The following is a 57,671-nucleotide window of genomic DNA, read 5'->3' as shown; positions in this document are numbered from 1 at the left end:
TGCTGTTGGCGTTGCTGTTCTACGGTTACGCGACCGGCGTATTTTCCAGTCGCAAACTGGAGAAAGCCACTCATGACTCGATGGCCTTTAAATACATCTGCGCCAACGAAAACCCAGATCACGACACCATCAACAGCTTTCGCAAGCGCTTTGGCAAAGAGATCGAAAGCCTATTTGTCGAGATATTGGTACTTGCACAAACCTTGGGGCTGCTTAAGCTGGGTACGGTGAGCCTGGACGGCACCAAGATTAAAGCCAATGCCAGCAAGCATAAAGCCTTGAGCTGGGATTACGCCAATCAACTGGAAGCCCAGTTCAAACAGGAAGTTGAAACCTTGATGAAACTGGCTGAAGCCGCCGACAATTCCCCGCTTCCAGAAGACATGGATGTACCCAAGGAACTCAAACGCCGCCAAGACCGTTTAGCAGTGATTGCCAAAGCCAAACAGGAAATCCAGGCCCGTGCCAAGGCGCGTTACGCGCAAGAAAAGGCCGAGTATGACGAAAAGCAGGCTAAGCGTGAACAACACCTGAGTGAAACCGGCAAGAAAATGGGCGGCAAAGCCCCCCAAGCGCCTACCGATGCGCCTCAAGGTAAAGATCAAGTCAGCCTGACCGATGAAGAGTCCCGCATCATGCCGACCCCTAATGGTTTTGAACAAGCCTATAACGCCCAAGCCAGTGTTGATATTGCCACCCACCTGATCGTTGCTCATCACATCACCCAACACACCAACGACAAACAAGAAATCGAACCGGCCTTAGCCAAACTGGAACAGCTCCCGGAATGCTTGGGGAGTGTTGACAACCTGTTGGCCGACACCGGCTACTTCAGCCAAGCCAATGTAAAGGCGTGTGCTGATGCAAAGATAAAACCGTACATCGCCCAAAAGCGGCAAAGCCATAACCAAGCCCTTGACGCCCGGTTTCAGCATCAGCCGGAAATAGGCGAAAGCACCTTACCGCCGGTTGAGGCCATGACCCATCGCTTAACAACCAAAGCGGGCAAAGCACTCTACGGCAAGCGAAAATCTACTGTCGAAACCGTGTTTGGCATCATTAAACACGTCCAGGGATTCAGGCAATTCCAGCTTCGAGGCCTGGAATCCGTCCAAAGTGAATGGAATTTAGTCTGTATAGGCTGGAATTTAAAAAGAATGCATGTATTAAGAGGGTGAGAGAGGAAAAAGAGCATTGAGCTGCCCATAAAACAGAACTATGGGCATTAAAAATCCCAATAAACCACTTTTTTAAATTTTAATCGTGATTAAGTGGGGAGGCTCGCTCTATTAATCCGACAGCCTCCTAGGTCTGGATTCTGTTTTAAATCGAATGTCTTGGTCTATCGCACACTTTTCGGCTTCCTTGTTCATATCAATAACCCAATGCTCTGAGCCGTCAAAAGCTTTATGTAGTCGAATGTCACTCAGGTGAAGCTGGCACAATTCCGCTAGGGTCGCGCCGGTGTATAGTCCCAATAAAGGCAGCCAATACTTGAGGCTTGCGTTAATTCCCCGCTTTGAATTGAAGCCTTTAACGTAATTTTCCGTCGCTGGATTGTCTTGTTCAAAAAGGGTTTTAAGCTCTTCGGGTGTAAAGGCGCGTCTCTTTGATTTTGGGTCAATACGCCTAATTGCTTTATCAAGTGCTTCCACAGCGTCTTGCAACTCCTTCACACGCTCTTCTGATCGTATCCACTCCAAAAGCGACCTAACTATTTTCAGGTCTCCCCATACGGTGCTAGGTTTTCTGGTCTTAAACTTGGATGTATCAATATTGTCATCAAGTATCGATTCTATTGTTATGCCCTCGAACTTCCATCCGTGTGTTTTATTTCTAAAATATACAGGTATGTTGTGAGCTAGTTTGATGTATTGCTTTGCTTCATCCCAGCCAAAAGCCGCCGCTGGTATATCTCCAACATCCGAACAAAAGATTTTTAGCGCCTTCGTCATATTTTTTATCGTTGATGGCGAGTTCCAGCCGTCTTTGGTGCTTGGTGCCGTCTGGTATTCAATATAGTCTTCGAGATACGCAGATAACTTTTTTGGATTGGTGGATTTTGTGGGGGCTGGGGTGGGTTGTTCTGCTATTGCCGCAAGTTGGGCTTGATGCAATTCCTCCGCACGTTTTTCTCGTTGCGCCAGCCCCGCTTCATTGAGTGCCGGTTTTATCATTTGATAAATCTTCGCATCCTGTTCATCATCGCCCGTGTTTATAGTTACCAGCTTATCGAACGCATCTAAGAAGGTGATATATTGTGTTTTCGAAAAGTCATCATTGGACTGTGTCGCATTGTTCCGCATCCGTTCGGCGAATTGTTCTGTCGCGTCCTTTTCAGTCTTTGTTTTGTCGGCAAATAGATTATCGACAATCCGTTTTGCCCGTTCCTTTGTGCTGTCTGGGTTGGTCATGAGTTGGTCAACGATGCTTTCAAATTCGACACGGTAAATCCTTGCCCGTTTGGTGGCAATCTTCCGGCTGTCAGTTTGAAGTGAACGCCTAATTTCCCTTTTATTGTTGAAATGTGATTGTAGGTGTTTGGGAATAATAAAACGGGCGTAGTATGTCCCGTGTCTATTTTTGCACATGTAAGCCATGCCTCCCATACTTCACCCTCTTGATGTGTCGGGTTTGTGTATCCCGAAAGTGTGACACCAAAAGAGCGAAAGCCTGTAAGCCTTTATAACCGTGCTGTTCCCAGATTAACTAAAAACAGATAGAATTCCAGTATTCAATTATTATAGTGGAGAGTTTGTTGAGTATTCTATCTATTCTCGAGTTTCCGGATGAACGGTTGCGTAAGAAGGCTGCAATCGTAAAAACGGTCGATGATAAAATCAAAAAATTGGTCGATGATATGCTTGAAACCATGTACGAATCGCATGGCGTAGGATTGGCCGCTACGCAGGTCAATGTGCATCAGCGGGTTGTCGTCATCGATGTCAGCGAGGAAAAGGACGCCCCCTTATGTTTGATCAATCCTGAGATTATAGAAAAGGACGGGGTTAAGGAGTCCGAAGAAGGCTGTCTTTCGGTACCCGGTTTTTTTGAAAAAGTGGAAAGAGCCGAACATATTATAGTCAAAGCGCTGGACAGGGAGGGCGAGCCTTTTGAATTAAGCGCCAGGGATTTGCTGGCCGTGTGCGTTCAGCACGAACTGGATCATTTGGACGGAAAACTGTTCGTCGATTATATTTCACCGTTAAAACGGCAGCGGATTAAGAAAAAATTGGAAAAAATTCATAAAATGGAAGTGAGCTGAGCATGAAGATTATTTTTGCCGGAACCCCTGAGTTTGCCGTGCCTTGTCTACAGATGTTGCTGGATTCGGAGCATGAGATTTGCGCGGTTTATACCCAGCCCGACCGTCCGGCGGGCAGGGGGCGCAAGTTGCAGCCAAGCCCTGTCAAAGAACTGGCCTTAACTGCCGGAATCCCCGTTTTTCAGCCGCTTACCATGAAAACCAGTGAGGACTTGCAACAGATCAGCGCATTTAATGCCGATTTGATGGTGGTGGTAGCGTACGGCATGATTTTAACGCAAGCCGTTCTGGATGTGCCTAAACTGGGTTGCATCAATGTGCATGCTTCATTGTTGCCGCGCTGGCGAGGTGCCGCACCCATCCAGCGTGCGTTGATGGCGGGCGATGAGAAAACCGGCGTGACCATTATGCAGATAGTCCGCAAACTGGATGCCGGCGACATGTTGCACAAGGAAGAATGCATGATTGGCCCGACCGATACGGCCGTGGATTTGCATGACAAATTGGCTGTGTTGGGCGCAATAGGCCTGGCCAAAGTGCTGAAGCAAATAGAAGCCGGAACCGTTCATCCCGAACGGCAGGATGAGGCGCTGGTGACCTATGCCGAAAAGCTGGAAAAAAGCGAAGCCGTTGTCGACTGGACGCAACCGGCAATGGATATTGCCCGGAAAGTCAGGGGTTTGAATGCGTGGCCGGTTGCGCAAACGCTTTATCAGGGCAATGTGTTGCGCATCTGGCAGGCGGAGCCGGTTGAAGATGATGTCTCCCTGCAACTGGAGTCCGGCGTGGTGCGCTGTGCCGATAAACACATGGATGTGGCGACCGGAGCAGGTTTTTTAAGGCTGCTGGAAGTGCAGTTGCCGGGTGGAAAACGCATGCCTGTTCAGGCTTTTCTGAGCGCTCACGATGTTAATGGAGTCAAATTAGGTTGAATACTCAGTGAATACACGATTAGTTGCGGCCCGGGTATTGTCTCGGGTTTTGCAGGACGGGCAGTCTTTAACCGCCGCTCTGGATAATGCCTTTCCGAGCATAGAATCGAGTAAAGACCGGGCTTTCATTCAGGCGCTATGCTACGGCGTGTGCAGGCAATATCACCGGCTGGATTTTATTTTAAGTCAATTATTGGACAAGCCGTTAAAAGATACAGACGTTAAGTCGCTGGCTTTGGTCGGCTTGTATCAGCTTAAATTCATGCGGGTAAAACCCCATGCGGCGGTATCCGAAACGGTTTTGGCGGCCCGTAAAAAGCCGTGGGCCAAGTCGCTGATCAATGCGGTGCTCAGAACCTATCTGCGAGAACAGGAAGGACTTGAACACAAGGCCGACAAATGTCAGGTCGCAGCTCTGAGTCATCCCGACTGGTTGATTAAGCAAATTGAGCAGGATTGGCCTGAACAGGCGTTAAATATTTTCTTGGAAAATAATCAGCAACCGCCGATGGTGTTGCGGGTCAATTTGTCGAAAACCAGCCGCGAGGACTATCTGCAACTGCTAGCCGGACAGGACATAGCGGCCGAACCGGTCAGTTTTTGTCGGTCGGCGATTAGACTGGATAAACCGGTGCCGGTGGACCTGCTGCCCGGTTTTTCCGATGGGCTGGTATCCGTTCAGGATACCGCCGCGCAATTGGCGGCCGGATTGCTGGATGTCCGGCCTGGGCATCGTGTATTGGATGTCTGCGCCGCGCCGGGAGGGAAAACCGCGCATATTCTTGAAAGTCAGCAGCAGCTCAAGGAGTTGGTCGCCGTCGATATCGACGAGTCCAGGATGCAGCGGGTCAGCGAAAATTTGCAGCGTTTAAACTTGCACGCCACGCTGGTGGTCGGTGATGCTGCAAATCCTGCAAGTTGGTGGGACGGCAAGCCGTTCGACCGGATTTTGCTGGATGCGCCCTGTTCAGCCTTAGGCGTTATCCGCCGTCACCCCGATATTAAATTATTGCGCAGAGCCGAGGACATTGGGCAGTTGCAGGCCTTGCAAAAAAACATCCTGCAAGCCGTCTGGCCGCTGTTGGCGCCGGGCGGACTGATGCTCTACGCGACCTGCTCCATTTTAAAGCAGGAAAATGAACAACAGGTTCAAGCTTTTTTGGCCGAACACAGCGATGCGGTCGAATTGCCCTTGTTCTCAGACTCCAGCTTGGGAACAACAGCCTGGGGAATTAACGGAGCATGCGGCCGCCAGATTCTTACCGGCGAGTCGGCAATGGACGGGTTTTATTATGCATGCATCAGTAAGCAATAAATCATCGTTTTGTTATGCATTGCTGTACTGTTGTTTGGTCTGGCTACTGCCCGCTTTAAGCTATGCCGATACGTTTGGTGTAGAGGTGAAAAATGCCGAGATTGCTACGCAGGGCAATAGCTATGTGTTGTCTGCGGACATGGATTATCGGCTCAGTGCCAGGGCAAAAGAAGCGCTACAAAACGGCGTGCCTTTGTATTGGGATATACACATTAAAACGCTGCAATATCGCGGTTATTTATGGGATAAAACACTGGTCAATACCAGTGTCCGTTACCGAATTCAATATCATGCCTTGCTGAATATGTACCGGGTCAGAAATGAGGGTAGCCGCGAACTGTATAACTTTTCCACGCTGTCTGCGGCGCTGGATTCGATGTCGATGCTACGTAATTTCCGTGTGCTGGATAAGGCGCTTTATGAATCGGGAGAGCGCTACGCAGTCGGCATCAAAGTGACGCTGGACCGGGACGCCCTGCCTTTGCCGCTACGCCCGATTGCTTATACTAATCCTCAATGGTATTTATCCAGCGACTGGACATTATGGCCTTTGACAAAATAAAACCCCCTATCAGCTTGTCCATATTGGTCCTGTTTGGCTTGATTTTGCTGCTGTTGCAGCTGATGAGTTCGGCAACGCAGGAGTCTTCAGAGTTGAGCGCAATGTACTCCTGGCTGCTGTTGGTCAATGCACTGGGATCGGTGGTGTTGTTGGGCTTGGTCGGTGCCAATATTTACTCCTTGGCGCGGCAGTTAAAGAAACGCGAGGCGGGTTCGAGGTTAACCACGCGCATGGTGTCGCTGTTTGTCGTGCTGGCTTTGGCGCCCGCCGCTATTGTGTTTTATTTTTCCATGCAGTTCCTGCATCAGGGTATCGACAGCTGGTTTAATGTGGAAATAGACCGGGCGATGGAAGATGCACTGGAGCTCAGTCAGGCGTCATTAGACCAGCGGATGCGCTGGCATTTACGGCAAACGCAGCAATTGACCGCGAAATTGGTGGAGTCGTCGGAAACGCTGGCAACGCTGGAAATGGAAAACCTGCGTGAACTTTCCGGGGCATCCGAGATGACCTTGTTTTCCCGGCAGGCCAGGATTATTGCCTCAAGCAGCATCAATCCCGGCGATATTTTGCCGAGTTTGCCGGATGAACATACCTGGTTACAGTTGCGGCAGAATGCAGAGTACGTCGCTTTGGCACCGGTGCGCGAAGATGAATTAATGATCCGGGTTATCGTTACCGTCAATGGCAAGGAGCCGCAATATTTACAGGCTTTATATCCGGTGCCGGTAAGAATTGCCGACTTGGCCGATTCGGTGGAATTTGCCTTTGTGCGTTATCAGGAGATGCATTTTTTAAGGCACTCGTTAAAGTTGAGTTTCTCTTTGGCCTTGTCGCTGGTTTTATTGATGAGTTTACTGGCGGCTATCTGGGTGGCTTTCATCAGTATCCGTAATATTGTTGCGCCGGTAAAGGCGCTGGTTAAAGGGACGCAGGCAGTGGCTTCCGGGCATTATGACCAGGAGTTGCCGGTTATGGCCCAAGATGATTTGGGCTTTCTGGTGGAGTCCTTCAACGAGATGACGCATCGTATTGCCAGGGCCAGCGATGAAACCCGAATGGCCGGTATTGAGGTGGAAAATCAACGGGCTTATCTGGAAACGATACTGGCTAATTTAACTGCGGGAGTGATCAGTTTCGACGCGGAACATAAGATACGCACGGCGAATCAGGCGGCCTACCGGATTTTCCATATTCATGTGAACCAGTTTGTCGGTCGGACGTTGCTGGAACTGGTTCAGAACTATGCGGAACTGGCCGAACCGTTAAAATCCATTCAGCGCTTATTGGAGCAAGCCGACGATATATGGCAGCAGCGGATTGCTTTTTTAGGCTCCAACGGTCGGCAGGAATTGCTGTGCCGAGGTACGCCGCTGTTTTCCCAGGAAGGTTTGAGAGTCGGGGCGGTCGTCGTTTTTGATGATGTGACCGATTTGATTCAGGCGCAGAAAAATGCGGCATGGGGAGAAGTGGCGAGAAGGTTGGCTCATGAAATCAAGAATCCGTTAACGCCCATACAGTTATCGGCAGAACGGTTGCAGCACAAGCTGGCCGACAAGTTGACTGACGGTGATGCGGAGATGTTGCGGCGCTCAACCACCACCATTGTGCAGCAGGTTGAGGCGATGAAGGAAATGGTGGATGATTTTTCGGAATATGCCAAACCTTCCAAAAAGCAGACGGTGGATATTGATTTACCCGGTTTGGTTCAGGAAGTGTTAGCGCTTTATGCGTTAAAGTCGGGCGTCAAGTTTAAAGCCGATTACGATACCGGTTTGTTGATGATTAAGGGCGATCCGGTTAGCATCCGGCAAGTGCTGCACAATCTGATAAAAAATGCGCTGGAAGCGATAGATGCCAAGGGTTTGATCGAAATAAGCCTGCATCGGGTACAAAAAAATAACACCGATTTTATTGAAATAGCGCTTTATGATGATGGACCGGGCATTAAGGATGAGCAAATTGAACAAATCTTCGAACCCTACGTTACCACCAAGGTTAAGGGAACGGGGTTGGGCTTGGCGATAGTCAAAAAGATAATTGAAGAACATGGCGGTGCGATATGGGTCGACACCAGCCGCAAAGTGGGAGCGGGATTTATCATTCAGCTTCCGGCGTGTAATTTTTGAGATGCCGTAAAAAATATGAATGCACAAACACCGCGTATATTGGTTGTAGATGATGAGCCGGACATTCGCCGACTGGTCTGTGAAATTCTTGAGGATGAGGGCTATCAGGTCGCTACGGCTGAAAATGCCGGTGCAGCCAGGGAGTTAAAAAAGGCTAAAGCTCCCGATTTGATCCTGCTTGATATTTGGATGCCGGATACTGACGGCATTACCTTGTTGAAAGAATGGGTTGCGGAAGAGGCCATGCTTTGTCCCGTGGTTATGATGTCGGGACATGGTTCTGTTGAAGCCGCTGTTGAGGCAACCCGGTTGGGGGCGTATGATTTTCTTGAAAAGCCGTTGTCGCTGGCAAAATTATTATTGATCGTAGAAAGGGCTTTGGAAGCCAGTAGCCTGCAAATAGAAAATGCGGGGCTTAAGCAGCAATTGCATGCCGATATTGAACCGGTTGGCAAGAGCGCTACCGTTGCGAGACTCAAGGATCAATTAAAGCGCTTGGCTCAGCACGACGCCAGGGTGTTATTTGTCGGCGAGGCGGGTGTTGGCAAGGAGATGTATGCCCGATACCTGCATAATAACAGTGCGCATCGGGACGGTCCCTTTGTGGATGTGGCGGTAGGCAGCATATCGCCGGAAAATTCGGCGGTGGAATTTTTCGGCAAAGAGGATGCGGGTAAAATTTATCCCGGCCTATTGGAGCGAGCGCATAAAGGAACGTTGTTTTTAGGTGAAATTTGCGGCATGGATAAGGAAACCCAGTTAAAGCTGCTCGGTGCCCTTGAGTCCAGTTCTTTCCTGCGGGTAGGGGGTAGCGAGTCGGTTCGTGTCGATGTCCGTGTAGTGGCGTCAACCCGCATTGCCTTGGATGAGGAGGTCAAGGCCGGGCGTTTTCGACAGGACTTGTATTATCTACTTAATGAAGTCTCGCTCGATATTCAGCCGCTTCGGGAGCACAGTGAGGATGTGCCGGCATTGCTGAGTTTTTATATCGATTATTTTGTCAGTCAGGATAGATTGCCTTTTCGGAAGTTTTCCATGGCAGCACAAAATTTCTTACGTAATTACAGCTGGCGTGGCAACGTGCGGGAATTGAAAAACCTGGTGCAGCGGTTGATGATTCTGGGGGCCGGTGAAGATATAGAGATTGATGAGGTGAAGGCGGCACTGGGTTCGGTGATCAGTGATGCCGTTACTTCCCACGCGGTGCCTGAATTTTTTAATTTACCGTTAAAAGAGGCCAGGGATCATTTTGAGAAAGCTTATCTGGAGTATCATTTTGAAAGAACCGGCGGCAGCGTTGCAAAATTGTCAGCCGCAGTGGGCATGGAGCGAACACATCTTTATCGCAAGTTGCATTCATTGAATATTAAGTTGTAGGCGAAGGCGAAAGGTGTGCGGTTTTTTCGCCTTTTGCCCTTTGCCTTTCGCCTGAATCACAAATAAACTTGAAACATCCCCTGATTCTTAGTAAAATCTCGTTTTTTATATTAAGCCTTTAACAGTAAGCCTAAGCAACGATGAAAACATTTAGTGCAAAGCCAGCAGAAGTTAAGCGTGATTGGTACGTGGTCGATGCAGAAGGAAAGACTCTTGGTCGTCTTGCTTCTGAAATTGCGCTACGCCTTCGCGGTAAACATAAACCAGAATACACACCGCATGTTGATACCGGTGATTACATTATTGTAGTAAATGCAGAGAAAATAGGCGTTACCGGCAATAAAGAAAAGAATAAATTGTATCAGCACCATACAGGTTACATCGGTAATCTTAAGACTGTTACCTTGGGTAAATTGAGAAAAACTTTCCCCGATCGTATTCTTACTACAGCAGTTAAAGGAATGTTACCTAACAATCCACTGGGTCGTGCAATGTTCAAGAAATTGAAAGTTTATGCAGGTCCTGAACACGATCATCAGGCTCAACAGCCACAAGTATTAGAATTATAAGCGGGTAGATCATGGTAGCAGCAGCTCAGTACTACGGAACAGGTCGTCGTAAATGTGCAATAGCACGCGTTTACGCAACGTCAGGTACCGGAAAAATCACTATTAACAAGAAAACTATCGAAGAATATTTCGGTCGTAAAACCGACCAGATGGTTTCTCGTCAACCATTAGGTTGTGTTGATATGGAAGGTAAATTCGATATTAATGTCATCGTTAAAGGCGGCGGTCCATCCGGCCAGGCCGGTGCCATTCGTCACGGTTTGACCCGTGCGTTGATGGTATACGATGAAGCCCTACGTCCAGCGCTTAGAAAAGCAGGTTTTGTTACCCGCGATTCGCGTATTGTAGAACGTAAAAAAGTGGGTTTACACAAAGCCAGAAAACGTCCACAGTACTCGAAACGTTAATCGACTACTTCCATGTAGTGACTCACGCGTTACTCATGTGAAAATAAAAGGGCTGCATTCGTAAGGATGCAGCCCTTTTTTATGGATATTTAAAGGGGATTGGGCAGTGAAAATTTCGATAGTTGTTCCTGTTTATAATGAAGCTGATAATATTAGCGCTTTAATTGCAGAGATCGTTAGGGCTATGAATCAGGCCGAAGCCTATGAAATTATCTATGTCGATGACGGGAGCAATGACGAAACCGCGGCAGTTTTACAGCAGACGCAACAAAATATCAAAATGCTACGTGTCATTCATCATCAGCAAAGCTGCGGACAAAGCGCCGCCATTTACACCGGAGTAAAGGCAGCAAGCTACCCCTGTATCGCAACGCTGGATGGCGATGGACAAAATGATCCGGCCGATATTCCCCGGTTATATGGGGTGTTGATGCAGCAAAGAAAAATCAGCAGCAATTTATGGATGATAGCCGGATGGAGAAATAAACGTCATGATTCCGCTTGGCGGCTTTTTTCATCGAAAGTGGCTAATGCCGTTCGATCCCGGCTATTAGGCGATAATACACCGGATACCGGTTGCGGCTTAAAAGTGTTTTTAAGAGATGAGTTTCTGGGCTTGCCGTATTTTGATCATATGCATCGATTTTTACCCGCGTTGATTTTAAGGGCGGGTGGGCAGGTGATTTCCGAACCGGTCAATCATAGAGGCAGGGCGCATGGCTATTCGAAGTATGGAACGTTAGATCGGCTTTGGGTAGGAATTGTCGACATATTAGGCGTGATATGGTTGCAGAAACGGGCAAAACTGCCGGAGGCAAACGAAGTTGAACGTGGATAAAGAGACTATTTGGCTCATTGTAGGTTTTTTGGGGCAGGGGTTATTTTCAGCCCGATTTATAGTGCAATGGCTGAAAAGCGAACGTGAGAAAAAAAGCGTGTTTCCTATCGCTTTCTGGTATTTCAGCATCGGCGGTGGCGTTACCCTGTTGGCTTATGCGGTTTACCGGCAAGATCCGGTTTTTATCGTGGGACAACTCACCGGTCTGTTTATTTATTTCCGGAATCTGTATTTTGTGGTTCACGAGCGTAAAAATTTAGGCCTTGAATAGTGTCATGCATCAATTGCGGTCTGCCAGCCTTTGGATTTTCCTGCTTTGGGGTGTTTTAACCACCGTCAGTCTAACTATTCGGCCATTATTTCCCGTCGATGAAACCCGATATGCCGCCGTTGCGTGGGAAATGTGGCTCAGAAATGATTTTCTAGTCCCTTACTTAAACGGGGAGATTTACAGTCACAAACCCCCGTTGTTATTTTGGTTGATGCAGCTAAGTTGGTGGCTGACGGGTGTTAACGACTGGTCGTTGCGCCTGATTTCACCGCTTTTTTCCCTGGCAACATTATTTTTATCCGGCGCAGTGGCGGGTATTTTATGGCCTGAACGCAAACGGGTTGAAACGCTTACTCCGTTGATCCTGCTGGGACTGTTTTTTTGGGCGATCTACAGCACATTGACCATGTTCGATATGATGCTGGCATTTTTTGCATTATTGGGTATCTACAGTCTGTTAAAGCTCGTTGATTCGGACTTGTCCTTAAAATACTGGGCGCTGTTGGGGGTAGCCATCGGTGGCGGCGTGCTTAGCAAAGGCCCGGTAATCTTGTTGCATATTTTGCCTGTCGCATTACTGGCTCCCTGGTGGTTGAAAACGGCTGGTTTTCGTTGGCAGCATTGGTATTTCGGGCTGATTATCGCTATTTTAGCCGGAGCCGTCATCGCGTTGTGCTGGGCAATACCGGCCGGAATTGCCGGCGGCGAGGCTTATAGAAAGGCTATTTTCCTGGGACAGACCAGCGGGCGGTTGGTCGAGTCTTTTGCGCATCAGCTGCCGTGGTGGTGGTATTTAGAGATTTTGCCGTTACTACTATTACCGTGGTTGCTTTGGAAGCCCTTGTGGGCCGGATTACGCAAACTCACCTATCAGGATTCGGGCATCCGTTTTTGTTTGGCTTGGGCGATACCGGTTTTTATCGCGTTTTCCCTGATCAGCGGCAAGCGTATCCACTATCTATTACCTTTGATGCCTGCTATGGCCTTGATATTGGCGCGTGCCGCAGATGAAATAACGGAGTCTGAGCGCTGGGAACGAGCCCACAGCGTTGCGATGGCGGTTTTCGGATTGCTGGGCGCGGTATTAATGTTGTTACCCGGCTTAAATGATGCTTATCATTGGCGGGCCGAGTTATCGTTAATCTCGCCAGTGTGGGGAAGTCTGCTGGTCATGAGTGCGGTGATTTTGGGAATAACCAAGGCAAAAAGCGCGCAGGATTCGGTTCTCTATATTTGCATAGCCTCGGTTATCGCGTTAATAACGGTTTGCGGCGGCTTTTTTGAAGCTAAATCCGACCGCTACGATACCCGGCCCGCCGCTCAGGCAATCGCCGCTTTAATGGCAGAAAACAGGGCTATTGCTTTTTACGGCAATAAGTATCACGGTCAATATCATTTTGCCGGGCGTCTTAAACAGGCTATTACCGTCGTGCCGTACATCGACGATTTATACGACTGGGCAAAGCAGCATCGGAGCGGTTATATCATCGTTACCTATAAGGATTCCGAGACCTTGCTCCTGTCGCTCGTCAGTCGCCATTATCCTTTCAGAAGTCAAAATGTAAGCTTACTTTCCTGTCGGGTACTGTTGGCGAATCCTAAGCTTAGGGCGGCTTTGACACCGTAGATTATACGGTCGTTTGAAGATGTGGACTTTCCGCTTAAGTCCGCATGGTTGGGTTGCCGCTCTCCGGCAACCCTCTGACATTGCAAAGTTTCGTCAAAGCTTGCAGCGTTTAAATGGGAATGTCATCCACGCCATCAGCCGCTGTATCGATGGCGTCATGAGCGCTATTGCCAACTCCCGGCACGATTGATACAACCGCTCCGCCTAAACGCATGGGTACGGAGGCAATTTTTGTTAATACGCACCCTTGTAAAATAAGGGTTGCGGCTAATAAATAGACAGTTTTTAATTTCATTTTTAATCCCTGTTGGCAAATAGATAGAGGGCCTATTCGATAATGCCCGCTGTACAATAAACTAATGGCTTATCAATTGCCATGAGCAATATTTTTTTAGCGGATAAACATCGCCAAGTTCTTCTAACGACTGAAAAATAAAATCGATACGGCGTTCAGGCATCGGCCTAACCCAGCTTGACCCGTTGCCCAAGAGCCGCGGATTGCAAGGCGGCAACGATGATTTGGCAATTGGCTTTTGCATCTTCCAGCGACAGCGCGGGAGCATTGCCGTTTAATACGCAATCGCTGAAATGCTCGATTTCCAGCCGGAAGTGATTAGCCGGAGGCAGCCGTTCTTCACCTTGCCCGCCGTCTTCAGTCCACCATGAAATCACCGGCACATCGCCGGGCATGCACCAGACGTTGTGGCATTTAAGTCCGCCCTTGGTGCCGATGATTTCATATTCGCAACGTCTTGCGCGCTCGAAGCTGAAATCGAAATGCGCATATTTTCCGTCGCCGAAGTCGATGATGCCGCTGGTTGCACTATCCGCGCCGCTCTCGACATACTTGGCTATGGCGGTTACCGAGGCGGCAGGCTCGTCGAAAAACATCCGCGCTGAATGGATCGCATAACAACCGATGTCCCACATCGCGCCGCCGCCGTTTTCGACGCTTTCCGCCAAACGATAGATCCGCGCAGGCCGCATCATGAACGAATAGCTGGAGCGCACCGACCTGACTTCGCCGATCAGTCCCGACTGGATCAATTCCCGCACTCTTGCATGTTGCGGGTGGAAGCGGTACATGAAACCTTCCATGACGGTGACGTTATGCCGTTGTGCGGCGGCTTGAATAGCGTCTACGTCGGCCACCGTTAACGCCATGGGTTTTTCGCACAGTACATGTTTGCCGTGTTCGATGGCGCGCAACGTCCATTCGGCATGTTGGTGATTGGCAAGCGGCAGGTACACGGCATCGATTTCCGGATCATCGAGTAACGCATCAAGGTTGTCGTAAGTGCGCACTTGCTGCTGTTGCGGCGCGTACTGTGCCAGCGTTTGCGCGGCGGCTCCGGGTCGACGACTGGCTATGGCAACCAGCTCGGCATTGGATGCTTCGACGATGGCCGGCATTAGGCGTTCGTTGATGCGCGCCGCACCTAAAATGCCCCAGCGCAGTTTTGTTTTGTTATTCATCGGATCTACCTTGGGTGTAGGGTTCGTTTATTTCAAAAGAGGATGATCTTTCGGCAATTGCCGCGCTATCCATAACGCTAATTTATGTTTCATATTCACCCCATTTTCCTGGTCAAGCGCCAAGGGCTGGATAAGTTGGTCATTGACCAGCAGACGATACAGACATTCAGTCTTGTCTTTTGCCGAATCGGTCGATGAAAATCCTGAATAGCCGCGATTTTTCGCATAATTTTCAGCAACTTCTATCGCTTTTTTTAGCAGCTGAGGCTCATTTTTCAATTTAGCCATTGATGCTTCCCTCCGGGTTACCGATGTTTAAATAATCCCACGCGTGGTCAATGAAGCCTTGTAGGGGTTGGTATTGGTCTTTGTAATTCATTTTTTGGCAATCGGCAATCCAAAACCCAAGATACAGCCACTCCAGTCCCTGTTCTTGTGCATATTGAATCTGCCACAGCACCGCATAAACGCCGAGGCTATGGCTGGAAAATTTGGGGTCGAAGAAGGTATAAACGGCGGAGAGGGCATTATCAAGGCGGTCTACAATCGCCACAGCGGCAAGTTCATCGGCAATGGAAAATTCTATAAAGAGGGTATCGCACCATGAACTGCCTAAAAACCTGATGTATTCATCGGGACTCGAGTGTGCCATGTTGCCCTCGGCATGACGTTGATTTTGGTAGCGCAGATAAAGATCGTAATGGGCTTGCTCAAAGGCGGCGGGCTTGATTATTGCCGTGGTTTCGCGGTTTTTTTGCACACAACGCTTTTGGTTGCGACTGGGTTTAAATTGCGCAACGGGCAAGCGCACCGGAACGCATTGCGAACATTGCGCGCATTGGGGACGGTAAACGTCATCCCCGCTACGCCTGAAACCATGAGCAATAAGTTGCGAATAAACGGCGGTATTAAGTTCAAATGAGGGATTAACAAACGCCGTTTGCGCTTGCTCGCCCTCTAAATAGCTGCAAGGATGCGGGGCGGTAATCAATAAAGGAACAGAGGTCATAAAAGTTGCAGTGGTCAATTTAAAGGTATTTTGTCGTTCCCATGCTCCAACCTTGCTAAACGCGGCGCAGAAGCCTGGGAATAATGTCCGTTTTTCTCTTGGCTGTTCAAGATACGCATAGTACGCCCTATTTGACAGTCGCGTCCCGGAAATCCCGGCCCATCAGGGCAATTGCGCTATAAACCAAGATTTGGCAAGCCATAAATTAGAAGGCATCCCCTGTGTTCGTTACTGAGCGGAAAGGGTATGGAAGATTTGGGCAACGATCGCGAAGACGGGTTTCGACGTTTTTTAGAGCTGCCGAACGGCATTCCCTCGGATGATACCTTAAGCGCGGTGCCGGGGGTGTTGGAATCCAGAGCGGTTTACGGCGTGGATGGCAGAAGCGTCGGCAGTCACTGACGGGGACAACATAGTGCGATTGCCCCGGTATTCGTTATAACAATGACCCGCGTAGCTGCTGTAACCGGTGCGTATCCTATCGTGAGTCATCGGTCGGCACGAACAAAGGAGACGGTTCCTGATAAACCTTTATTTTAGTAAGATTTATTTTCAATAAAATGGGGATTATTATATAAAACAAATAAATTCTATTAACCGCACTATTTTTCCGCAACAGGAGTTTCATCGAACAAGCTTAAAAAACAGTGTCGGTTAGATGTGGGGGCTATTATGTATATAAATAAACCTTTGTTAAAACCGGAAACGGCAATTGTTAATAGCGTCAATGAAGCTAAAGGAAACGCTGAGCATTGTAATTTTCAAATAGCGAGTAATTTAGAAGCCGGTAAAACCCGGCTGGTTAATATCCTGGCTCAATTTCCCGCCACTGCATTATGGGTGCTTCATAGATACGAAGCAGACGCCCACAAGCCTGAACAGACTGCCGAATCGCCATTGACAGCGGAATTTACGATTACTTTAGCCAAAATCAAGAGCCATTACTTACTGGCAAGCTTGTCGTTTTCAGGTCGAGGTTTCAATCGTGAAGCCGAAGCCGCTGAAAATCAACAGTTAACCGAGACACTGCAAGCATTTCCTTTTTCTACTGAAGACCTGTTAGTGCTGACTGAGCTCATTATTTATGCTTTCACGACCCGGGATGATGTCAGTCAGACCGCTAAAAGTCATTCCGATTTGATTATTAAACGGCAGGAAGGATCAACTCGGCGCAGCAAGTTAAATTTGCCTGATATAATTGACGCCATGCGCGCCAGCCAATTTGACGAGCAATTTCTTTTTTTGTCCGGTACTGATATGCAGCAATACGTGACGGATATGATTTTTGCCGAACAGCTTTGGTTAAGTTCAAGACAAGCGTTAGCGGAGGCAAATTCCGGATTGGTTTTATTCCTGGCCAACCAGTACAAGTGCGGTTTTTTAGACTTTGACGATTTGGTGCAGGAAGGTCAAACCGGCTTATTAAGGGCTATCGACAAATTTGATTATCACTTGGGATTTCAATTTTCAACTTACGCGGCGTATTGGATCAAACAGGCTATTTCCCGCGCCCTGTCTCGCAACGAAAGGGTTGTGCGCGTACCTTGCGAACAAGTGGCTAATATTCATAAAGTATTGCGCGCCAAAAATGAGTTGCTTTCAAAAACGGGTAGAGAGCCTTCCATTAAAGAATTAACCGAATATTCAAAAATACCCGATGATCAAATTAATGTTATTTTATCCATTTCACAAACGGCCGTGTCGCTGGAAAATTTGGATGACGATGAAGACTCATTGGCACCGATTGATTTTTTAGAGCAGCAAGTTTTTGCCAATCCGTTTAAAAAAATAGAGCAATCGGATCTTAAAGCATGGCTTGGCAAAGCGATTAAGATCCTTGATCCACGGGAGTTAAAGGTTATTTGTTGTCATTTTGGCATCAATACCGGTAATGAAATGACTTTGCAGGAAATCGGCGCAGAACTTAACTTAACCAGAGAGCGGGTTAGGCAGATTCAGGTTAAGGCGCTCAATAAAATGAAACTCAGCTACGGTAAGCAATTAATGAGTTTTTTATGATTAACGCCCATTATTTAAGCGGCCGCATCGGTTGCCTGTCGATTGCGGCACTTTTGACCCACATGGATGGCGGCCGCCATCCATGTGGTTCGTAACCAGGAGATACACATGAAGAAATATTTGTTTAATGTTCTGATTTTTTGCGTTGTGATTGGCGGGGCATATTTAATTTATGACCGCGTCAAATCAACGCCTCCGATACAGGATACCCTGGCCTATTCGGATTTTATCAGCAAGGTAAAGCATGGGCAGGTTGAGCGTGTGGAAGTGTCCGGCCAGATGCTCAGTGTTCGGACTTCAGACGGTCAAAACTATGAAACGTTTAATCCTGGGGATGGGCATTTAATTGACGATCTTCTGAGTGCAGGCGTTCAGATAAGGACAGTGCCGCCGCAGCAGGAGACATTGCTGATGAGAATATTTATCTCCTGGTTTCCGATGCTGTTGATGATACTGGTGCTGGTTATTTACATGCGCAGAACTCAAAGCGGCATGGGCGGCGGGGGTTTTGGCAAGAGCAAGGCCAAATTGCTTGAAGAAGACAAAATGACCGTCCACTTCAGTGACGTTGCCGGTTGTGAAGAGGCCAAAGAAGAAGTGGCCGAGCTGGTTGATTTTCTGCGCGATCCGCAAAAATTCCAGAAATTGGGCGGGCAAATACCGCGCGGCATCTTGATGGTCGGCCCTCCGGGAACCGGTAAAACGCTGATTGCCAGAGCCATTGCCGGTGAAGCGGGCGTTAAATTTTTCACCATTTCAGGTTCGGATTTTGTCGAAATGTTTGTCGGCGTGGGCGCGTCCAGGGTCAGGGATATGTTTGCCCAGGCTAAAGAACATGCGCCGTGCATTATTTTTATCGACGAGATTGATGCGGTCGGTCGCCAGCGCGGCGGCCCCGGCATGGGCGGCGGCAATGACGAGCGGGAGCAAACCCTCAACCAGTTGCTGGTGGAAATGGACGGATTTAACGGTAATGAAGGCGTTATCGTCATAGCCGCAACCAACCGCGCCGATGTGCTGGATAAAGCCCTGCTCAGGCCGGGCCGTTTCGATCGCCAGGTTAATGTCGGTTTGCCCGACGTGCGCGGTCGCGAGCAGATACTGAATGTGCATATCAAAAAAGTGCCTGCGGCTGCCGATGTCGAATTGAAATACATTGCAAGGGGAACGCCCGGTTTTTCAGGCGCCGATCTTGCCAATGTGGTCAATGAAGCCGCGCTGTTTGCCGCCCGTTCCAACAAACAGGAAGTCAACATGAGCGACCTTGAAAAAGCCAAGGACAAAATCCTGATGGGCGCAGAACGGCACACCATGGTCATGACCGATGAGGATAAATTGCTAACCGCGTACCATGAAGCAGGGCATTGTATCGTTGGGCAAAAATCCCCCGATCATGACGCCGTTTATAAAGTCAGCATCATGCCCAGAGGCAGAGCCTTGGGAATCACCATGTTCCTGCCCGACCGGGATCAATACAGCGCCAGCAAACGCAAGCTGGAAAGCCAGATAGCCAGTTTGTTCGGCGGCAGGATTGCGGAACTGATGATTTACGGCGGCGACCGCGTGACTACCGGCGCGTCGAATGATATTGAAAGAGCTACGGAATTGGCTCGCAACATGGTTACTCGCTGGGGTTTTTCAGAAAAGCTCGGTCCTTTGGTTTATGGCGAGGAAGGCGGTCAGCCGTTTATGGGGCATCCGGGTGTCCAAGGCAGTTCTGTATCGAGTAATGTCGCACAGCTTATCGATGAAGAAATACGCTCAGTAATAGACCGTAACTATCAACGCGCTGAAACGATTTTGCAGGAGAATATTGTTATCCTGCACAAAATGGCCGATGCGCTGATGAAATGGGAGACCATAGATCGACTGCAAATTGAGGATTTAATGGCCGGTAAAGATCCTCGTCCGCCCGTGGAAGACGAGGATTTGCAAGTGAGCAAGCCTTCGGAGCCCAGTAATGGCGTGCAAGGAAAAACGGATAAAAAAGCAATTAGTGCAACAACAAACAAACCTGCCGGACAAGTTTGAGCTACGCTTGTTGGTTTTATCTTAAATAACTGATGTTACGCAGTTAGTCGAATTTCGACTGCTTTAACATTAAGGAGTCGCTAGTGCGACACTTGATTGAATCGGGTTTTCGCACCCGAAGGCGAGTTACTTTCTTTTGCTTCGCCTCGGCAACTGCTCCTGCGTTGCTCTACCTCCTGCATCCATGCAGTCGAAAAGAAAGTAACCAAAGAAAAGGCGACCCGGTTACCGCTTACTTCCTGCGCTCCTCGCTTTTATCGAGGGTCAGCAGAAGGGGTTCCTGCCCCTCTGCTGACGCGCGGCATCCCTGCCGCGCCCCTATAACGGGCTGTTCTCGATAAAAGCTCCGGTGCTCGGCGTGGCAAACGGGAGAAATACCATCCGTGTGTAACATCAGTTCTTAAGACAAGCGAAGGTATCAATTGAGTTATTTGGACTGCATTAAATTTTGCAGGATTTCATTGAGCTGTTGCTTTATCTGTTCCGGATCGGTTTCGGCGGCTATCTGCTGTTGCATCTGAATTAAGTTTTGAGTCAAATGCATTTTCCTCTCAACTTCTAATTCCGCGAGTTTGGCTTTGGATTCTTGAGCTTTAGCATCCAGCATGTTTTGCGAACTGCCTTCAAACAAGGATTTGAAAGTTTCCACCATCCGATTCAGGAAGGTGTAAAGTAAATCGGCAGAAAAACCGCCTAAAATTGCCAGCAAGGGTCGAATAATTCCTTTTGATAACATTCCATCCTCTTGAATGGATTTTTCGGAGATCAGCAGCGATAGCAACAACCCTGCGATGATACCCAACAAAAATCGAATCCAATAAGACGATTGATGGCAAGGGTCGTAAGTGCCTTTTGAAATATAGGCATTGGCCGTATAGAGCGCTGTAAATGATGCGCCCAGACCTGCGGCACTCACATAAAAAATCAAGCGAGCCAATTGTTCAATGCCATCCGCCGTCAAAACATCTTCCGCTAATTTACTGCCACTTATAAATGGGCTGGCCATTAGCGTTATAAATATAAACAGAGAAAGGACGGCAGCCAACATAAGCTGGCGGACTAATGAAACAGGCCCCAAGAATCTAAGCACTGTTTCGGTTTTTTGTTCTACATAGAGTAATAATACCGTTTGCGGTGTTGCAGGTTCGATGAGGCGCGTCAGCAAATCGTGAGCATCAACCAATGCAGTGATATCGATTTCTCTTCGAATGTGTGGTGGTGCGCTTTCCTCATTCCCGGTAGGCGAGCGATCTTCAAAAGTCTCAATACTTTTAATAGTGTCGGCAGGGACGGGTTTACCCTTTGCCAATGCGAAATTCGCCATTGACTGGCATTCCATATAAATTTGTTTGCGTAAATCAAGATTTGCGTAAGAAGTGGTGTTTTGGTTAATCACGAGAGCCTCAAGAATTAGGGGGCGGGATGGTATTTAGTTAGGAAGCAATGGCACAATCCGAATAACGATCTAACGCGGTCTGCTGAGAGATAGAAAGAGCGGGTAGGGTCGGTAAGATGTAGGTTCTAACGACAATCATCATCTTTCTATGGGGGATCATATACAACACATAGGCATTATGCAACGATAGGCCGTCATCCTATCCCCTTAACCCCCTTACTCATGACTATCCATAAGGATTTATAGCATTGTCGGCCTGTGCCGGCCCCAAATTGCAATTGATAGACGTTCCCTTTATAGTAAGCCGTCCGAATCCGATGGCGGCTGTTCCACAGCCGCCGTTTAAATTGTGCCACTTTCCCTTATCGGCACTATGTTGCGAACTTGTTTCCGTCAATGCCGGACAAATTGTCCGTAGTCGTTTCCTCCGGATTTTCCTGATTCTTCTGATTGTTGCCGGGGCTGCCGGTTACGGCTTGCTGCGACCCAAGCAATCGAAAGATGCCAACAAAAATATCGTTACCGTAACTCTGGGAGATATTGAAGAAAATGTCACCGCCCAAGGCAAACTGGAACCGAAAGAATATGTCGATGTCGGCGCCCAGGTCACCGATCAGTTACAGAAGATTTATGTACAGATCGGCGATAACGTCACTGCGGGACAATTGCTGGCGCAGATCGATCCAAGGATCTATGCGGCGCGGGTGCAGGCCGATGAAGCCAATATCAAGAACTTGCAGGCGCAGTTGATCGGGCAACAGGCACAAGTGGTATTCGCCCGGCAGCAGTATGACCGTAATCACGAGTTGCTGAAAAGCAAGGGCGTCAGTCAGCAGGATAATCAAAATAGCGAGTTCAACCTCAAAATGGCCGAGGCGACCGCGGCTTCGATCCAGGCGCAAATCGAGCAGGTGCAATCGACGCTGAGCGGCGATAAAACCAATCTCGGCTACACCAAGATTTACGCCTCAATGAACGGCACCGTGGTCGACCAAAAAGCCCGCGAAGGCCAGACCTTGAACGCCAACCAATCGACGCCGATGATTTTGCAACTGGCCAAACTCGATACCCATGACCGTGCGCGCTCAACTCGCCGAAGCCGACGTGATGCGCTTGCGGCCCGATTTGTCGGTCTATTTTTCGACCATGGGTTCCGTCGAGCAGCGGCGCTGGCAGGGCAAAGTGCGGCAGATATTGCCGACCCCGGAAGTGATCAATAACGTCGTGCTTTACGATGTGCTGGTTGATGTCGATAATCAGGATCGACAGCTGATGACCGGCATGAGTACGCAGATGTTTTTCGTACTGGGCCGGGCCGAGCAGGTGCCTCAAATACCGGTTGCCGCCTTGGGAGCCAGAGTACGCAATGAAGACAATCCTTACGGCGCGGCCTATCGGGTTAAGGAAGTCACCGGGCAGGGCGTACAGGAAAAGATCATCCATGTCGGTTTGAGACCCCGGCGTTTTGCGGAAATTCGGGACGGAGTCGCTGTCGGCGCACAATTGCAGACCGTGGCGCGCACCGACGATAAAGACAAAAAGAAAGACAAAGGCAATCCGGCGGCGGGTGTGCCGCGTTTATGAGCGCTGCTCGGATGCCGGCGGCTACGCCGTTACTGGAACTTAAAAACATCCAGCGCTTCTATCCCAATGGCGATAGCGTCGTTAGGGCTCTGGACGATATTTCCCTGACCATCTGGCCCGGCGAGTTTGTGGCGATTATCGGCCAGTCCGGTTCCGGCAAGTCGACGCTGATGAACCTGATCGGTTGTCTCGACAAGGCTAATATCGGCAGCTACCGCGTCCTGGATCAGGATGTGGCGGGACTCGATGCCGACCAGCTGGCGGCCTTGCGCCGCGAGACTTTCGGTTTCGTGTTTCAGCGCTATAACGTGCTCAACAATGCCTCGGCGGCCGAAAATGTCGAAATACCGGCGCTGTATGCCGGTTTGTCGAAAGCCGAACGGCACAGCCGAGCCCTGCAATTGCTGGAGCAACTGGGGCTGGCCAATCGCGGCGACCACAAGCCGATGCAGTTATCCGGCGGACAGCAGCAACGGGTCGCCATCGCCCGCGCCTTGATGAACGATCCGCCGGTGATTTTGGCCGATGAGCCGACCGGAGCGCTCGACAGCCAAAGCGGCAAGGAAGTCATGGCGCTGCTCCGCGACTTGCATCGGGAAGGTCGCACCATTCTGCTGATTACCCACGACGAAAAAGTCGCGGCCCATGCCCAGCGCATCATCACCCTTCGCGACGGCAAAATCGTCGGCGATGGCGTTGAAAATCGTAGCGGCCGTCCGCTGTCGCCGTCGCAACATCGCAGCATCGGTTCAGCCGGGCTGGTTGCCGAACTTCTGGAAGCGGCCAAAACCGCGATGCGTTCGCTGCATGCCAATTTGTTCCGCACTGCGCTGACCCTGCTCGGCATTGTGATCGGCGTTGCCGCAGTGGTCACCATGCTGGCGGTGGGGCAGGGCAGTCAGGAGAAAGTGCTGGATCAAATGCGGGCCATGGGCACCAACATCCTGTCGATTCGTCCCGGTTCGCCCGGTCTGCGCGGCAGCTCCGATGTCGCTACCCTGATTCCGGCTGATGCCGACGCCATTGCCGAGCTGGGCAATGTCGAATGGACATCGCCGGAACGCAATACGCGTCTGACCGTGCGCTACGGCAACATTGATTACGCCACCGGCGTTCAGGGTGTTGCGCCCAGCATGACTGCGGTTCGCGAGTGGGCGGTTGCCGATGGCGACTTTTTCGACGAACGCGATATGCGCCGTTATGCGCCGGTGATCGTGCTGGGGCAAACCGTCAGGCAGATCTTGTTTCCCGATGGCGGCGATCCCTTGGGGCGCTATGTGATGGTCGGCAATATCCCGTTTGAAGTGGTCGGGGTGATGGAGGCCAAAGGCGCAGATGCCCAAGGCAGCGACCGCGACGATACGGTGTTTGTGCCCTTGACTACCGGATTGATCCGTTTGTTCGGACAGAATTATCTGGGCGGCATCACCGTGAAAGTGCGCGATGTCGAGCAGATCGACAGCACCCAGCAAGCGATTTCCGATTTGTTGATCAGCCGCCATCAAGTTGAGGATTTCCGGATTCGCAACATGGCATCGATTTTGGCAACCGCCACCGAAACCCAGAATACCTTTACCCTGATGCTGGGCATTGTCGCCGCCATTTCCTTGCTGGTCGGCGGCATCGGCGTGATGAACATCATGCTGGTCAGCGTAACCGAACGGACCCGTGAAATCGGCATCCGCATCGCCACCGGCGCCCGTCGCCGCGACATACTGTTGCAGTTCAACACCGAAGCGGCGGTGGTCTGTACATTGGGCGGCTTGATGGGGGTGTTGCTGGGTTTTGCTGCGGGCTGCGGGCTGCGCTATTTCGATATGGCGGTAATTTTTTCGCCGCTACCGGCCATATTGGCTTTTTCCTGTGCGTTCGGCACCGGTTTGCTGTTCGGTTATTTGCCAGCCCGCAAGGCCGCCGGGCTGGACCCGGTGGTGGCATTGGCGGCGGAGTGATGATTTGACATATACGATCTGATGGCGACTCTTCCATTAAATACAATGGAACGCAGATGACGCTGATAATTATGATTTAATAAGATTTTTATTGCGTTATCTGTGTTCATCATATTCATCCGCGTCATCTGCGTTCCATTTTTTTCTAACTGCTGAGTAATGACTCTTGATTAAAAGAAAATTATTGATAACTTCAGCGTTACTGTTTTTGACGGCCTGCAATCTGGTGCCCGATTTCCAGAGGCCGGACGTGGAAACGCCCGTTCAATGGTACGATGCAAGTCTGCCAAAGCAAAAATCCGCTGTCGATCCGCAGTGGTGGCGGGCTTTCGGCAGCGCGCAACTCAATCACCTGATAACGGAGTCACTGTTTTACAACAACGATCTGGCTGCGGCCAGGCAGCGTGTCGAGCAGGCCAGGGCTCAGGCCAAGATTGCCGGTGCCAATTTGTGGCCGTCGCTTGGACTACAGGGCGACGTTACCGATACCCGCAACAAAACAGGCGACACTCAGAAAGAAACCGGACAGTTTGCCGTCGCTTACGAAGTCGATTTGTGGGGTGCCAATCGCGCCCGTCGCGACTCCGGTTCGGCGCTGTTGCTAAGCGAAGTTTTTGCCCGCGATGCCCTGCAGTTGGTGGTGATGTCCAATGTCGGTGAGGCTTATTTTAATCTGCTGGCATTGGCCGAGCGCAAGCGCATTGCGACCGAGTTTCTGGAGAACGTCAGTTATGTATTGGCGATTGTCGAAGCGCGTCATCTGGCCGGTGCGGTATCGGCGCTGGATGTGGCGCAGCAGAAGACTGAGCTGGCAACGGCGCGCGCCAGCCTGGATTTGCTGATTCAGCAATATACATTGGCGGAGAATGCGTTAACGATACTGCTGGGGCATCCGTCTCAAACGGTGTCATTCAATGCCGAGCGTTTTTTCGACATGCTGCTGCCGGTGGCTAACGCCCTGCAACCGGCCGCTTTGCTGGAGCGCAGGCCGGATATTCGGCAGATTGAAATGCAATTGATCGCCGCCAATGCCGACATCGGCGTGGCGCGGGCCGCCTTTTATCCGAAGCTGCAATTGAACCTGGATACTCTTATCGCCTCGCCGCAACCGGCGGGTGTGGCGTTGGCGATGGCTGCCGGCCTGACGCAACCCTTGTTTCAGGGCGGCCGTCTGGAAGGCGGACTGGAGAATGCGCAGGCCCGTAACGCCGAATTGGTAGAGATTTATCGAAGAACAGTTTTGACCGCATTTAAAGAAGTTGAGGATGCAGCGGCGGTGCGCAGTAACTCGACTCGCCGTCTGCAAGCTTTGGCGGATGCGGTGGACATGGCCCGGTTGGCGTATCAGCTTTCTTTGGATCGTTATCGGCTCGGCGCGATTGACTATCAAACCCTGCTTTCGACCCAACGCAGCTTGTTGACTGCCGAGAACAGCCAGGTTCAAGCCCGGCAGGATGTGCTGGTTGCGATGGTGCAGCTCTATCAAGCCTTGGGCGGCGGTTGGTCGGGCAAGCAATCGTAACATGGCGATATCCGCTCTTATTGGGGCGGCGCGTTGTTGAATAAGTCGCCCTGAGCAATTATGCCGAGCCAAAACGCGACAGTTTTTTCGCCGTGTTCGGCTCGGCGTTGAAATTCATGCAGCTCCGGTTATTTTGGAGGAGGTGGCGGCGAACCGGGCGGCGGTGGCGGAATATTCGAGGCCGGAGGCGCAGCTTGCTGGGGTATTGCGCCCGAGAACTGTCCCGATACCGGAACCTGATGGCCTTTGGCATACATGCATTGAATATAGGCCACATCATAGCGATCCTGAGTTGCGTACATGGAGCTGCCGGCCGCACCCGTGCCGACCAGACTGCCGCCCACCAAGCCCGTGCCTGCCCCGATGGCGGCTCCGCGCCCTCCGCCGAGTGCCGCTCCGGCTGCCGCACCTAAAGCCGTACCGACTGCGGCGCTAGTGACGCCGCTATCCACCGCCGCTTGATTAGCGGTAGTGCCGCCAACCTGAAAATAAGCGTATTGCTGGCAGACAGCATCGTCGTTCCGAAACTGATCAAAAGACAGGCCGGTACCCGGCAGTACCATGACACTGGGGCCGGTAGGCAAGCTGACGCAACCGCTGACCGCCAGTATAACCGTGGTCGAAAATACTATAGAAAAACGCGACATATTCGGACTCCTTAACGAGGTGAGGGCGGAATCGGCTCGACTTGCTGCCAACCTCTTGGGCATGCTTTGATATAAGGGTAATAGCCTTCGGGGTTGTTGCAGTAATACCAGTAGCCGGACGGATATTGTTGGGCAGCGGGAGGAGATTGCTGGATGTAAACTGGGGGTGTTGCCGGTACGGTGATCACGGTCGGCGGATAATAATAAGGGTAATAAAAAGGATCGCGGTAATAAGGATAAGGGTAAAGCGGTGCGCCGAAATAAAAGCCAAAACTGGAATGGCCGTGGTGGCCTCCATCACGCGCCCAACCGACCCCACTATACAAGCTGCAAATCATCAGTAGTATTGTTGGTAGCATCGTGTGTGTTTTCATTATTTACTCCTTTCAAAACAGTAGCCGCTTAACAGAGTCTGCGGATAGAAGCGCCTTATGAATTTAAGTTTTTACCTGTCGATCGATCGGTGTCAATAAATCCAAAACATACCGATTTAGTGAAAGTTGCCGCCTCATCGGAGTGTAGTGACGAGGCGAGTTTTGTTTTACTCCATCTTGTTCGTTGTCGTCAAATTTGCTTGTCGTTTTCTACGTGGAGCGAAAGCCTTCCGTGAAACTGAAATTGCCCCGAGTCGCTAATCAGCGAGTACTATGCATCAGCGTACAGACATTGATAGAATCGTAAGCTATCTGATCCGTCATTTATAATATTTCAATGCACCACGCTTTTTTAAGGCCACGCTGGAGATTAAATGATTCGATATAGGACCGATACACTCTGGGGTGCGATGCCTTACGATCATCATTGCGCGTCCTCTCTAATGTTCGCCCGACTATGAAAGTGCGTGTTTTGCTCGCAAGCTGCTTGCTGTCATGGCCCTTTGCCGCTTCTTCGGGGTCGGACGGAATGTTGGACGATCCTTTCTCCACGACTCGGCAAGTGAGCCAAAGCCCCGGAAAAAACCATTTGGCGCTTGAAGATCCTTGTCGCCTGAACAAAGATACCGATCATGCCTGGACGATGGTGGATGTGATCGACCAAGCGCTTTGCAGCAATCCGCAAACCCGTCAAGCCTGGGCTAATGCACGTTTCCAGGCAGGGCAGGTCGGGATCGCTAAATCGGCCTATTTACCGACGGTCACGCTGAACACCTCGGTTTCGCGCAGTATGAATTCCGCCAGCAGCAGCTTGCAGATAACCACTATCAGCAGCGGCGGAGGCGCTTCTTCGCAGCCGATCAATCGTTTCACCCCGGTCGTCAGCCTGAATTATCTGCTTTATAACTTCGGCGGTCGCGAAGCGCAGCTTGAAAGCGCCCAAAAAACCCTGGAAGCTTCGAATTGGACTCATGATGCAACGCTGCAAACCGTGATGTTTGCAGCGATTCAGGCCTATTATCAGGTTTTTGCGACGCAAGCCGCCGCAGAAGCCGCGCTGGTCTCGGAGAAAGCCGGCAATGAAGCGCTCAATGCGGCTCAAAAGCGCTATGAAGTCGGCGCGGCGGCTTTGGCCGATGCGCTACAGGCGAAGACAGCATTCGCTCAGGCCAAGCTTAATCGTCAAAAGACCGAGGGCGATGCCAGAGTTGCGGTCGGAAGCTTGGCCAATGCGCTGGGGCTCGAAGCCGACTATCGTTTGAATATCGCTGCTCCGTTCTTGCCAAAGCCGGATGCCGAACAGGACACGCTGGTGCATGGTTTGATCGAAGAGGCCAAATTGATGCGTCCCGATCTGGCCGCCGCCGAGGCCACGGTTAAAGCGGCCGAAGCGAACGTTAAAGCCGCCGAGGCAGGCCATCTGCCGAGCATTTCCTTAATCGGGAATTACGGCTACAACCACACCAGCTTGCCTAGCGATACGCAGAGCTGGACGATAGGTATGCAAGTCAGTTTTCCGTTGTTCACCGGCTTCAATACGACTTACCAAATCCGAAGCGCGGAGGAGCAGCTCGAAGTCAAGCGCGCCAATTACGATCAGCTTGAGCAATCGGTGAGCCTGGATGTCTGGCGAGCCTACCAGCTGTTAAATACCGCTCACGAGAGTTTCAAAAGCAGTGAAGATCTGGTGGCGAGCGCTTTTCAATCCGAAAGGGTGGCGATGGGTCGCTACAAAGCCGGGGCCGGTAATATTATCGATCTTTTGAATGCGCAATCCAGTCACGCCAATGCCAGACTGCAATTAATCCAGGCCCAATACACCTGGCTGACGCAAAAAGCCCAATTAGCCCAGGCATTGGGGCGATTGGATTTTTCTTCTATCCCGACAAGGTAATACCTTATGGCACGTTTTCGGTATAAGTTAGTCGCTGTTTTCAGCCTGATCGCAATTCCTGCGGGCATTTATGGCTTCAATGTCTGGCGCGCAGCGGAAGAAGTCCCGCATTACCGCACGGAAAAAATAGCCAGGGGCAGTATCGTCAAGACGATCTCCGCCAACGGTACGTTAAATCCGGTGGTTTTGGTCAATGTCGGTACGCAGATTTCAGGCGTGGTCAACAAGCTCAATGTCGATTTTAATGACCGGGTACACAAAGACCAAGTGCTTGCGGAAATCGATCCCTCATTGATCAATGCCCAGCTCGAACAAAGCCAGGCGAATCTTGCCAATGCCCAGGCCTCGCTCAAACTTGCCCAAGCGAATGAGGCAAGGTCTAAGGAGCTATATGCGCAGGATTATGTGGCCAGATCGGATCTCGATCAATCCATCCAGGCACGGGAAGCCGCCAAGTCGCAAGTGGCTTCGGCCATCGGCCAGCTTAAACGCGATAAAGCCAACAAGGGCTACACCATCATCAAATCCCCGGTTTCGGGCGTCGTGGTGTCGCGCAATGTCGATATAGGGCAAACCGTCGCCGCAAGCTTCCAAACACCGACCTTGTTCACCATCGCCCAGGACCTGCAACACATGCAGATCGACACCTCGGTCGCCGAAGCCGATGTCGGCGGCATTCGGGTCAATCAAACGGTGAACTTCACCGTGGATGCTTATCCTGATCGGGTTTTTCAGGGGAAAGTTTTCCGCATCAGGCTGGATTCCAAAGTGTTGCAGAATGTGGTCACCTATGACGTGGTGATTAGTGTGAATAACCCGGAAGAAATTTTGTTGCCGGGCATGACCGCTTTCGTCAGCATCGTCATTGACGAAAGAAACGACATCCTGAAACTGCCATTGGCGGCGCTCAAGTTCCGTCCTGCCGGAGGGATTAGCAAGCCCGGCAAGAATGTCTACCGTCTGGATAATAAAGCTGTGGCGGTTCCCATACAGATCGGCATCGCCGACGGCAAGTATGCGGAAATAACCAGCGGGGATTTAAAAGAAGGCGATTTAGTGATTCTCGAAGACCAGAGCGAGCGCAAGGCTGAGGACAAGGGGCAGGGACAAAGCAGCTTCCGGGTCAGGGCATTTTGATGGAACGCCCTTTGATCAGCGTCAGCGGACTGTCTAAATATTATTTGGAAAACATGCCGGTGCTTAAGGATGTGAGTTTCAACATCGAAAGCGGCGAGTTCGTCGCGATCATGGGGCATTCCGGTTCAGGAAAATCGACGCTGATGAATATACTCGGCTGTCTGGATACCGCAACAGACGGGCATTATTATCTGGAAGGCAGGGACACCGCCGCCTTAAACTCTGACGAATTGGCTTTATTGCGAAACCGCTTGATCGGGTTCGTTTTTCAAGGATTTAACTTGTTGCCGAGAAGCTCGATTTTGGACAACATCGGATTGCCCTTGCTTTATGCCGGAAAAAGCAAGGCAGAGCGACGCGAAAAAGCGTCTATGATGCTGGAGCGAGTCGGCTTGGCTCAATTCGGCGATCGCAGGCCGAATCAATTGTCGGGCGGACAGCAGCAGCGCGTAGCCATCGCCAGGGCATTGGTCACCGACCCCAAACTGATTCTGGCGGACGAGCCGACCGGCAACCTCGATACCCAAACCGGTGGGGACATCATGAAAATCTTTCAGACCTTGAATGAAGAGCAGAATATCACGATCATTCTGGTCACCCATGAAGCCGATATTGCAGCCCACGCCAAGCGCTTGATCCGGGTGGTCGATGGACGAATTGCAACGGATCAGCCATCATGATCATCGGCTCATTATTAGGCGAAGGTTGGGAGGCGATGCGCGCCAATCGCATGCGCACCTTGCTAACTATGCTGGGCATGGTGTTCGGGGTCGGGGCGGTGATCATGATGCTGGCGATCGGCCAGGGCGCGCAATTGATGGTCAACGAATCCATCGCCTCAATGGGCAGCAACCTGTTCATCATACTGTCGGGCTCAACTTCGGCCGGAGGTTTAAGGCAAGGTTCCGGGACCGTACCGACACTGACCTTGGCCGATGCGCAAGCCATCGGCGAATTACCGGAAATCGCCGCAGTCGCGCCAACCCTCCCCAACAACGCCCAACTTATTTACGCTTCGAACAACTGGAGCACCCAGGTGTCCGGAACCACGCCCGCTTATCTCGAAGTCCGGGAATGGCCGGTCATTTCGGGTGAAGCCTTCAGCGACAGCGATATACGCTCGGCAACGCGGGTGCTGCTGATGGGGCAAACCGTGGCTCGCAATCTTTTCGGCGATGAGAACCCGGTCGGAAAAATGGTCAGGGTGAAAAACAGTCCGTTCCTGGTGCTGGGCATCTTGTCGTCGAAAGGCCAAAGCCTGGATGGAAGAGATCAGGACGATACCGTGTTTGTTCCTATTACCACCGCTCAGCGCCAACTGTTCGGCAATCAATTCCCCGGCATGGTTCGCTTCGTCATGGTCAAAGCCAAATCAGCCGAAGTCATGGACAAAGCCGAACGCAGCATGAACGAATTGCTTAAGGTTAGGCACAGGATTCATCCCGGACAAGAGGATGATTTTTCGGTCCGCAACCTCACCGCAGTAGCCCAAGCCGCTGCCGGCACCACCAAGGCCATGTCGACGATGCTCGGCGCGATCGCATCGGTGTCGCTGCTGGTCGGCGGTATCGGCATCATGAACATCATGCTGGTTTCGGTTACCGAAAGAACCCGTGAAATCGGCATCCGCATGGCGATAGGCGCAAGAAGACGCGATATTTTGCTGCAATTTCTGTTTGAAGCCGTGATGATTTCGTTGGCAGGAAGCTTCATTGGCGTAGTGGTGGGCATCGCTTGCGCTTATTTCTTCAGCCGATTCAATGACGCGCTGGTCGTCGTAACGCTCAGTTCGGTATTGCTCGCGTTTGGCGTAGCCGTAGCCGTCGGCGTATTCTTCGGTTTTTACCCCGCGCGCAAAGCCGCAGATCTTAAGCCTATCGAAGCGCTACGGTTTCAATAGTTCATGGCCAGTTCTCTCTCGCCCATCGCACCAGATCGACCATACCGTTCCCACCGGCCGCCACGTTGTTCTGCTCCAGCGTGACTCCCAGAAACTCGGCGGTCTGCCCACCGCTTTCGACGCCGATCACATACGGGCCTTTCGGCCAGTCACCGAACAAAGGGCCGCCGGAATTTCCGTCGGTGGAGTCCCCGTGGTGTTCGATCTCCAATGCGTTGCCGTCCGAATCGTCGTCTTCGACCGAGATGCCGAATTGCCTGGTCGGGAACTCGCCATTGACTTTGGTACTCGTGAGGCCGGGGGGCCACCACGTCGCCGTCACGTTAATTTCACCCGGATAGCCCACCAAGGTCCATCGCGGGTCGTCTTCCCAGTCGTCGTCGTAGGTCTTCGCGCCGAAAGTGCCCAGCCAGTCACCCAGTGCATCCTCCAACCGGATCACGGCAAGATCCCAGGCCTGTCTCTGTCCTGCGTTGTAGCCATGCACATGGGTCCCCCAACTCTCGACTCCTGCACCCACCACTGAATTTCCATTGAAGTAGCCGGGAACGAACTTGATCATTGCATCTCCCCGGCCCCACGGGATCAAATGTCCGGACGTAAGCACCGTACGTGCGCCCACCAGTGTTCCTGTTCCGGTGACCTTCCAGGCAGCGCCGGATTCCGGCGTCTTCACGAACACCCTTCCCACGCAGTGCCAGGGATACCCCTCCGGCAGAAAGATTGCGCGGTCGTCGTTGTTAAACACGATGTGAGGCCGTACCAATGCACCCGATTTCCTACGCAGCATGGTTCGCTCATCCGCGAATCGAGCCATTTTCGGGTGGTAGATGTGCGGCTGCCACTCCGGACGGAACGCGTCGACACGCACTGTTTTCCGCGGCGCGACCTTCAGCGAGTCCGGCTCCACACGCTTCATCTCTCGCACCGGAATCCCGCTGACGACGGGATAGTCCGTATCCAGCTGCCACGCGCCTTCCTCTCCTTCCACCCGGCTGAAGTGCTTGCGCGGGTCGAACTCCGCATGGCTTGAGGAAATCACCATCCTACGGCTGTAGAGCTGCTCCCGTATCTCGTCGGGCATTGCTCGCGACGCCGGGGTGTTTTCCAGTCGCAGCATCTCCTCGGCCGTTATCGGCCCGGGCTTGCTTTGTCCTTTGGTCTGTTTGTTTGCCATAGATTCTTCCTCATATCTTCAGTTTAGAATCAAAGAATCAATGGGGGCCGACTCAATTGATTACTACAGTGAGCACATCGGTCTATATATCGCCTAACTTGTTTTGTACATCTATAGTTTTACTTGTTTCTTTCTTTCCGGCTCTCAATTTCCCATGGAAATAATTTAAAAACAATTTGTATAAATACTATTAGTATTATTACGAATTCATGGTCTTAAATTGAATTTGAAAGTTTTTTTGCAATTTTTATAAAATATAGCGGGCCCTGGTTTTAAGGCAGTGGTTTAAGCTGTGTACTCTCATAATGAATGAGAAATGATGGGCGATCGGGGGCATTATTTTCGTTTTGGGTATCCAGCAAGCAAGTGGCAAAAGTCACGTGACCGCTTATGCCTGCGGCGCCTAAAGCGCCTATTTTTTGGTGCTCCACCTCCTTGCATCCATACAAGTCGTCGTTACTTCGCTCACGCTCCGTTTCCATGACGAACAATGAATGATTTCTGGTTAATTTTGACGCTGACAGGTGATAACTTTTGAACGCCGATTGACATCATTCAGTTAAGCGGCAACGAAAGAAATTGACTTGCGCCCCTGCTATGGAACAATGAAAATCAATTGATCGGTCTGTTTTTTTGATCCAATTTCCGGTTTCAAAGGTTAGCAGCCAAGAGTCCGGAGATCCTTGCCAATGGGTTAACCGCTATGACTCAAGAACCGTTAGCCGAATTACGAAAAGCCGTTAATCAGGCTTATCTAGCCGATGAGAAACGCCTCATCAGTGAATTATCAGCGGTATTAGCCGGTTACGATCCGGCTGCAATAGGCGATTGCGCCGAAACGCTGGTTACCGCAGTCAGGAAAAATCAACATCGGCAAACCGCGATTGAAGCGTTCTTGCAGGAATATCAGCTTAATTCTCATGAAGGCGTGGTTTTAATGGGGATCGCCGAAGCCTTGCTGCGTATTCCCGACAGCCGCACGCAAGACCTGTTTTTACAGGAAAAACTGACCGGCGCAGACTGGCACAGCCATTTACAGCATAGCGATTCCCCGCTGGTCAATTTAGCCACCAAAGCGCTGTTATTTGCCGGAGACTTTGAAGCGCATCATGGGCCGCAAGTCTTCGAACAACTGCTATCCCGGATGGGAGCGCCGTTAATACGTACCGCAATAAAGCAGGCCATGCAGCATCTGGCGTTGCAGTTTGTCTTTGCTGAGTCTATGCAGGATGCCGTTCAGCGTAGCGGGCAGGACCCGGTGTTTTGCTATTCTTTCGATATGCTGGGGGAGGCGGCGTTAACGCAGGCCGATTCCGAGCAGTATTTCCAGGCGTACCGTTCGGCCATTAATGCGTTGGCCGGGCATGCGGCCTCTGCTGACATTTACGCCAATCCGAGTATCTCGATTAAATTATCGGCGCTATGTCCCCGTTACGAGCCGTTGCAGCATGTCCGTGCGGTCAAGGAGTTGAGCGATAAATTGCTGACGCTGGCGCAGGCAGCACGCACGGCGAATATTGCGATCACTGTCGATGCGGAAGAATCCGAACGCCTGGACATGTCGCTGGATATTTTTGCCGCGGTTTTTAATCATCCCGATTTAGACGCTTGGCCGGGACTGGGTTTGGCAGTGCAAGCCTATCAAAAAAGAGCGCTGCCGGTCATTCGTTGGTTAGCCGGACTGGCCGAATGCCGACAACGGAAGATTCCGTTGCGTTTGGTCAAAGGCGCTTACTGGGACAGCGAAATAAAACGGGCGCAGGAAAACGGGTTGAGCGATTACCCGGTGTTCACCCATAAGTCGGCGACCGACGTATCCTATTTGGTCTGCGCGCAGTTTATTTTATCCAAACCGGATGCCTTTTATCCCCAGTTCGCCAGCCATAACGCGCATACCGTCGCCGCTATCCATCAATTCGGACAACAACATCCGGGTTATGAATTCCAGCGTTTACACGGCATGGGTGAGGCGCTTTACCGGGAAATTATCGAAGTTAAAAACTGGCGGATTCCGTGCCGCGTTTATGCGCCGGTCGGCGATTATCGTCAGTTGCTGCCTTACTTGGTCAGGCGCTTGCTGGAAAACGGCGCAAATACCTCTTTCATCAACCAGATCAGCCATCCGGATATTAGCGTCGCCGAACTGGTTAGCGATCCGGTAGCTGCGGTAAAGACCTCGGCCCATCAATCGCTAATCGTATTGCCCTGCAATTTATTCGGTGAGTGGCGGCTTAATTCCTCCGGGCTAAATTTGGCCGATCCCGAGCAACTGGAATCGGTGCAGCAAAGTCTGGATGCGTTGGCCGATAAGCACTGGACGGCAATGCCGTTAATAAACGGCAGTCCTAGCTCCGGTAAGGAACGGCTTATCGTTAACCCTTACGATAACCGCTTGACGGTTGGCTCAGTCGTTTTCGCCGAACCGGCTGCTATTGACGAAGCGTTAAACGAAGCCTCCCAGGCATTCACCGACTGGCGGCTTTGCCCTGTTGCACAGCGCGCCGGGTATTTGAAACAGGCGGCCGATCTTCTGGAATTGCATCGTCTGGAGTTGGTTTCTTTATGTATACGGGAAGGCGGCCGCACGATTAAAGACGCGTTGGCTGAAGTCAGGGAGGCTGTCGATTTTTGCCGCTATTACGCCCAGTCCGCGGTTGACTTGTTCGGCGAACCGGTCAGGCTGCCCGGACCTACCGGCGAGGAAAACCGGCTTTATCATTACGGCCGCGGCGTCTATGTTTGCATCAGTCCGTGGAATTTCCCGATCGCCATCTTTATCGGCCAGATAGCCGCGGCGCTTGCCGCCGGTAATACGGTTATCGCCAAACCGGCCAGTCAGACCGCATTAACCGCGATGCGCTGCATCCGGTTATTGCATCAAGCCGGTATACCCGAATCGGTGTTGCAGTTTTTGCCGGTCGGCGGCAGCGTATTTGGACAGCAGTTACTTCCCGATCCCCGAGTTGCCGGTGTTGTTTTCACCGGTTCCACGTCCACGGCGCAGTTCATTAACCTGCAACTGGCCCAACATCATCAGGCTATTGTCCCGCTGATTGCCGAAACCGGCGGACAGAATGTGCTGATCGCCGACAGCTCGGCATTGCTTGAACAACTGGTGCAGGATGCCATGGTCTCGGCCTTCAACAGTGCCGGTCAGCGCTGTTCGGCGTTGCGGGTTTTATTCGTGCAGGAGGATATCGCCGATAAAACCATCGCGATGCTGATCGGGGCGATGCAGGAATTAACGGTCGGCAATCCCGGCGTTTATCAAACCGACATAGGCCCGATCATCGACCATGCCGCACTAACGCCATTAACCGCACATTTAAGCGTCATGCAGGAACAGGCGCAGCTGCTTTATCAACTGCCGCTGCCGGACGGTTTGGAGCAGGGCAGTTTTTTCCCGCCCAGCCTGATCGAACTACGGTCGTTATCGCAACTGACTCAGGAAGTATTCGGGCCGGTATTGCATGTTGTCCGTTACCGCGAATCGGAACTCGATCAGGTCATTGCCGCTGTCAATGCCACCGGCTACGGCTTGACGCTGGGTATACACAGCCGAATCGATGCCGTCGTCAACACCATCCGGCAGGGCGTAAAAGTCGGCAATATTTATGTCAACCGGAATATGATCGGCGCGGTGGTCGGCGTGCAGCCGTTCGGCGGCACGGGGCTGTCCGGCACCGGCCCGAAAGCGGGCGGCCCGGATTATCTGCGTCGCTTCGTCATCGAACAGACCGTCGCCACAAACACTGCCGCGATAGGCGGCAATGCCGGTTTGCTGGCTCAGGATTTACGTTAGGAATGAGCATGAAATAACGTGAACAACTCGCGGCATAAGTTTGTAGCGGGAGTACCAAGCTTTGCTTGCGTTTGCAGGCGAAGCCTGCACTCCGGCTATTGGAGATTTGCTCATGCACGTTCCTAAAAGGAGCGCACGGCACGTCCGACAGATGTCCTCAAGCAAGGAGAACAAAATCTTTTCGGACAACGATAAGAGAAATAAAACCCGTTTGATCCGAGTCCTATTTGCGAGCTTTTGCGGCTTTCGCAGGTAATGAATTTAAGGACGGCTCAGGGCCAGCCGCTTGAGGCGGCGCAGGCATATCCGGGGGCGGCGGAAACCATTCTTCCAGCCGAGAGTTGTACATTAATTCATCCGGCACCGGAATTCGATGCCCTTTGCCGTACATGCACTGGATATAGTTGATGTCATAATCTTGTTGAGCATCTTCTTTGGAGTCGGGCTGCTGCCGCGACGTTGTAATCTGTGTGTGGCTAAGTTGCCTGCACGCCAGATCGTCATTATGGAACTGATCGAAGTTTTTACCGATGCCCGGCAGTACCAAAACACTGGGACCGCTCGGCATTATCGAGCAAGCGTTGAGTAAGAAAACAGACATCAGGATTGTCAGGATCTGTAACATTTGGCACACCTCCGTTAAGGAACAACATTCCGCCAGACAGCCGAACACTCCCTGACATAGGGATAGTAGCCGGGAGGATCGGTGCAGTAATACCAATAGCCGGGCTGCTGCTCTATGGGTTGGGGTTCAATTCTCTGCCATCCTGCCGAACATTCTTGGACATAGGGATAGTAACCGGCAGGACTTGAGCAATAGTCCCAGCTGTTCGGCCCGAATGATTGGATATTGAGCGCAGTGCCTTGATCGATATAAGCGGGAGGGCTGGACGGCATTATGATAGACGGTGAGGAATAATAGGGTTCAAAGGTATAGTAAGGCCAGTAATAGAAATTCGGCCGGGAATAGGGCGATTCTATAAAAAAACCAGCCCTGCCATGGTCATGCCGGCGAGGTGCTCCAACATGACCTTTTCTGGACTCGCCGACATGGGCATCGCCAAAACGGCTGCCCCGGTCGCCGCTAAAACCGCGTTTATGCTCACCACCAAAACCGTCCCCGCGGCCGCCGCCGGAGCGGCCTTCGTGCCCACCGCCGTCACGGGCCATGGAGCCTTCGCTAGATAACAAGGCAATAAGGATCATGAACAAAATTGATAATCTTCCGGGCATCATTGTCATGTCCTCATTTACCGAAATGGACTAAAGAGAGCTGGAGTCGACTTAACATGGCTGTTGTCCTGACTGGATGAGTTTGGCGTATAAATCCGGCTTTAATGCCAACCGCGTCCTCGCCAACCGCGACCGCCCCGTCCATGGCCCCTCCAACCATATCCTCCTCCGCCTCCGCCGTAGAAGCGTGGCCTAAATCCGTAATGGCCGTAACCTCCATAACCTCCATAACCATATCCGCCGTAGGGAGCGTAATTGTAAGAAATGCCGATATTGTCGTACGGCGTAGCATAAATGGCGCAACCATTCAGAATGCAGATGATCCCGGCAAGGGCGATTGCTAACGTTAAGCGACGCATTGTTGGCTCTCCTCAGTCGGTTGGGTAACCTATTACTCGGAAATACAGTCGGACTTGTTGCGTAGTGCTTATTTTTCAAGTGTCGATCACGGTTCAATCCGGGCAGAAAGATTCAACAAGCTCAAGTAGAATTCTGCTTTCGGCACCCTATATGCAGAACGGATCAATGAAAAATCGATTTCATAATTCCACAATAAAATCGCCTTATCAATACGTATGACTACGGGCTGCGTGGTGAATAAAAAATTTCAATCGCCTGTTTATCTGCATCCTAATAAGGATAGGGTCGGTAATAACTTCCTGAAATATAAACTTATCGTTCCCACGCTCTGCGTGGGAATGCGGTCAAGGCGCGCTACGCCATATACGGGACGCAGCGCGTCCGGCACTGCATTCCCACGCGGCGCGTGGGAACGAGGGTAACCGCTCTGCGGTTCGGGACGCTGGAGCGTCCCTGACCGGGTTACCACGCAGAGCATGGGAACCCTAAGCGGAAGTTATTATTGATGGAGTCCTAAGCATTTCTACGGATTGTACAAATGATCGGGCTTCTCTAACCTGTCTATCAAAGCCAATCAGGCTGAAAGCACTTCCGCAGTAGAGTTCATATCTTTAATAGATAAAATGAGGCTCCGATATGCAGAACTCCGAAGCTATTCTCGCCACCCATCTGCTCCCATTGATCATCTATTTCGGAGCCATCGTCGCTATCACCGGCGTCATGCTCGGCGGCGCGTATCTGTTGGGACAAAGACACCACGCTAAAGCTGCCGACGAACCGTTTGAATCGGGTATTGTTGCTGCGGGCGATGTGCATATCCGTTTTTCCGTTCAATTTTATTTGCTTGCCATCTTTTTTGTTATTTTCGATATGGAAAGCGTATTCCTGTTTGCCTGGTCGGTGGCATTGCAAGAAGCGGGCTGGTCCGGTTTTATCGAAGCGTTGATTTTCATCAGCATATTAATCGCTGCACTGATTTACCTGTGGGCTGTAGGCGCTCTGGATTGGCGTACCCGCAGGCAGCGTAACAGCAGCCCATAGGGGGGATTATGCATTGGACTCTAACCAAAGCGGAGACAGATCCCGCTCCGCAATCCGGGCAGCAGACTTATGAAGAAGCGCTACGCCGCAATTTCCTGTTCGCTAGGCTTGAGGATATGGTCGCCTGGGGACAATCCAATTCCGTCTGGCCTTTTAACTTCGGCCTGTCTTGCTGCTACGTGGAGATGGCGACCGCATTCACCAGCCGTCATGACATTGCCCGTTTCGGTTCGGAAGTGATCCGGGGATCGCCGCGTCAGGCGGATTTGATCGTCATTTCGGGGACGGTGTTCCGAAAAATGGCCCCGGTGGTCAAACGGCTCTACGATCAATTGCTGGAACCGCGCTGGGTTATATCCATGGGTTCCTGCGCCAACTCCGGCGGTATGTATGACATTTACAGCGTCGTGCAGGGCGTGGATAAATTTTTACCGGTGGATGTTTACGTGCCGGGCTGTCCGCCCAGGCCGGAAGCGTTGCTGCAAGGATTGATGCTGTTGCAGGATGCGATAGGCAAGGAAAGACGCCCGTTAAGCTGGGTGGTCGGCGATCAAACGGTGATTAAAGCACCTCAACCCAGTTACCGCGATTTACTGACGGAAGAAAGAATGCGTACGCGGCAGTTGAGGAGTCCTGACGAGATATAGCCGTGGCAGGGATAAACATGCTGGAGTACAAGGCTGGCCTTGTACGGGTAAACCTAAAACGGCAATTTATCAACGAAATACATTGATGCGCTGATGATTTACAGCGCAGCTGGGCAGTTCCCTTTAGATATTTTCGTGCTTTTCGTGGACAAACTGATTTTTTCCGTTCAAAGCCAGCTTTGAACTCCGAAACAACATTATGGAGGGAATACATTGGACGGTAACGCTGACAACATCGCTATTCCTGCTGACGTGCCGCAGATCGTACGCGAACTGGCGGAACTAACCGGCAGCAATGACTTTACCGTTCAGCCGACCCGCGATGGCATCACCACGCTTTGGATTTCCCGGCCAAACCTGCGCGCAAATCTTCGTTATCTAAAATTGCAGGCGGATTCTCCCTATGGGCTGCTGTTCGACCTGACCGCCATCGACGAGCGCCAGCGCACTCAGCGGCAAGGCCTTCCCGACAGTGAATTTACCGTTGTCTATCATTTGCTCTCGTTCGACCGCAACGAGGATATTCGCCTCAAGGTTGCGTTGACCGAAGCCGATTTGTCCCTCCCGACGATCAGCGATATGTGGCCCTCGGCCAATTGGTACGAGCGCGAAGTATGGGATATGTTCGGCATCGTCTTTGACGGCCACCCGCATCTCAAACGCATCATCATGCCGCCGACCTGGCAGGGACATCCGCTACGCAAGGATCATTATGCTCGTGCGACCGAAATGGAACCGTTCAGCCTTTCCGACCAGCAGCAGGACATCGAACAAGACGCCTTGCGTTTCGTGCCCGAAGATTGGGGCATGCGGCGGCAAAGTGAAGACAGCGATTTCATGTTCCTGAACATGGGCCCCAATCATCCCAGCGTACACGGCGTGTTCCGCATCGCCCTGCAACTGGATGGCGAGGAGATTGTCGATGCGCTGCCGGACATCGGCTATCACCATCGCGGCGCGGAAAAAATGGGCGAACGGCAGTCCTGGCACACCTACATTCCTTACACGGACCGCGTCGATTATCTGGGCGGATCTATGAACAACCTGCCTTACGTGCTGGCCGTGGAGCAACTGGCCGGAATCCAAGTTCCGGAACGCGCCCAGGCCATTCGCGTGATGATCTGCGAACTCTACCGTCTTGCCAGTCATCTGTTGTTTTACGGCACTTACGCCCAGGACTTGGGGCAGATGTCGCCGATCTTTTATATGTTTATCGATCGCGAAAAGGTGTTCGATATACTGGAATCGATCAGCGGCGCGCGAATGCATTCCAGTTACTTTCGAATCGGCGGTGTCGCGATGGATTTGCCCAAAGGTTGGGATAAACGCATACGCGAGTTTATCGATTATTTACCCGACCGTCTGGATCAATACGACAAGCTGGTGCTGCAAAACAGCACCCTCAAGCGCCGCACCCAAGGCATCGGCGCGTATACCACGGCGGAAGCGATCGATTGGAGCGTGACCGGCGCGGGCCTTAGAGCCACCGGATTGGCATGGGATTACCGCAAAGCGCGTCCTTACTCCGGCTACGAAAACTACGAATTTGAAATACCCACCGGCCATCGCGGCGACTGTTACGACCGTTGCACCGTGCGGGTCGAGGAGATGCGCCAGAGCCTTCGCATCATCAAACAATGCCTGGAAAATATGCCGGAAGGGCCTTACAAGGCCAGTCATCCATTGACCACGCCGCCGCCCAAAGAAAAAACGCTGCATGATATAGAAACCCTGATCCAGCATTTTCTCGCTGTGAGCTGGGGGCCGGTGATTCCAGTCGGCGAGTCCTGCGTAACCGTCGAAGCGACCAAGGGTTTGAATGCCTACTATCTGACCAGCGATGGCGGCGGCATGTCGTATCGCACCCGTATCCGCACGCCGTCCTTCCCGCATTTGCAGATGATTCCGATGATGTGCCGGGGCATGATGGTCGCCGACCTGATTGCGATACTGGCGAGTATCGATTTTGTGATGGCCGACGTGGACCGCTGAGATGAACGAGCCAATTTTTGAAGGTTTAAGCCTCGCCGAAATCCGGGAGATTAACGCCGAGATGAGTCATTACGAAAATAAAACCGCCGTCTCCATCGAGGCGCTGAAAATCGTCCAAAAACACCGGCGCTGGGTTTCCGACCAATGCCTTATTGCGGTGGCCGAGCTGTTGGACATATCACCGGCGCAACTGGAAGGGGTGGCGACTTTTTACAACCTGATTTACCGCCAACCCGTCGGCAAGACCGTCATTCATTATTGCAACAGCGTGACCTGTTGGATGCTGGGCAGCGACCAAGTAGGCGAAAGCTTGTGTCGGCATTTGAACGTCGAGTTGGGCGAAATGTCCGCGGACGGCGAATACACGGTATTGCCGATTGTCTGCCTGGGCGCCTGCGATCATGCGCCGGTCGTGATGGTGGGGAATGAGCTGAAGTTCGACATCACCGAAGATGCCGTTAACGAGATTCTCGGAAGGTGAGGCGCTATGGAAACGTTGGCTAAGCCGTTGACTAAAAACATCCGCCCGGATCGCGCTTTTACCACGCTGGCCGATTACGAGAGCACCGGCGGTTATCAAGGGCTACGCAAGGCGCTCGCAGAATTGCAGCCGAAAGACGTGCAGCAATGGGTCAAGGATGCAGGGTTGCGGGGCCGGGGCGGCGCGGGATTCGGTACCGGGCTTAAATGGAGCTTGGTTCCTTTGGATGACCTATCGCAAACGCGTTATCTGGTTGCCAATGCCGATGAAATGGAGCCGGGAACCTTCAAGGACAGAATGCTGCTGGAACAGGACCCGCACCAGCTGATCGAGGGCATGATCATTGCGGCCTATGCCATTCAGGCACAGAAGGCCTATATCTTCCTGCGCGGGGAATACCATGTTGCCAAGTTTCGTCTCGAACAGGCTTTGCTGGAAGCCAAGTCTAAAGGTTACCTGGGCGAGCATATTTTGAATTCCGCGTTCAACCTGGAGATAGTCCTGCATACCGGCGCAGGGCGATATATCTGCGGCGAGGAAACGGCGCTGCTCAATGCGCTGGAAGGCAAGCGGGCCACGCCCCGTGCCAAACCGCCTTTTCCACTGGTCAGCGGGCTTTGGGGCAAGCCGACCGTGGTCAATAACGTCGAAACCTTATGCAACGTGCCGCACATTTTGCATTACGGCGTCGAGTGGTATCAGGGGCTGGCGCGAGGCGTCGACAAGGGCACCAAGCTGTTCGGAGCCGGCGGACGCGTCAAGCATCCCGGTTTGTGGGAACTGCCGATGGGCACGCCGATCCGGGAAATCATCGAGCAACATGCCGGTGGCATGCGCGACGGTTACAAGCTGCGCGGCTTTTTGCCCGGCGGAGCTTCAACCGATTTTTTGCTGCCCGAACACCTGGATGTGGTCATGGATTTCGAGGCCGTAGCCAAAGCCGGCAGCCGGATGGGCACCGGGGTCATCATCGTTCTCGACGACAAGACCTGCCCGGTACGCATGGTACTGAACCTGGAACAGTTTTTTGCCCAGGAATCTTGCGGCTGGTGTACGCCGTGCCGGGACGGTCTGCCCTGGACGGTCACCTTGCTGAAAGACATCATCGCAGGGAAAGGCCGCATCGAAGATCTTGATACCTTGGCCGGATTAACCCGCATGCTGGGGCCGGGAAATACCTTTTGCGCATTGGCCCCCGGAGCCGTGGAGCCGCTGCAAAGCGCGCTGAAATATTTCCGCGCGGATTTTGAACGCTACATCGCAATGGAGCGTGCGTAATGGCCCGTATTGAAATCGACGGTCAGCCTTATGATGTTCTGGACGGTAACAACCTGCTGTCCGCCTGCCTGTCGCTGGGTCTGGATTTGCCTTATTTTTGCTGGCATCCGGCTCTGGGCTCGGCGGGCGCCTGTCGGCAATGCGCGGTTATCCAATACAAGGATGCCGAAGACAAACGCGGGCGCTTGGTCATGGCCTGCATGACGCCGGTAGCCGATGCGATGCGCATTTCCATAGCCGCCGAACAGGCGCGGCAATTTCGCAGCGATAATATCGAACTGCTGATGACCAACCATCCCCACGATTGCCCGGTCTGCGAGGAAGGCGGCGAATGTCATTTGCAGGACATGACGGTCATGACCGGCCACACCTTTCGTCGCTACCGGGGTCTGAAACGAACCCATAACAACCAGAACCTCGGTCCCTTTATCAATCACGAAATGAACCGCTGCATCGCCTGCTACCGCTGCGTGCGTTTCTATGACGATTATGCCGGGGGCAAGGATCTTCAGGTGTTCGGCATGCATAACAACGTCTATTTCGGACGTTTTGAGGACGGCGCACTGGAAAACGAATTCAGCGGTAATCTGGTCGAGGTTTGTCCTACCGGCGTTTTCACCGACAAAACCTTCAGCGCCCACTATGCGCGAAAATGGGATTTGCAGACCGCGCCCTCGGTTTGCGCCCATTGCGGCCTGGGCTGCAACACCGCTCCCGGCGAGCGCTACGGCGAGCTCAGGCGCGTGATCAACCGCTATAACGGCGAGGTCAACGGCTATTTTCTCTGCGATCGGGGGCGTTTCGGCTACGGTTTCGTCAACAGCCCCAAGCGCATCCTTAAACCGCGGCTCGACGATCAGGAGATCAGCGCCGATGCGGCGGAAAGCCATTTCCGCCAACTGCTGAAAGCGGGTAAACCGGCGATCGGCATCGGTTCGCCGCGCGCCTCGCTGGAAGCCAATTTCGCTTTGCGCACGTTGGTTGGAGAAGAAAACTTCTTTCTCGGTTTGGAGGATACCGAACATATCTTACTTAACACCATTGTCGAACTGATGCGTCACGGCGGCATCCATTCCCCGTCGCTGAGGGAAGTCGAACAAGCCGATGCGGTGCTGATTCTCGGCGAAGACGTAACCCACAGCGCCCCAAGGCTGGCGCTTTCGTTGCGGCAGGCGGCGCGGAATGCCTCATTCGATCTGGCCGGTAGCCTGCATATTTTGCCCTGGCAGGATGCGGCGGTCAGGAATCTGGAGAATCAGGCTAAAAGTTCCGTGTTTATCGCGAGCATTTGCGCCACCCGCCTGGATGACGTGGCCGCGAACACTTATCGCGGCAGCCCGGAAGACATTGCCCGTCTGGGCTTTGCCATCGCCCATTGTCTTGACGAGTCGGCCCCCGCGCCTGCCGCTTTGGGCGATGCCGAACAAGCGCTGGCAGTAATTATTGCCGACAACCTGAAACAGGCGAAACGTCCGCTGATCGTATCGGGAACCAGTTGTGCGAGTCTCGACGTCATTCAGGCGGCTTACAACGTCGCCAAGGCGCTGCCAGCAACAGACAAGCAGCTGATGTTCACTGTTCCTGAATGCAACAGTCTCGGTTTGGCAATCATGGGCGGAGCAAGTTTGCAGCAGGCTTTCGAACGGATCGGCACCGGCCTGGCCGATAGCGTGATTATTCTTGAGAACGATCTCTACCGCCGGGTGCCGGGGCCGGAGCTGGATAGGTTTCTGGAAACCGCGGCGCATGTGGTTGTCATCGACAGCCTGGAAAATAAAACCACGGCGCAAGCCGAATTGCAGTTGCCTGCGGCGACTTTCGCCGAATCCGAAGGCACATGGGTCAATAATGAAGGACGGGGCCAGCGGTATTTTCCGGTTTATCCCGCGACAGATCCGGTGCGCGGCAGCTGGCAGTGGCTGACGAGCGTCATGGAAAATTCTCAATGGCGGCATCACGATGCCCTTACGGCGGCTTGCGCAAGCGCATTTCCCGATCTTGCCGCTATCGTCCAAGCCGCACCGGGGGCGGATTACACCGTCAAGGGCAGCAAGATTCCTCGTCAACCCCACCGCTACAGCGGGCGTACCGCCATGCATGCCGACATCAAGGTCAGCGAACCCGGTCAGCCGCATGATCCGGAAACGCCGTTCGCTTTTTCGATGGAAGGCGACACAGGGCACGTCCCACCGGCTTTATTGCCGGTCATCTGGGCGCCGGGATGGAACTCCAATCAGGCGATCAACAAATTCCAGCAACAAACCGGCGGCCATCTGCGTGACGGAGATCCCGGAGTCCGGTTGATTGAAGCAGCCGGTACTCTGGATTGGTTCGGCGATATTCCGCCAACCTTCAGGCCGGAACAAGGCCGCTGGCGGATCATGCCGCTGCCGCACATTTTCGGCACTGAGGAATTAAGCGGGCAATCGCCAGCGATAGCCGAACGGTTACCGGCTTTTTGTGTGTTGCTGAATTTTTTGGATGCGGAAACATTGGGAGTCGATAGCGGCGACCCAGTGGAAATCAGCAGTCTTTTAGGCATATCGATTCTAAAGATTCCGGTGCAGATCGAGCCTACCCTGCCACGAGGCTTGCTTGGCATAACAGCGGGATTGCCCGCATTCCAGTCCATGAAAACCTGGACTCAGGTAACGGTAAAGAAAGTGAATCAGGAGGATCGGTTATGAATGCAGGTCTGGGCGATGCGACCGACATCATCGGCATTATGGTCTCGGTGATCGTCGTTGCGGCGATGCTGGTTTGGGTGGAACGCCGTTTGTTGGCGGTCTGGCAGGATCGCCTGGGACCCAACCGGGTCGGGCCGTTCGGATTGATGCAGGTGGCGGCGGATATGATCAAGATGTTTTTCAAGGAAGATTGGATTCCGCCTTTCGCCGACAAGCCGGTATTCGTACTGGCCCCGACCATCGTATTCATCACCATGCTGACCGGTTTCGCCGTGATCCCGTTTGCACCGGGCGTCGGCATCATCGATTTCAACTTCGGGCTGCTTTACTTTCTGGCGCTGTCCTCGCTGTCGGTTTACAGCATCGTGCTGGCAGGCTATGCGTCCAACAACAAATACTCGCTGCTTGGAGGCCTGCGTGCCGCGGCGCAAACCGTCAGTTACGAGGTATTCATGGGCATTTCGATCATGGGCGTGGTGATGCTGTCCGGCACCTTCAATTTAAGGGAGATTGTCGAAGCCCAGCGGGACGGCTGGTTCATCATTCCCCAATTTCTCGGCTTTATCATCTTCCTGATTGCCGTCGTCGCCGAGAGCCGCCGGACACCGCTTGACTTGCCGGAAGCCGAACAGGAGCTGGTGGCCGGTTTTCACACCGAGTATTCCGGCATGAAATTCGGCATGTTTTTCGTCGGCGAGTATCTCGGCATTACGCTCAGCTCGGCGATGATCGTGACGCTGTTTTTCGGCGGCTGGTTGGGTCCCTGGCTGCCGCCGCTGCTATGGTTTTGCCTGAAAACCGCCGTCGGCATCATGTTTTTTATTCTGCTGCGGGGGGCGTTGCCGCGGCCCCGTTACGATCAATTGATGGGTTTCGGCTGGAAAGTGCTGCTGCCGGCGGCGCTGTTGAATTTGCTGGTGACCGGCGGTGTCGTCTTGTCATTGCACAGTCGGGCTTCTCCTCTAGCGCTAGCCAATGAGCGAGGTTTAAGCGGCTACCAACTTAAGCTGGAACACAGTTTGAGGTTAGCTAGTTCCCAAGCTCCAGCTTGGGAATTCGGTGTGGGAAGCTCTAGCTTCCCGTCTCGCGAAGCTAGAGCTTCACTTTCTGGGTTCCCAAGCTGGAGCTTGGGAACCAGAGCGTCAGAAAAGGATAAAAGATGCTAAGTCAACTGCGATCATTATGGGAAGTTTTGAAGCATACGTTCGTCAAGCCGGATACGGTCGAATACCCGGAACAGAAACCGGCGCTGTTTCCCCGCTACCGCGGACGCATCGTGCTGACCCGCGACCCTGACGGCGAAGAGCGCTGCGTTGCCTGCAATCTGTGCGCGGTAGCTTGTCCTGTGGACTGTATCGTCTTGCAGAAAGCCGAGGACGAGAACGGGCGCTGGTATCCGGAATTTTTCCGCATCAATTTTTCCCGCTGCATTATGTGTGGATTTTGCGAGGAAGCCTGCCCGACCAATGCCATTCAACTGACGCCGGATTTTGAAATGTGCGAATACGACCGTCAGAACATGGTTTACGAAAAGCAACACCTGTTAATTGACGGTACCGGAAAGTATCACGATTACAACTTTTACCGCGTAGCCGGGATGACGATCGACGGCAAGGCCAAGGGGCAGGCTGAACACGAAGCGCCGCCGGTCGATGTGAAAACCTTGTTACCGTGATTTTATCGTTCCCACGCTGGAGAGACTGTGAAAGTATTATCCAAATTAGGCTAAAAACATTTTTCACCACGAAGACACGAAGAACACGAAGTTTTCAATGTATTGAATTAAAACGATTGTTTTTCTTCGTGTCCTTCGTGTCTTCGTGGTGAATTCTTTAATTTTTTCTAAAAACGAATACTTTCACAGCCTCCGGAGCATGGGAATTATTAATTAACCTGATCAGGAGAACATGATGGCGTTGACTTTGTTTTATATCACTTCCGCCGTTGCCGTTTTCGCGACGGTAATGATGATTACTCGGCTCAATGCGGTGCATGGCTTGTTGTACCTGATTTTATCCCTGCTGGCCGTCGGCGTTTTGTTCTTTCTGTTGGGCGCGTATTTTGCCGCGGTGCTGGAAGTGATTATTTATGCCGGGGCCATTATGGTGCTGTTTGTTTTCGTGATCATGATGCTCAATCAAGGACAAAAGACCCTAGAGCAGGAACGCGCCTGGTTACAGCCGGGTATCTGGATCGGGCCGTCACTGCTGGCATTGATTCTGTTCGTCGAAATGCTGGTTATTGTGGTGTCTGGCGGTAGCGCCGAAACCGGCTATGCAGTGAGCGCCAAGCAGGTGGGGGTAGCATTATACGGCCCCTATCTGCTCGCTGTGGAACTGGCCTCGATGTTGCTGCTGGCCGGTCTGGTCGGCGCTTATCACCTGGGAAAACCGATGATCAAGATGACAAGGGCCGGGGGAAAGTCATGAGAGGAGGTTCCGACTTCCTACGAGCTCCGAGCGAATTCCTGCGCCGCACGGTGCGCTCATCGTTATACACATTTCCCAATGGCTCCAAATCTCCAGTTTGGGAATCGGCGCCAAGGGTTACCGATAGCTGGAGTGCAGGCTTCGCCTGCAAGCGCGAGCAAAGCTTGCACTCCCGTTGCGCTTCAATACATAACAACGCGCATAGGCTTGCCGGCGGAGCGGAGACGACTCGGGAATTTTTGCCGGAATCCTTCAGTCGCTTATGTATAGCGATGAGCGCGGCGCGTGGGAATGAGGAAAAATGCGGGGAGGCGTCATGAACGGAATTCCGATGGAGCATGGCCTGTTGTTGTCTGTCGTGTTGTTTGTGCTGGGGTTAACCGGGGTATTGGTGCGGCGTAACCTGATCATGATTTTGATGTCCCTGGAAGTTATGCTCAACGCTACAGGGCTGGCTTTTATTGTGGCCGGGTCACGCTGGGGACAGGCGGACGGGCAAATCATGTTCCTGCTGATATTAACGCTGGCCGCGGCGGAAGTGGGGGTCGGGCTGGGATTGGTGCTGCAAATTTTCCGCCGTTTCCATACGCTGGATGCGGATTCGTTGAACGGGATGAAAGGGTAGGGGATGAAAGTGATCGAACTGCTAGGGTGGGTATCGTTGTTTCCGTTTCTGGGGTTTACGCGGGTTCCCAAGCTCCAGCTTGGGAACCAGGATGACGAAGCTCTCGGCAACAGCTCCCTGCGTTGCTCTCGATCGCTATTCCATACGCGATTCTACCATCCATGCAGTCGCAGCTTCGCGAGACAGGAAGCTGGAGCTTCCCGCACTGAATTCCCAAGCTGGAGCTTGGGAACTAGCACTGACTCTCGTTCCCGCGCGCCGCGTGGGAACGAGCAAGGGGGCCGAAAGTGATTGAACTGCTAGGCTGGGTGCCGTTATTTCCATTTCTCGGATTTTTAATCCTGATATTGGCGGGTGAACGACTTTCCAAACCGCTGATTGCTTGGGTGGGCGTCGGCAGTGTGGCTGCTTCGGCGTTATTGGCAGCCCTGATCGGAGCCGAATTCCTGAATGGAACGATGCAGCCTTACCGCTTGGTATTAGGAGTCTGGATGGAAGTTGACGATCTGTCGATACCCTTCGGTTTCTATCTTGATGCGTTGACGGTCACGATGCTGTTTGTCGTGACCGGTGTCGGCTTTTTAATCCATGTCTATGCTGCCGGATTTATGGACGACGACCCCGGCTATGCGCGTTTTTTCGCCTATATAAACCTGTTTGTATCCGCGATGCTGGTGTTGGTGCTGGCCGACAATCTGGTGCTGCTTTACCTGGGCTGGGAAGGTGTCGGACTGGGCAGCTATCTGCTGATCGGCTTCTGGTATGAAGATCCGAACAACGGCTATGCCGCACGCAAGGCGTTTGTGATGACCAGGGTAGGGGACACGGCTTTATTGGTCGGATTGTTTCTGCTGTTCACGCAGCTGCACACCTTTGATATTCAGCTCCTGATGCTCCGGGCTACCAGCCAGTGGACTTCCGGCAGCCTGTTGCCTGTAGCTGCCGCCGCCCTGTTGCTGGGCGGTGCGCTGGGCAAATCCGCGCAATTGCCGCTGCAATCCTGGCTGCCCGACGCCATGGCAGGCCCGACGCCGGTCAGCGCGTTGATTCATGCCGCTACGATGGTTACTGCGGGCGTTTACCTGATTGCCAGAACCCATGCCTTGTTCATAATGGCTCCGTCGGTTCAATTCGCCGTCGCTGGGATAGGTGCAACCACCTTATTGATGGCGGGTTGCTCGGCACTCGTTCAAACCGACATCAAGCGTATTCTTGCCTATTCAACCATCAGCCAGATTGGTTACATGTTTCTCGCATTGGGCGTCGGGGCATGGTCATCGGCGATTTTCCACCTGCTGACCCATGCCTTCTTCAAGGCGCTGTTGTTCCTCGCCGCAGGCGCGGTGATTTTCTGTTTTCATCACGAGCACAATATTTTCAAGATGGGCGGGCTGCGTAAAGCCATGCCATTAGCTTTCTGGAGTTTTATGATCGGCAGTGCCGCGTTATCCGCACTGCCTTTTACTTCCGGCTTTTACAGCAAACACGAGATTCTGTTGGCAGTCTTTGATGCCTCTCCCGGTTTATGGGCGGCGGGCTGTCTGGGCGCAATCATCACAGGTATTTACAGTTTCCGTCTGATCTTCGTGGTCTTTTTCGGCAGGAAATGCCCGGTCACTAAAGCCAGAGTGGGTTGGCAAATGAGCGTGCCGCTGATCTTGTTGGGCGCGTTGGCGCTATTGGGCGGCACGCTGAAAATCCCGCTGGATTCGGTATTTCCTGTTTTATTCAACCATGACCACACGTTTGACCTTGTTTCGGTCGTCACCGCTTTGGCGCCTTTTGTCGGCTTGCTGATCGCGGTATTGTTTTATCTTACCCACACTTTTTCAGCCCAGCGTCTTGCAGGTTCCGGCTTGGCAAACCAGATGCGGATATTCTGTTTTAACGGTTGGGGCATCGATGCGCTGTATGGCGCATTAGTGGTGCGGCCTTTTAAATCCATCGCCAAACTCAATAAAAACGATGCGGTGGATGGCATATACGTTGCGATAGCGTTACTTAGTCGGGTAGGGTGCAGCAGGGTCAGCGCGTCCCAGACCGGGCGTATCCGTTGGTACGCCTCATCCGTAGCACTCGGCGCGGTGGTCATTATCGCGATAGGGTGGCTGTCGTGATACTGCCTATGCTTATTGGCGTTTTGCTGCTGGGTGGATTCGCGGCCTGGTTCTCAGCGCGCTGGAGTCCGATAGCTCCGCGTTGGGTGGCGATCGTTACCCTGACTGTCGAGGCGCTGTTGCTGGTATTGCCCTACGCGGTGGCGGAGCATGTAGACGATCTGTCATCAGCCTGGTTTGCCGACTTTTACGGCCCGTGGATTCCACGCTTCGGCATCAGTTTTCATCTGGCTATGGATGGGCTCAGTCTGCTGCTGATAACGCTGACGGTATTGCTCGGGTTTATGGCGGTCAGCAGTTCCTGGACCGAGATCAAGGATCGGCAAGGTTTCTTTTTCTTTAATCTGCTGGCGTGCCTGGCCGGTACCGTCGGCGTGTTTCTGGCGGTTGACCTGTTTCTGTTCTTTTTCTTCTGGGAATTGATGATTACCCCGATGTATTTTCTGATCAGCATCTGGGGTCATGAAAACCGGACTGATGCGGCAATAAAGTTTTTCATTTTTACGCAGGTGAGCAGTCTGTTGATGCTGTTGGCGATCATAACTTTAGTGCTGTTGCACTATAACTCTACTGGCATCTATAGTTTCGATTATTTCGAATTGCTCAATACGGTGCTTGAACCCCATGTCGCCTTTTGGCTGATGCTGGGATTTTTTATCGCGTTTACGGTCAAACTGCCGATGGTGCCTTTTCATACATGGTTACCGGACGCCCATACTCAAGCACCAACCGGCGGCAGCGTGATTTTGGCTGGCGTGATGCTTAAGACCGGCGCTTACGGCTTACTGCGTTTTGTCATCCCGTTGTTTCCTGATGCGGCGCATCAGTTTGCCCCGATTGCGATGACGCTGGGAGCTGTGAGCGTGCTTTATGCGGCGATGATGGCTTTTGCCCAGTCTGACCTGAAACGGCTGATTGCTTATACCAGCGTCAGTCACATGGGTTTTATCCTGCTGGGGGTGTTTTCCTGGAACTTGCTCGCCTTGCAGGGTTCGGTCATCACCATGCTGGCTCACGGCATCAGCGCCTCCGCGTTATTTATGATTGCCGGTGCGCTGCAAGAACGCCTGCATACTCGGGAAATGGGCAATATGGGAGGGCTCTGGCCCGCATTGCCCAGGTTGTCAGCGTTGACGCTGTTCTTTGCGGTGGCCTCGCTGGGTCTTCCGGGATTGGGAAACTTCATGGGTGAATTTTTGGTGTTGCAGGGGGCTTTCAGCGTCAATATGTTATTGGTCTCCGTGGCGGCTTTGGTGCTTATTCTGGCTCCGGTTTATGCGTTGATTATGATACAAAAGGCCTTTTACGGCCCGCCGTCTCAACATTCTCCATTGTCCGATGTCGGTCGACGCGAATGGGCATCGCTAGGATTGCTGGTCCTTGCCAGTGTGTGGCTCGGCCTGAGTCCTCAGGCAGTATTGGACGTATCGGTTCCTGTATTGAAGCAGGAAATGCAAAATTCTATGGTGATGGAGCGCTGATGAATAGTAACCAGCTCATCGCCCTTGCGCCTATCATCACTATCGCGGTAACCGCAGTCGCGGTAATGCTCGGCATTGCTGTCCGGCGGAATTTTATTTTGTCCTGCGGCATTGCCGCCGTGGGAATCGTCATAGCGCTGTCGACACTGGGCATCGCATCGCGGGAAAGTGCGGTTCGGGCGACTTTATTGATTCTGGTGGATGCCTATTCGCTGTTCTACATGGCGCTGTTGCTGTCGGGAGGTTTGGCGGTGCTGGGGTTTTGTTACGACTATTTCAAAGAGCGTGAAGGAGAAAATGAAGAACTCCCATTGCTGCTGCTGACTGCGCTGCTGGGCGGCTTGGTGCTGGTCGGCAGCAGCCATTTTGCGAGCTTTTTTATAGGGCTTGAAATACTCAGTATCTCCCTGTTTGTGCTGATCGGCTATCCGCTAAACCAGTCACGACCGCTGGAGGCAGCGATCAAATACCTGGTTTTGTCCGGCGTGTCTTCGGCTTTTTTGTTGATGGGCATGGCGCTGATCTATTCGCAATGCGGGGAGCTTCATTTCAGCGGCATCGGCGGCTACATGACGAGCCGGGACAATATCAGCGCGATGGTTTTAAGCGGAACACTCCTGATCATGGTCGGGCTGGGTTTCAAGCTTTCGCTGGTGCCGTTTCACTTATGGACACCGGATGTCTACGAAGGCGCACCCGCGCCGGTTACCGCATTTATCGCGACCGTTTCAAAAGGCGCCGTCTTCGCCCTTCTGCTTCGATATTTCATCACTACCTATAGTTATGATTACACGCCGTTACTGACTGTTTTCAGCGTTATTGCCGGTTTATCCATACTGGGCGGCAATCTGTTGGCGCTGCTGCAAACTAATGTCAAGCGTTTGCTGGCCTATTCGTCTATCGCGCACATGGGGTATCTGCTGGTCGCATTTATTGCGGGCGGAAGAATTTCTTCAATGTGGGTCGTCGAGTCCGTTAGCTTTTATCTGCTGGCTTATTTCATTACCACGATCGGCGCTTTCGGGGTCGTTTCGGTACTTTCAACGCCGCAAACGGAAGCGGATGACATTTCTTGTTATCGCGGGCTGTTTTGGCGGCGGCCATGGCTAGCCGCGACTTTTACCCTGATGCTGCTGTCGCTGGCGGGTATTCCGCTGACCGCCGGGTTCATCGGTAAATTCTATATCTTTACCAGCGCAGCCGATGGCCGGTTGTGGGGATTGCTGCTCGCTGTTATCGTTGGCAGCGGCCTGGGGCTTTATTACTATTTGAGGATCATCGTTGTGATGTCGATGAACGTCGACGGAGCGGCAATTAAACCGCCCCAAGATTGGGTATCCACCGCCATACTAGCCGTTTTAACGATGCTGCTGGTTTGGTTCGGCATTTATCCCGGCCTGTTGGTGAATGTCATTCAGTCGGTCTCTTATGCGATGGAATGAATAGGGTGGTTTTTCGATTGGCGTATATAAGCTATCAACGGGTGATCAGGGGGCTTTATATTTGGGTGCGACTTGGGGGGCTAAGAGTATCTTAAGTCCTTGGTTTAAATGGTGGCGATAGGTGGGCTTGAACCACCGACCCCGGAGTTATTAATCCCATGCTTATTATGTAAATATTTACTAATCAGTCGCTTGCAAGACTCGCCAAGTCTGAACCTATTGCATACTTACGACAGTCAACGCCGGTTAAATTCTGGCATAGTGACAAAATTACTACACCGATTTTGCGATAAATAGAGCCCATCGCGCCGTCGATGCGACAGGTTTTTATGGGCGCCATTGATGTGGAAAAATTCCGGTCTTTGCGGCAGATACTGCACAGCGGCGAAGCCTTGCTGCATTCGCCGTAAGTTCGAGCGCAAAATTGTCTGCCTATTTTTTTGCTTTATCGGTTTGAGTCTTGTCCGTTTTGGTCGCCGGTTTTTCAGCTTGGGTCGGGGTTGCTTTGGTGTTGTCCGAAGGCGCTTTCAGCAGTTGGGGCGGTGACTGATTTGCACCTTTTGTTGTTTCTATCTTCGCGGCTTGAGGCTGTTGTGCCGGGGGTATTAAGGTGTCATTGCCTATCAGCAAGGGTAGGGCGTTCAGAGAGCTTCCAGTGACGACAATTTTTGCGTTGTTCGAGCGCGCCAATTCGAGCGTCGCGTTAATGCCGACCAGGCGTAAATAATTAGGCACTTCTTTTGTGCCAATATTGTCGAACAGTGCCTGTACGCCTTCTCCTTCGATGCGTTTGCGCTCTTTTTCCTTGGTTTCGACTTGCAGGCGGAAATCGTATTCGAGTTGGCGTTGGAATTGTTCAACTTTAGACTCTATGGCAGAGGCAATCCGCTCAGGAAGTGTTATCGATTTCAGCATTATTCGATCAAACACGATCAGCACGGTATTCTTCGCGCTATAGGAATTCTCCTCACGTAACTCAGCAAGCATTTCTGCCAATATTTTGTCTTGAGCCTCTTCCCTGTAAGTGCTGTAAAATTCTTCTGCTGTATAGTTGGCAATGATTGATCGTGCCGTGGTTCCTAATTCAGGTTTTAGTATTAGGTTGAGATAGTCCGGCCCAACTTCTTTATGCAGCATGCCGAGCGTTTCCGGCTTAACACGGAAAAGAAACGAGATATGTGTGGCAACTAACAAGCCATCTTTAGTTATAACATCGTATTCTTGGTCGACCAGCTGTGCCCTTGCATCGTAATCGTACAGCTCGTCCCAAGGGAATTTTAGGTGCGTACCTTCTGGAACTGCCGGCCCGAGGTCTGTACCGTTATAAAAACGGTACCACCTTACCCCGAGGTGACCGGCCGGAATGGTTACCAGCATGGTTGGCGATAAGTAGACAAACAACAGTCCCATGATCATCACCGCAAGAGTGATGGTCATCATATATTTTTCGTAGAATCGTTTTAGAACTGGAAATTGCATAGATTCGTGCTACTGGAGTGAATTGCTATTGATGTCCGATACTATGCGTCCTTCTTCAAGGGCAATGCATCTATCCGCTGTGTCAAAATAACGGTCATCGTGAGTAATGGCGATAATAGTTTTGCCCAATGCTTTCAAGTGCGGCAATAGTTCCTGATAGAATTTGCGGCGGAAATGAGGGTCTTGGTCTGCGGCCCATTCATCAAGTACGATAATGGGCTTGTCTTCCAGTAGCGTTACCAGTAAAGCGAGGCGCTTGCGCTGCCCTGTACTCAAGTCTATCGTATCGAAGGTATTGGCATCCTGTAAGCGGACTTTACCTAATATTTCAAGCAGCAGGCACAATTCTTCGATGACCTCGGGATTGGGGACGTTGAGGCCGTACATTCGTTTGAATAAGTGGTAATCGGAAAAAATGACTGAAAATTTGCTGCGATAGGCCGTATAGGTTTCTGCTGAGAGAGCTTGCTGGTCGATGCGGATAACGCCTTTTTCGGGATAATAAAGTCCGACCAATAGCTTGACTAAGGTGGACTTTCCTGAGCCGTTACCGCCCGTGATAAACAGGGTATCGCCCTGGCGGATGCTGAAGTTGAATGGGCCCACCGTAAACATGTTTACCGATTTACTGTCCGTATAAGTAAAGCTGACCGTGTCGAAATGTATTTCTTCAAATTCGGCAGGTAAGGGGCGCTCGATCATTCCCGGTATTTTGGTCGCGAGGGATTGGAGCAGATGTTCTAATCGGACCAGGTTTTCGGCTGCGGCATTGGCGGTAGCGAATATGGGTATCGCTTGGGTGACCATGGCCAGGGGGCCGACGATAAATAACATGGCGGCTGCGGTACGTGCGGCGGCTCCCGCTTCGACGCTGAAAAACATCGGTGCTACGAACACGATGAGGCCAAGCAGAAGGAAAATCATGGTCTGGCTTAGCATGAACTCCTGGGCTGCGCGGCCTTGGAATGCAATTTTCACGTCGCGTGCCCGTGTGGCGGCGATGTCAATCTCCGCCAAAATGTCAATACGCCGAGGCACGCTCATTTTGACTTCCTTAAAGCCTTCGAGTACATCGCGTAGGCCGTCGTATAAATGATTTTCTTCCTTGAAAACTGTGTTTAGTTCCTCACGTAGCGTGAGCATGTGCCGCAGGATTAGCACCATGGA

The 57,671-nt window shown here is 52.0% G+C and carries 50 protein-coding genes and 1 pseudogene (2 of these 51 cut by a window edge); 37 read left to right on the top strand and 14 right to left on the bottom strand.

The genetic code is table 11. From position 1 onward, the window contains the following. Positions 1-1,178, top strand: partial view of an IS1182 family transposase gene (locus tag METTU_RS16640; RefSeq protein WP_006889238.1) — the 3' portion only. 181 nt of this gene lie to the left of the window's left edge; the window shows 1,178 of its 1,359 coding nt (coding positions 182-1,359); its start codon lies beyond the left edge, outside the window; its stop codon occupies positions 1,176-1,178. 111 nt (positions 1,179-1,289) lie between these two features. Here METTU_RS16640 and METTU_RS16635 read toward each other — a convergent pair whose 3' ends face one another. After that, positions 1,290-2,591, bottom strand: a complete 1,302-nt coding sequence (locus METTU_RS16635; protein WP_150107878.1) for a site-specific integrase — start codon at positions 2,589-2,591, stop codon at positions 1,290-1,292. A 167-nt stretch (positions 2,592-2,758) separates the two neighbouring features. Between METTU_RS16635 and def the strand changes: the two genes are divergently transcribed. From def to METTU_RS16580, 11 genes are all read left to right on the top strand, one after another. Then, positions 2,759-3,265 (top strand): peptide deformylase, encoded by a 507-nt coding sequence (gene def, locus METTU_RS16630; RefSeq protein ID WP_006892971.1) that lies wholly within the window; start codon positions 2,759-2,761, stop codon positions 3,263-3,265. A 2-nt stretch (positions 3,266-3,267) separates the two neighbouring features. Continuing rightward, on the top strand, positions 3,268-4,197 hold the full coding sequence (gene fmt / locus METTU_RS16625) for a methionyl-tRNA formyltransferase (RefSeq protein ID WP_006892970.1): 930 nt from the start codon (positions 3,268-3,270) through the stop codon (positions 4,195-4,197). A 7-nt stretch (positions 4,198-4,204) separates the two neighbouring features. Then, positions 4,205-5,512, top strand: coding sequence for a 16S rRNA (cytosine(967)-C(5))-methyltransferase RsmB (gene rsmB, locus METTU_RS16620; RefSeq protein ID WP_006892969.1), 1,308 nt, complete (start codon positions 4,205-4,207; stop codon positions 5,510-5,512). Next, on the top strand, positions 5,490-6,074 hold the full coding sequence (locus METTU_RS16615) for a DUF4390 domain-containing protein (RefSeq protein ID WP_006892968.1): 585 nt from the start codon (positions 5,490-5,492) through the stop codon (positions 6,072-6,074). The genes rsmB and METTU_RS16615 overlap by 23 nt, the downstream gene beginning before the upstream one ends. After that, positions 6,056-8,203, top strand: coding sequence for a sensor histidine kinase (locus tag METTU_RS16610; RefSeq protein ID WP_081466943.1), 2,148 nt, complete (start codon positions 6,056-6,058; stop codon positions 8,201-8,203). Before METTU_RS16615 ends, METTU_RS16610 begins: the two co-directional genes overlap by 19 nt. Positions 8,204-8,218: 15 nt before the next feature. Beyond that, entirely contained in the window at positions 8,219-9,580 is a 1,362-nt protein-coding gene (locus METTU_RS16605) for a sigma-54-dependent transcriptional regulator (RefSeq protein ID WP_006892966.1), read from the top strand. Between the two features lie 140 nt (positions 9,581-9,720). Next, a complete protein-coding gene (gene rplM, locus METTU_RS16600) occupies positions 9,721-10,149 on the top strand; it encodes a 50S ribosomal protein L13 (protein ID WP_006892965.1) in 429 nt (142 codons plus the stop codon). Between the two features lie 11 nt (positions 10,150-10,160). Next, positions 10,161-10,556 (top strand): 30S ribosomal protein S9, encoded by a 396-nt coding sequence (gene rpsI, locus METTU_RS16595; RefSeq protein WP_006892964.1) that lies wholly within the window; start codon positions 10,161-10,163, stop codon positions 10,554-10,556. A gap of 106 nt (positions 10,557-10,662) precedes the next feature. After that, entirely contained in the window at positions 10,663-11,394 is a 732-nt protein-coding gene (locus METTU_RS16590; protein WP_006892963.1) for a glycosyltransferase family 2 protein, read from the top strand. Then, positions 11,387-11,665, top strand: a complete 279-nt coding sequence (locus METTU_RS16585) for a lipid-A-disaccharide synthase N-terminal domain-containing protein (RefSeq protein ID WP_085983747.1) — start codon at positions 11,387-11,389, stop codon at positions 11,663-11,665. The genes METTU_RS16590 and METTU_RS16585 overlap by 8 nt, the downstream gene beginning before the upstream one ends. A gap of 4 nt (positions 11,666-11,669) precedes the next feature. Further along, positions 11,670-13,292, top strand: a complete 1,623-nt coding sequence (locus METTU_RS16580) for an ArnT family glycosyltransferase (RefSeq protein ID WP_006892961.1) — start codon at positions 11,670-11,672, stop codon at positions 13,290-13,292. 109 nt (positions 13,293-13,401) lie between these two features. On the opposite strand, the gene METTU_RS16575 is transcribed toward METTU_RS16580, so the two are convergent. The 4 genes from METTU_RS16575 to METTU_RS16560 form a co-directional block, all read right to left on the bottom strand. Then, positions 13,402-13,587 carry a DUF6726 family protein gene (locus METTU_RS16575; RefSeq protein WP_006892960.1) on the bottom strand — a complete coding sequence of 62 codons (186 nt, stop codon included), beginning with the start codon at positions 13,585-13,587 and terminating at the stop codon, positions 13,402-13,404. Between the two features lie 167 nt (positions 13,588-13,754). After that, complete coding sequence (locus METTU_RS16570; protein ID WP_006892959.1) at positions 13,755-14,768, bottom strand: Gfo/Idh/MocA family protein; 1,014 nt, start codon at positions 14,766-14,768, stop codon at positions 13,755-13,757. A 27-nt stretch (positions 14,769-14,795) separates the two neighbouring features. Continuing rightward, entirely contained in the window at positions 14,796-15,056 is a 261-nt protein-coding gene (locus tag METTU_RS16565; RefSeq protein WP_006892958.1) for a DUF5062 family protein, read from the bottom strand. Then, positions 15,049-15,777 (bottom strand): arginyltransferase, encoded by a 729-nt coding sequence (locus tag METTU_RS16560; RefSeq protein WP_006892957.1) that lies wholly within the window; start codon positions 15,775-15,777, stop codon positions 15,049-15,051. Before METTU_RS16560 ends, METTU_RS16565 begins: the two co-directional genes overlap by 8 nt. Before the next feature lie 246 nt (positions 15,778-16,023). Between METTU_RS16560 and METTU_RS23350 the strand changes: the two genes are divergently transcribed. The 3 genes from METTU_RS23350 to ftsH all read left to right on the top strand — a co-directional run bounded on the left by METTU_RS23350 (position 16,024) and on the right by ftsH (position 19,827). Next, a complete protein-coding gene (locus tag METTU_RS23350; RefSeq protein ID WP_150107877.1) occupies positions 16,024-16,179 on the top strand; it encodes a transposase family protein in 156 nt (51 codons plus the stop codon). Between the two features lie 270 nt (positions 16,180-16,449). After that, a complete protein-coding gene (locus tag METTU_RS21910) occupies positions 16,450-17,796 on the top strand; it encodes a sigma-70 family RNA polymerase sigma factor (RefSeq protein WP_006892956.1) in 1,347 nt (448 codons plus the stop codon). Positions 17,797-17,904: 108 nt separating this feature from the next. Next, complete coding sequence (gene ftsH / locus METTU_RS16550; protein ID WP_006892955.1) at positions 17,905-19,827, top strand: ATP-dependent zinc metalloprotease FtsH; 1,923 nt, start codon at positions 17,905-17,907, stop codon at positions 19,825-19,827. A 427-nt stretch (positions 19,828-20,254) separates the two neighbouring features. On the opposite strand, the gene METTU_RS16545 is transcribed toward ftsH, so the two are convergent. Then, positions 20,255-21,223, bottom strand: a complete 969-nt coding sequence (locus METTU_RS16545) for a hypothetical protein (RefSeq protein WP_006892954.1) — start codon at positions 21,221-21,223, stop codon at positions 20,255-20,257. Between the two features lie 317 nt (positions 21,224-21,540). Here METTU_RS16545 and METTU_RS16540 point away from each other — a divergent pair, with 317 nt between their 5' ends. The 4 genes from METTU_RS16540 to METTU_RS16530 all read left to right on the top strand — a co-directional run bounded on the left by METTU_RS16540 (position 21,541) and on the right by METTU_RS16530 (position 26,281). Next, a complete protein-coding gene (locus METTU_RS16540) occupies positions 21,541-22,443 on the top strand; it encodes an efflux RND transporter periplasmic adaptor subunit (protein ID WP_254258024.1) in 903 nt (300 codons plus the stop codon). After that, on the top strand, positions 22,331-22,807 hold the full coding sequence (locus METTU_RS24625; RefSeq protein ID WP_496109396.1) for a hypothetical protein: 477 nt from the start codon (positions 22,331-22,333) through the stop codon (positions 22,805-22,807). Before METTU_RS16540 ends, METTU_RS24625 begins: the two co-directional genes overlap by 113 nt. Further along, complete coding sequence (locus METTU_RS16535; protein WP_006892952.1) at positions 22,804-24,759, top strand: MacB family efflux pump subunit; 1,956 nt, start codon at positions 22,804-22,806, stop codon at positions 24,757-24,759. The genes METTU_RS24625 and METTU_RS16535 overlap by 4 nt, the downstream gene beginning before the upstream one ends. Positions 24,760-24,925: 166 nt before the next feature. Beyond that, the gene (locus tag METTU_RS16530) at positions 24,926-26,281 is read left to right on the top strand and encodes an efflux transporter outer membrane subunit (protein WP_006892950.1); all 1,356 of its coding nucleotides are present in this window, start codon (positions 24,926-24,928) and stop codon (positions 26,279-26,281) included. Positions 26,282-26,409: 128 nt separating this feature from the next. Here METTU_RS16530 and METTU_RS16525 read toward each other — a convergent pair whose 3' ends face one another. Both METTU_RS16525 and METTU_RS16520 read right to left on the bottom strand, forming a co-directional pair. Further along, positions 26,410-26,928: a glycine zipper family protein gene (locus METTU_RS16525; protein WP_006892949.1), complete on the bottom strand. Its 519-nt coding sequence runs from the start codon at positions 26,926-26,928 to the stop codon at positions 26,410-26,412. Between the two features lie 11 nt (positions 26,929-26,939). Beyond that, positions 26,940-27,302 carry a hypothetical protein gene (locus tag METTU_RS16520; RefSeq protein WP_006892948.1) on the bottom strand — a complete coding sequence of 121 codons (363 nt, stop codon included), beginning with the start codon at positions 27,300-27,302 and terminating at the stop codon, positions 26,940-26,942. 529 nt (positions 27,303-27,831) lie between these two features. Between METTU_RS16520 and METTU_RS16515 the strand changes: the two genes are divergently transcribed. From METTU_RS16515 to METTU_RS16500, 4 genes are read left to right on the top strand one after another with little or no spacing between them, the layout of a single operon-like run. After that, positions 27,832-29,196 (top strand): TolC family protein, encoded by a 1,365-nt coding sequence (locus METTU_RS16515; RefSeq protein ID WP_169624964.1) that lies wholly within the window; start codon positions 27,832-27,834, stop codon positions 29,194-29,196. A 6-nt stretch (positions 29,197-29,202) separates the two neighbouring features. Next, positions 29,203-30,333 carry an efflux RND transporter periplasmic adaptor subunit gene (locus METTU_RS16510; protein ID WP_006892946.1) on the top strand — a complete coding sequence of 377 codons (1,131 nt, stop codon included), beginning with the start codon at positions 29,203-29,205 and terminating at the stop codon, positions 30,331-30,333. Then, positions 30,333-31,013 (top strand): ABC transporter ATP-binding protein, encoded by a 681-nt coding sequence (locus METTU_RS16505; protein ID WP_006892945.1) that lies wholly within the window; start codon positions 30,333-30,335, stop codon positions 31,011-31,013. Before METTU_RS16510 ends, METTU_RS16505 begins: the two co-directional genes overlap by 1 nt. Continuing rightward, complete coding sequence (locus METTU_RS16500; RefSeq protein ID WP_006892944.1) at positions 31,010-32,233, top strand: ABC transporter permease; 1,224 nt, start codon at positions 31,010-31,012, stop codon at positions 32,231-32,233. The genes METTU_RS16505 and METTU_RS16500 overlap by 4 nt, the downstream gene beginning before the upstream one ends. A gap of 1 nt (position 32,234) precedes the next feature. Here the strand turns inward: METTU_RS16500 and METTU_RS16495 are convergent, their stop codons facing one another. Beyond that, positions 32,235-33,410 carry a trypsin-like serine peptidase gene (locus METTU_RS16495; RefSeq protein ID WP_006892943.1) on the bottom strand — a complete coding sequence of 392 codons (1,176 nt, stop codon included), beginning with the start codon at positions 33,408-33,410 and terminating at the stop codon, positions 32,235-32,237. 703 nt (positions 33,411-34,113) lie between these two features. Between METTU_RS16495 and putA the strand changes: the two genes are divergently transcribed. Then, the gene (gene putA / locus METTU_RS16490) at positions 34,114-37,212 is read left to right on the top strand and encodes a bifunctional proline dehydrogenase/L-glutamate gamma-semialdehyde dehydrogenase PutA (protein ID WP_006892941.1); all 3,099 of its coding nucleotides are present in this window, start codon (positions 34,114-34,116) and stop codon (positions 37,210-37,212) included. 223 nt (positions 37,213-37,435) lie between these two features. Here putA and METTU_RS16485 read toward each other — a convergent pair whose 3' ends face one another. The 3 genes from METTU_RS16485 to METTU_RS23750 are packed head-to-tail and all read right to left on the bottom strand — an operon-like array spanning position 37,436 to position 38,674. Further along, the gene (locus METTU_RS16485; RefSeq protein WP_006892940.1) at positions 37,436-37,837 is read right to left on the bottom strand and encodes a glycine zipper family protein; all 402 of its coding nucleotides are present in this window, start codon (positions 37,835-37,837) and stop codon (positions 37,436-37,438) included. A 14-nt stretch (positions 37,838-37,851) separates the two neighbouring features. Then, positions 37,852-38,448, bottom strand: coding sequence for a hypothetical protein (locus METTU_RS21905; protein WP_006892939.1), 597 nt, complete (start codon positions 38,446-38,448; stop codon positions 37,852-37,854). Positions 38,449-38,458: 10 nt separating this feature from the next. After that, positions 38,459-38,674: a hypothetical protein gene (locus tag METTU_RS23750; RefSeq protein WP_169624962.1), complete on the bottom strand. Its 216-nt coding sequence runs from the start codon at positions 38,672-38,674 to the stop codon at positions 38,459-38,461. A 767-nt stretch (positions 38,675-39,441) separates the two neighbouring features. On the opposite strand from METTU_RS23750, the gene ndhC reads away from it, so the two are divergent. From ndhC to METTU_RS16405, 13 genes and pseudogenes are all read left to right on the top strand, one after another. Further along, entirely contained in the window at positions 39,442-39,846 is a 405-nt protein-coding gene (gene ndhC, locus METTU_RS16470) for an NADH-quinone oxidoreductase subunit A (protein ID WP_006892936.1), read from the top strand. Between the two features lie 8 nt (positions 39,847-39,854). Next, positions 39,855-40,493 carry a NuoB/complex I 20 kDa subunit family protein gene (locus tag METTU_RS16465; RefSeq protein ID WP_006892935.1) on the top strand — a complete coding sequence of 213 codons (639 nt, stop codon included), beginning with the start codon at positions 39,855-39,857 and terminating at the stop codon, positions 40,491-40,493. A 252-nt stretch (positions 40,494-40,745) separates the two neighbouring features. After that, complete coding sequence (gene nuoC / locus METTU_RS16460; protein ID WP_050897816.1) at positions 40,746-42,485, top strand: NADH-quinone oxidoreductase subunit C/D; 1,740 nt, start codon at positions 40,746-40,748, stop codon at positions 42,483-42,485. Position 42,486: 1 nt separating this feature from the next. Further along, complete coding sequence (nuoE, locus tag METTU_RS16455) at positions 42,487-42,966, top strand: NADH-quinone oxidoreductase subunit NuoE (protein ID WP_006892933.1); 480 nt, start codon at positions 42,487-42,489, stop codon at positions 42,964-42,966. A 6-nt stretch (positions 42,967-42,972) separates the two neighbouring features. Continuing rightward, positions 42,973-44,244: an NADH-quinone oxidoreductase subunit NuoF gene (gene nuoF, locus METTU_RS16450; RefSeq protein WP_006892932.1), complete on the top strand. Its 1,272-nt coding sequence runs from the start codon at positions 42,973-42,975 to the stop codon at positions 44,242-44,244. Then, positions 44,244-46,931, top strand: a complete 2,688-nt coding sequence (gene nuoG / locus METTU_RS16445; RefSeq protein ID WP_006892931.1) for an NADH-quinone oxidoreductase subunit NuoG — start codon at positions 44,244-44,246, stop codon at positions 46,929-46,931. The genes nuoF and nuoG overlap by 1 nt, the downstream gene beginning before the upstream one ends. Continuing rightward, positions 46,928-47,875, top strand: a pseudogene (gene nuoH / locus METTU_RS16440) (NADH-quinone oxidoreductase subunit NuoH); the annotation flags it as partial. The gene nuoG and the pseudogene nuoH, both read left to right, overlap by 4 nt. Before the next feature lie 215 nt (positions 47,876-48,090). Further along, a complete protein-coding gene (gene nuoI / locus METTU_RS16435; RefSeq protein ID WP_006892929.1) occupies positions 48,091-48,606 on the top strand; it encodes an NADH-quinone oxidoreductase subunit NuoI in 516 nt (171 codons plus the stop codon). Between the two features lie 232 nt (positions 48,607-48,838). Next, positions 48,839-49,360 (top strand): NADH-quinone oxidoreductase subunit J, encoded by a 522-nt coding sequence (gene nuoJ, locus METTU_RS16430; protein WP_436969955.1) that lies wholly within the window; start codon positions 48,839-48,841, stop codon positions 49,358-49,360. Positions 49,361-49,676: 316 nt separating this feature from the next. Continuing rightward, entirely contained in the window at positions 49,677-49,985 is a 309-nt protein-coding gene (nuoK, locus tag METTU_RS16425; protein WP_006892926.1) for an NADH-quinone oxidoreductase subunit NuoK, read from the top strand. 287 nt (positions 49,986-50,272) lie between these two features. Then, positions 50,273-52,102 carry an NADH-quinone oxidoreductase subunit L gene (gene nuoL, locus METTU_RS16415; RefSeq protein WP_006892925.1) on the top strand — a complete coding sequence of 610 codons (1,830 nt, stop codon included), beginning with the start codon at positions 50,273-50,275 and terminating at the stop codon, positions 52,100-52,102. Continuing rightward, positions 52,099-53,583 (top strand): NADH-quinone oxidoreductase subunit M, encoded by a 1,485-nt coding sequence (gene nuoM, locus METTU_RS16410; RefSeq protein WP_040581369.1) that lies wholly within the window; start codon positions 52,099-52,101, stop codon positions 53,581-53,583. The genes nuoL and nuoM overlap by 4 nt, the downstream gene beginning before the upstream one ends. After that, complete coding sequence (locus METTU_RS16405) at positions 53,583-55,025, top strand: NADH-quinone oxidoreductase subunit N (protein WP_006892922.1); 1,443 nt, start codon at positions 53,583-53,585, stop codon at positions 55,023-55,025. Before nuoM ends, METTU_RS16405 begins: the two co-directional genes overlap by 1 nt. A gap of 432 nt (positions 55,026-55,457) precedes the next feature. Here METTU_RS16405 and METTU_RS16400 read toward each other — a convergent pair whose 3' ends face one another. Together METTU_RS16400 and METTU_RS16395 are read right to left on the bottom strand one after the other, a co-directional pair. Then, the gene (locus METTU_RS16400; protein ID WP_050897794.1) at positions 55,458-56,465 is read right to left on the bottom strand and encodes a prohibitin family protein; all 1,008 of its coding nucleotides are present in this window, start codon (positions 56,463-56,465) and stop codon (positions 55,458-55,460) included. A gap of 48 nt (positions 56,466-56,513) precedes the next feature. Further along, positions 56,514-57,671: the 3' portion of a cyclic peptide export ABC transporter gene (locus METTU_RS16395; RefSeq protein WP_006892918.1), read on the bottom strand. Its footprint extends 480 nt past the window's final position; 1,158 of the gene's 1,638 nt are visible here — the last part of the coding sequence; its start codon lies off the right edge, out of view — the gene reads right to left on this strand; it ends in the stop codon at positions 56,514-56,516.

The sequence above is a fragment of the Methylobacter tundripaludum SV96 genome, assembly GCF_000190755.2.
In the GTDB taxonomy this organism is placed as follows: domain Bacteria; phylum Pseudomonadota; class Gammaproteobacteria; order Methylococcales; family Methylomonadaceae; genus Methylobacter_A; species Methylobacter_A tundripaludum.
This window is presented reverse-complemented; position numbering and strand designations above follow the sequence as displayed.

Coding starts and splice junctions, on each gene's coding strand:
- METTU_RS16605 (WP_006892966.1), top strand. CDS start 8,219: ATGAATGCACAAACACCGCGTATATTGGTTGTAGATGATGAGCCGGAC.
- fmt (WP_006892970.1), top strand. CDS start 3,268: ATGAAGATTATTTTTGCCGGAACCCCTGAGTTTGCCGTGCCTTGTCTA.
- METTU_RS16610 (WP_081466943.1), top strand. CDS start 6,056: ATGGCCTTTGACAAAATAAAACCCCCTATCAGCTTGTCCATATTGGTC.
- METTU_RS23350 (WP_150107877.1), top strand. CDS start 16,024: ATGGAAGATTTGGGCAACGATCGCGAAGACGGGTTTCGACGTTTTTTA.
- METTU_RS21905 (WP_006892939.1), bottom strand. CDS start 38,448: ATGATGCCCGGAAGATTATCAATTTTGTTCATGATCCTTATTGCCTTG.
- METTU_RS16465 (WP_006892935.1), top strand. CDS start 39,855: ATGCATTGGACTCTAACCAAAGCGGAGACAGATCCCGCTCCGCAATCC.
- nuoF (WP_006892932.1), top strand. CDS start 42,973: ATGGAAACGTTGGCTAAGCCGTTGACTAAAAACATCCGCCCGGATCGC.
- ftsH (WP_006892955.1), top strand. CDS start 17,905: ATGAAGAAATATTTGTTTAATGTTCTGATTTTTTGCGTTGTGATTGGC.
- nuoJ (WP_436969955.1), top strand. CDS start 48,839: ATGATGGCGTTGACTTTGTTTTATATCACTTCCGCCGTTGCCGTTTTC.
- METTU_RS16510 (WP_006892946.1), top strand. CDS start 29,203: ATGGCACGTTTTCGGTATAAGTTAGTCGCTGTTTTCAGCCTGATCGCA.
- METTU_RS16505 (WP_006892945.1), top strand. CDS start 30,333: ATGGAACGCCCTTTGATCAGCGTCAGCGGACTGTCTAAATATTATTTG.
- METTU_RS16525 (WP_006892949.1), bottom strand. CDS start 26,928: ATGTCGCGTTTTTCTATAGTATTTTCGACCACGGTTATACTGGCGGTC.
- rpsI (WP_006892964.1), top strand. CDS start 10,161: ATGGTAGCAGCAGCTCAGTACTACGGAACAGGTCGTCGTAAATGTGCA.
- nuoG (WP_006892931.1), top strand. CDS start 44,244: ATGGCCCGTATTGAAATCGACGGTCAGCCTTATGATGTTCTGGACGGT.
- METTU_RS16580 (WP_006892961.1), top strand. CDS start 11,670: ATGCATCAATTGCGGTCTGCCAGCCTTTGGATTTTCCTGCTTTGGGGT.
- METTU_RS16495 (WP_006892943.1), bottom strand. CDS start 33,410: ATGGCAAACAAACAGACCAAAGGACAAAGCAAGCCCGGGCCGATAACG.
- METTU_RS16520 (WP_006892948.1), bottom strand. CDS start 27,302: ATGAAAACACACACGATGCTACCAACAATACTACTGATGATTTGCAGC.
- METTU_RS16565 (WP_006892958.1), bottom strand. CDS start 15,056: ATGGCTAAATTGAAAAATGAGCCTCAGCTGCTAAAAAAAGCGATAGAA.
- ndhC (WP_006892936.1), top strand. CDS start 39,442: ATGCAGAACTCCGAAGCTATTCTCGCCACCCATCTGCTCCCATTGATC.
- METTU_RS16485 (WP_006892940.1), bottom strand. CDS start 37,837: ATGTTACAGATCCTGACAATCCTGATGTCTGTTTTCTTACTCAACGCT.
- METTU_RS16405 (WP_006892922.1), top strand. CDS start 53,583: ATGAATAGTAACCAGCTCATCGCCCTTGCGCCTATCATCACTATCGCG.
- nuoI (WP_006892929.1), top strand. CDS start 48,091: ATGCTAAGTCAACTGCGATCATTATGGGAAGTTTTGAAGCATACGTTC.
- METTU_RS16615 (WP_006892968.1), top strand. CDS start 5,490: ATGCATGCATCAGTAAGCAATAAATCATCGTTTTGTTATGCATTGCTG.
- METTU_RS16500 (WP_006892944.1), top strand. CDS start 31,010: ATGATCATCGGCTCATTATTAGGCGAAGGTTGGGAGGCGATGCGCGCC.
- METTU_RS16400 (WP_050897794.1), bottom strand. CDS start 56,465: ATGATGACCATCACTCTTGCGGTGATGATCATGGGACTGTTGTTTGTC.
- METTU_RS16635 (WP_150107878.1), bottom strand. CDS start 2,591: ATGTGCAAAAATAGACACGGGACATACTACGCCCGTTTTATTATTCCC.
- METTU_RS16570 (WP_006892959.1), bottom strand. CDS start 14,768: ATGAATAACAAAACAAAACTGCGCTGGGGCATTTTAGGTGCGGCGCGC.
- METTU_RS16515 (WP_169624964.1), top strand. CDS start 27,832: ATGTTGGACGATCCTTTCTCCACGACTCGGCAAGTGAGCCAAAGCCCC.
- METTU_RS24625 (WP_496109396.1), top strand. CDS start 22,331: ATGCGCTTGCGGCCCGATTTGTCGGTCTATTTTTCGACCATGGGTTCC.
- METTU_RS16575 (WP_006892960.1), bottom strand. CDS start 13,587: ATGAAATTAAAAACTGTCTATTTATTAGCCGCAACCCTTATTTTACAA.
- rplM (WP_006892965.1), top strand. CDS start 9,721: ATGAAAACATTTAGTGCAAAGCCAGCAGAAGTTAAGCGTGATTGGTAC.
- nuoK (WP_006892926.1), top strand. CDS start 49,677: ATGAACGGAATTCCGATGGAGCATGGCCTGTTGTTGTCTGTCGTGTTG.
- METTU_RS16560 (WP_006892957.1), bottom strand. CDS start 15,777: ATGACCTCTGTTCCTTTATTGATTACCGCCCCGCATCCTTGCAGCTAT.
- putA (WP_006892941.1), top strand. CDS start 34,114: ATGACTCAAGAACCGTTAGCCGAATTACGAAAAGCCGTTAATCAGGCT.
- METTU_RS16535 (WP_006892952.1), top strand. CDS start 22,804: ATGAGCGCTGCTCGGATGCCGGCGGCTACGCCGTTACTGGAACTTAAA.
- nuoE (WP_006892933.1), top strand. CDS start 42,487: ATGAACGAGCCAATTTTTGAAGGTTTAAGCCTCGCCGAAATCCGGGAG.
- METTU_RS21910 (WP_006892956.1), top strand. CDS start 16,450: ATGTATATAAATAAACCTTTGTTAAAACCGGAAACGGCAATTGTTAAT.
- METTU_RS23750 (WP_169624962.1), bottom strand. CDS start 38,674: ATGGAGGTTATGGAGGTTACGGCCATTACGGATTTAGGCCACGCTTCT.
- METTU_RS16540 (WP_254258024.1), top strand. CDS start 21,541: ATGGCGGCTGTTCCACAGCCGCCGTTTAAATTGTGCCACTTTCCCTTA.